The following is a 55,104-nucleotide window of genomic DNA, read 5'->3' on the forward strand; positions in this document are numbered from 1 at the left end:
CCCATGTGAGAGTAGGTCATCGTCAAGATTAAATTCCGAAACCCCAATTGCGAAAGCAGTTGGGGTTTTGTTTTGTCCGCAGGAAATCCGTCTCGTCGGGTTTCTATGCAACGGCTCGGGGCATGGCTATCATGCGGGCCTCATTGTGAGGCGATACTTGCATGCTGACGTTGTTAAAGCTTCTTAAAGATGGCCGGTTCCATTCGGGCCAGACCCTGGGTGCTGCACTAGGGATCAGTCGTAGTGCAGTGTGGAAGCAGCTTCAGCATCTAGAGGCTGAGCTTGGCTTGTCAGTTCATAAGGTGCGCGGTCGCGGATATCAGCTGGCTGCACCGTTGACGCTACTGGATCCTGTCGCCATAGCGGACGAGGCACCTGCTTGTGCCTGGCCAATTTTGCTCTTTGACTCAATAGACTCCACCAACGCTGAGGCCTTGCGCTCGATCGATCGTGGTCAGGCAGCGCCATTTTTGGTGCTTGCCGAGCGCCAGACGGCGGGTCGCGGGCGGCGGGGGCGCAAGTGGGTAAGCCCTTTCGCAGAAAACGTCTATTACAGCCTGGTATTGCGCATTGACGGTGGAATGCGGCAACTGGAGGGGTTGAGTCTGGTTGTCGGTCTTGCGGTCATGCAGACATTGCGAGCGCTCGGTGTTCCGGGAGTAGGGTTAAAATGGCCCAATGATGTTTTGGTGGGGCAGAAAAAGATCGCCGGGATACTGCTCGAATTGGTGGGTGATCCTGCGGATGTCTGTCATGTGGTGTTGGGTGTTGGAATTAACGTCAATATGCAAATGACTGAAGAGGTTGATCAGTTATGGACGTCAATGCGTCTGGAGTCAGGCAAGGCGTTTAATCGCAATCACCTGGTTTCGAAATTGGGCTTGATGCTCCAGGAATACCTGGCTCGTCACCAGCGTGACGGATTTTCCTCTATTCAGTCGGAGTGGGAGCAAAACCATCTTTGGCAGGGGCGGGCAGTGTCTTTGATTGCCGGCGTAAACCAGATAGATGGTGAGGTATTGGGTATCGACAGTCAGGGGGCTTTGCGCTTGAAAGTAAATGGCGTTGAAAAAGTCTTTAGTGGTGGTGAGCTCAGTCTGAGGTTGCGTGATGATTCTTGAGCTCGACTGTGGAAACAGTTTTATCAAATGGCGTGTGCTCTGTGCAGATGTCAGGCGGGTGTTCAGTGAGGGTGTGGTTGATTCGGATGATGCTTTGTTGGAGAGTTTGAGCAACCTTGATGGGCTTGCACTTAAGCATTGTCGGTTGGTCAGCGTTAGAACGGCTGAAGAAACCGCCGCTTTAGCTTCTATATTGACGCAAGCTTTCGGTGTGTCCGTGGTATGCGCGACACCAGCCCGCGAAATGGCCGGGGTGCGCAACGGGTATGAAGAGTTTGAGCGGCTGGGTCTCGATCGCTGGCTCGCAATGCTCGGAGGGTTTCATCTGGCTTCCGCTGCATGCCTGGTGCTTGATTTCGGTACTGCTGTGACGGCCGACTTCATTGCTGCGGACGGGGAGCACCTCGGTGGCTTTATCTGCCCCGGGATGCCCCTGATGCGCAACCAGTTGCGAACCCATACTCGCAAAATACGATACGGTGACCTGGCTGCCGAGCGAGCGCTCGAAAGTCTCGCTCCTGGCCGTACAACCGTCGAAGCGGTGGAGCGGGGATGCTCGCTTATGCTGAGGGGGTTTGTCCTGACTCAGTTGGAGTTGGCGCGTAGTTACTGGGGGGATGAGTTTACTGTGTTCCTTACCGGGGGTGATGCGACGCTGGTTTCCGGAATCGTGCCCGAAGCCAGGCTGGTTCCAGACCTGATTTTTGTAGGATTAGCGATGGCATGTCCATTGTCATGAGGTTTTTATGCGCTGGTTGTTCCTCTTGCTGCTCGTACTCAACGTCTTTTATTACATTTGGCATCAACAAGAGGCGCCGCTGCGGGCGAAAGATGTAACGCCTTTGAGCTTGTACCGGGGGGCGCAACAGGATATTCGCTTGTTAAGCGAGGCGGCTGATACGACTCGAGATAAAGGAAAGCCTGCAGAAGCGGTTAATGGTTGTCTCTATTTGGGTGGCTTTGCTCGTCAGGAGACCGCCCAGGTGGCTGGGCGCCGACTGAGCGAGATAGGCGTCAAGTATCAGTCTTTGCCGAAAGATGCCGTCGAGTCGTCTGGTTATTGGGTGCGAGTGGCCCCCGAAAGCCAGCGTTTGCTGGATGATTTGCAGCTGTTAAACCTTTCTAAAGAATTCAATGAGTTAAAACATAAAATAATGCCGTGTGAGGGGGTTGCACCGGCTGAATAGTTTGCATAGAATGGCGCCCGCTTCGCAGTGAAGACCTTTAGCGGTCTGCAGTGCGAAAGCGGTGTCAACGCAGCTAACCTCAGGTTTTTAATGAGAAAAATGCTTGACAGAAGGCTGGCATGATGTAGAATGCCGGCTCGCTTAGGAGGGGTTCCCGAGCGGCCAAAGGGATCAGACTGTAAATCTGACGTCTACGACTTCGAAGGTTCGAATCCTTCCCCCTCCACCAATTTTAGCGAGAGCTGCAAGCTCCGCGGGTATAGTTTAGTGGTAGAACCTCAGCCTTCCAAGCTGATGATGCGGGTTCGATTCCCGCTACCCGCTCCAAGTTTGCAGATCCTGCAAAGTGTTACGCTCTTGTAGCTCAGTTGGTAGAGCACACCCTTGGTAAGGGTGAGGTCAGCGGTTCAAATCCGCTCAAGAGCTCCATATAACAAGGCAGATATGAAAATATCTGCCTTTGTTTTAATGGTTGATATTACTTGCTCAATTCTTTTGTTGGGGGTTGTTTCGATGGCTAAGGAAAAGTTCGATCGTTCGCTGCCGCACGTTAACGTTGGTACTATCGGTCACGTTGACCATGGTAAGACTACGCTGACTGCTGCTCTGACTCGTGTTTGCTCCGAGGTTTTCGGTTCGGCCATCGTTGATTTCGATAAAATCGACAGCGCGCCAGAAGAAAAAGCTCGTGGTATCACCATCAATACCGCACACGTCGAGTACAACTCGAAGATCCGTCACTACGCTCACGTTGACTGCCCAGGTCACGCTGACTATGTGAAGAGCATGATCACCGGTGCTGCCCAGATGGACGGCGCTATCCTGGTTTGCTCGGCCGCTGATGGTCCGATGCCACAAACCCGTGAGCACATCCTGCTGTCCCGTCAGGTAGGCGTTCCGTACATCGTGGTTTTCCTGAATAAGGCTGACCTGGTAGACGACGCTGAGCTGCTGGAGCTGGTTGAGATGGAAGTGCGCGATCTGCTGAGCACTTACGACTTCCCAGGCGACGACACTCCGATCATCATCGGTTCGGCGCGTATGGCTCTGGAAGGCAAAGACGACAACGAAATGGGCACCACTGCCGTTCGTAAACTGGTTGAAACCCTGGACAGCTACATCCCAGAGCCAGTTCGTCTGACCGACAAGCCGTTCCTGATGCCAATCGAAGACGTATTCTCGATCTCCGGTCGCGGTACTGTTGTGACTGGTCGTATCGAGCGCGGTATCGTTCGCGTTCAGGATCCACTGGAAATCGTTGGTCTGCGTGACACTACCGTCACCACCTGCACCGGTGTTGAAATGTTCCGCAAGCTGCTCGACGAAGGTCGTGCTGGCGAGAACTGCGGCGTGCTGCTGCGCGGCACCAAGCGTGACGACGTTGAGCGTGGCCAGGTTCTGGTTAAACCGGGTTCGGTTAAGCCGCACACCAAGTTCACCGCAGAAGTTTACGTTCTGAGCAAGGAAGAAGGCGGCCGTCATACTCCGTTCTTCAAAGGCTACCGTCCACAGTTCTACTTCCGTACTACTGACGTGACCGGTAACTGCGAATTGCCAGAAGGCGTTGAAATGGTAATGCCAGGCGATAACATTCAAATGACTGTTACCCTGATCAAAACCATCGCGATGGAAGATGGTCTGCGTTTCGCTATCCGTGAAGGCGGTCGTACCGTCGGCGCTGGTGTCGTAGCCAAAATCATCGAGTAAATTGTTGTAATGTCTTTTTCGGGCCGGCATAATGGTCGGCCTGATTTTGTTTTAGGTCAGTAGCTCAATTGGCAGAGCGACGGTCTCCAAAACCGTAGGTTGGGGGTTCGATTCCCTCCTGACCTGCCAGATTCACTTGGTGTGTCTGGCTTTCTTTTCACAGGATCTTCATAGATGACTCCTAAAGCTGAAGCTCAAGGCTCTCGCTTCGATCTGCTCAAGTGGCTAGTAGTAGTCGCTTTGGTGGTTGTTGGCGTTGTTGGCAATCAGTATTACTCTGCTTCGCCGATCCTGTACCGCGTACTTGCACTGCTCGTCATTGCTGCTGTAGCTGCCTTTGTAGGCCTGCAGACAGTCAAGGGCAAGTCTTTCTTTGTACTGGTTAAGGAAGCTCGCACCGAGATTCGTAAAGTCGTATGGCCAACTCGCCAAGAAACCACGCAGACCACGTTGATTGTTGTGGCTGTTGTTCTGGTTATGGCGTTGCTGTTGTGGGGGCTTGATTCCCTCCTCGGCTGGCTTGTTTCCTTGATTGTCGGCTAAGGGTGTCCCGTGGCTAAGCGTTGGTACGTTGTGCATGCTTACTCCGGTTACGAGAAGCATGTCATGCGCTCGTTGGTAGAGCGCGTAAAGCTGGCTGGCATGGAAGATGGCTTCGGCGAAATTCTGGTTCCCACTGAAGAAGTGGTTGAAATGCGTAATGGCCAGAAGCGCAAAAGCGAACGCAAGTTCTTCCCAGGTTACGTGCTGGTACAGATGGATATGAACGAGGGTACTTGGCACTTGGTCAAGGATACACCTCGGGTGATGGGCTTCATTGGCGGTACTGCCGACAAGCCTGCGCCAATCACAGATAAAGAGGCAGAAGCAATTCTGCGTCGCGTTGCTGATGGTAGCGACAAGCCGAAGCCGAAGACATTGTTCGAGCCAGGTGAGTCTGTACGTGTCAATGACGGACCGTTTGCTGATTTTACCGGCACGGTTGAAGAAGTTAACTACGAAAAGAGCCGGATCCAAGTGGCAGTGCTCATTTTCGGTCGCTCTACCCCGGTAGAGCTAGAGTTCAGCCAGGTCGAAAAAGTCTAGCTGAGCAAGCATCCCAACCCCGCAGCCCTAGGCTGTGGGGTTTTGTCGTCACTGGGATAAACGCGCAAGTAACCGGGGAGCCTTTCGAGGCGTTTGAACCCGTAATTGGAGTGCCTCATGGCCAAGAAAATTACCGCTTACATCAAGCTGCAAGTGAAGGCCGCTCAGGCTAACCCAAGCCCACCTGTTGGTCCTGCTCTGGGTCAGCACGGCGTGAACATCATGGAATTCTGCAAGGCCTTCAACGCCCGTACTCAGGGTCTTGAGCCAGGTCTGCCGACTCCAGTGATCATCACTGTCTACAGCGACCGTAGCTTCACTTTTGAAACCAAGTCCACCCCTGCTTCGGTTCTGCTGAAGAAGGCTGCTGGTCTGACTAGCGGTTCCGCTCGTCCGAACACCGTTAAGGTTGGCACCGTGACCCGTGCTCAGCTGGAAGAAATCGCGAAAACCAAAAACGCGGATCTGACTGCAGCTGATATGGACGCAGCCGTGCGTACTATCGCCGGTTCTGCTCGTAGCATGGGCCTTAACGTGGAGGGTGTGTAATGGCTAAGTTGACCAAGCGTCAAAAGGCTATCGCCGGCAAAATCGAAGCAGGCAAGGCCTACAACTTTGTAGACGCTGCTGCTCTGCTGGCTGAGCTGTCGACTGTCAAGTTCAGCGAGTCGTTCGACGTTGCTGTTAACCTGGGTGTTGACCCGCGTAAATCTGACCAGGTTGTTCGTAGCGCTACTGTGCTGCCACACGGCACTGGCAAGACCGTTCGCGTTGCTGTGTTCACCCAGGGTCCAGCTGCTGAGGCCGCTCTGGCTGCCGGCGCTGACCGTGTAGGTATGGACGACCTGGCTGCCGAAATGAAAGGCGGCGACCTGAACTATGACGTAGTTATCGCATCCCCGGATGCAATGCGCGTTGTTGGTCAGTTGGGTCAGATCCTCGGTCCACGCGGCCTGATGCCTAACCCTAAAGTCGGCACCGTAACTCCAGACGTAGCTACCGCGGTTAAAAACGCCAAGGCTGGTCAGGTTCGTTATCGCACCGACAAAAACGGCATCATTCACACTTCCGTTGGCAAGATCGGCTTCGACGCCGTCAAGCTGAAGGAAAACGTTGAAGCCCTGATCGCTGATCTGAAGCGTATCAAGCCAGCTTCCTCGAAAGGCATTTACGTCAAGCGCGTTACCCTGAGCACCACTATGGGCCCAGGTCTGGTCATCGACCAAAGCTCGCTCGACGCGTAAGACACAGGTTGGCGCGAGTGATCGCGCCAATTGAAAGATTGGGGTCCCTGCCTGGCGGGGGCTATCCAAGACCGTAGGCGACGCAAGTCTTAAACCTCAAGCCTACGCAGATGGTGCTCCCGGTTCCTTACCGAATCAGACACCAAAACGACATCCGGCTCCGGCCAGATGAAACGGTAACAAGCAGGAGTTAAACCCGTGGCAATTAATCTCGAAGACAAGAAGGCCATCGTCGCTGAAGTCAACGAGGCTGCCAAAGTCGCTCTGTCCGCTGTCGTGGCTGATGCCCGTGGCGTAACAGTAGGCGCGATGACCGGACTCCGTAAAGAGGCTCGTGAAGCTGGCGTTTATGTACGTGTTGTACGTAACACCCTGCTCAAGCGCGCTGTTGCTGACACTGAATACAGTGTCCTCAACGACGTGTTCACCGGCCCGACTCTGATCGCGTTCTCCAAGGATCATCCAGGCGCTGCTGCCCGTTTGTTCAAGGAATTCGCCAAGAGTCAGGATAAGTTCGAGATCAAGGCAGCTGCGTTCGAGGGCAAGTTCCTCGCAGCTAACCAAATCGACGTACTGGCAACACTGCCGACCCGTGACGAAGCTATTTCGCAGCTGATGAGCGTGATTCAAGGCGCTACCAGCAAGCTGGCTCGTATTCTGGCTGCAGTTCGCGAGCAAAAAGAAGCTGCCGCAGCCTAAGGCTGAGCACCTCTTCTCGCGTATTTTTGTTTATTTCGATGGCCGCGTAGGCCGTCCCCCAATTCAGGAAATACAGCAATGTCTATCTCCCAAGACGATATCCTCAACGCCGTAGCTGAAATGTCGGTTCTGCAGGTTGTTGAGCTGATCAAAGCTTTCGAAGAAAAATTCGGCGTTTCCGCTGCTGCTGCATCGGCTGGTCCAGCTGCTGCTGCTGCCGTTGTTGAAGAGCAAACCGAATTCAACGTCATGCTGCTGGAAGCTGGCGAGAAGAAAGTTAACGTGATCAAGGCAGTACGTGAACTGACCGGTCTGGGCCTGAAAGAAGCCAAGGCTGTAGTTGACGGCGCTCCTGCCATGGTTCTGGAAGCTGTGTCGAAAGACGCAGGCGACAAAGCCAAAGCTACTCTGGAAGAAGCAGGCGCTAAAGTCGAGCTGAAGTAAGCATCGACTTTGCTCCTCCAGCCCGAGCGTAAAGCGAAAGGCTGATGGCTGGTGGCTCTTGCCACCGGCCTTTTTCCGTTATTGGCAGCCGACTGGGTCGGTGCTGATAACGAGCTGTATCCACCCGATGTGGTGGCGCAAACCATGGGGTTTGCACGATTTTCTGGCTGCTCCCGTCGGGAGGGGCCAAACAAGCAGGTGACCAAGCTGGGGAACGCTGATGGCTTACTCATATACTGAGAAAAAACGTATCCGCAAGGACTTTAGCAAGTTGCCGGACGTCATGGATGTGCCGTACCTCCTGGCCATCCAGCTGGATTCGTATCGTGAATTCTTGCAAGCGGGAGCGACTAAAGATCAGTTCCGCGACGTGGGCCTGCATGCGGCCTTCAAATCCGTTTTCCCGATCATCAGCTACTCCGGCAATGCTGCGCTGGAGTACGTCGGTTATCGCCTGGGCGAACCGGCATTTGATGTCAAAGAATGCGTATTGCGCGGTGTAACTTACGCCGTACCTTTGCGGGTAAAAGTGCGCCTGATCATTTTCGACAAAGAGTCGTCGAACAAAGCGATCAAGGACATTAAAGAGCAAGAAGTCTACATGGGTGAAATCCCCCTGATGACTGAGAACGGTACCTTCGTAATCAACGGTACCGAGCGTGTAATCGTTTCCCAGCTGCACCGTTCCCCGGGCGTGTTCTTCGACCACGACCGTGGCAAGACGCACAGCTCCGGCAAACTGCTGTACTCCGCGCGCATCATTCCTTACCGCGGTTCGTGGTTGGACTTCGAGTTCGATCCGAAAGACTGCGTGTTCGTGCGTATCGACCGTCGTCGCAAGCTGCCTGCATCGGTATTGCTGCGCGCGCTCGGCTATACCACTGAAGAAGTGCTCGACGCGTTCTACACCACCAACGTTTTTCACCTGAGCGGCGAAACCCTCAGTCTGGAACTGATTGCTTCGCGTCTGCGTGGTGAAATCGCTGTTCTTGATATTCAGGACGAGAAGGGCAAGGTCATCGTTGAGGCTGGTCGTCGTATTACTGCGCGCCACATCAACCAGATCGAAAAAGCCGGTCTCAAGACCCTGGAAGTGCCTCTGGACTACGTCCTGGGTCGCACTACCGCCAAGGCCATCGTGCATCCGGCAACCGGCGAAATCCTGGCAGAGTGCAACACCGAGCTGAACACCGAGATCCTGGCCAAAATCGCCAAGGCTCAGGTTGTTCGCATCGAAACTCTGTACACCAACGATATCGACTGCGGTCCGTTCGTCTCCGACACACTGAAGATCGACTCCACCAGCAACCAATTGGAAGCGCTGGTCGAGATCTATCGCATGATGCGTCCAGGCGAGCCGCCAACCAAGGACGCTGCCGAGACTCTGTTCAACAACCTGTTCTTCAGCCCTGAGCGCTATGACCTGTCTGCGGTCGGCCGGATGAAGTTCAACCGTCGTATCGGTCGTACCGAGATCGAAGGTTCGGGCGTGTTGTGTAAAGAAGACATCGTCGCGGTACTGAAGACTCTGGTCGACATCCGTAACGGCAAGGGCATCGTCGATGACATCGACCACCTGGGTAACCGTCGTGTTCGCTGCGTAGGCGAAATGGCCGAGAACCAGTTCCGCGTTGGCCTGGTACGTGTTGAGCGTGCGGTCAAAGAGCGTCTGTCGATGGCTGAAAGCGAAGGCCTGATGCCGCAAGACCTGATCAACGCCAAGCCAGTGGCTGCGGCGGTGAAAGAGTTCTTCGGTTCCAGCCAGCTGTCCCAGTTCATGGACCAGAACAACCCGCTGTCCGAGATCACCCACAAGCGTCGTGTTTCTGCACTCGGCCCTGGCGGTTTGACTCGTGAGCGTGCTGGCTTTGAAGTGCGTGACGTACACCCGACTCACTACGGTCGTGTATGCCCGATTGAAACGCCGGAAGGTCCGAACATCGGTCTGATCAACTCCCTGGCCGCTTATGCGCGCACCAACCAGTACGGCTTCCTCGAGAGCCCGTACCGTGTGGTGAAAGACGCTCTGGTCACCGACGAGATCGTGTTCCTGTCCGCCATCGAAGAAGCTGATCACGTGATCGCTCAGGCTTCGGCCACGATGAACGACAAGAAAGTCCTGATCGACGAGCTGGTAGCTGTTCGTCACTTGAACGAATTCACCGTCAAGGCGCCGGAAGACGTCACCTTGATGGACGTATCGCCGAAGCAGGTAGTTTCGGTTGCTGCGTCGCTGATCCCGTTCCTCGAGCACGACGACGCCAACCGTGCGTTGATGGGTTCGAACATGCAGCGTCAAGCTGTACCAACCCTGCGCGCTGACAAGCCGCTGGTCGGTACCGGCATGGAGCGTAACGTAGCTCGTGACTCCGGCGTTTGCGTCGTGGCTCGTCGTGGCGGCGTTATCGATTCCGTCGACGCCAGCCGTATCGTGGTTCGTGTTGCTGATGACGAAGTTGAAACCGGCGAAGCTGGTGTCGACATCTACAACCTGACCAAGTACACCCGCTCCAACCAGAACACCTGCATCAACCAGCGTCCGCTGGTGCGTAAAGGTGATCGGGTTCAGCGCAGCGACATCATGGCTGACGGCCCGTCCACCGACATGGGTGAGCTGGCTCTGGGTCAGAACATGCGCATCGCGTTCATGGCATGGAACGGCTTCAACTTCGAAGACTCCATCTGCCTGTCCGAGCGTGTGGTTCAGGAAGATCGCTTCACCACGATCCACATTCAGGAACTGACCTGTGTGGCACGTGACACCAAGCTTGGGCCAGAGGAAATCACTGCAGACATCCCGAACGTGGGTGAAGCTGCACTGAACAAACTGGACGAAGCCGGTATCGTTTACGTAGGTGCTGAAGTTGGCGCAGGCGACATTCTGGTCGGTAAGGTCACTCCGAAAGGCGAGACCCAACTGACTCCGGAAGAGAAGCTGTTGCGTGCGATCTTCGGTGAAAAAGCCAGCGACGTTAAAGACACCTCCCTGCGCGTGCCTACCGGCACCAAGGGTACCGTCATCGACGTACAGGTCTTCACCCGTGACGGCGTTGAGCGTGATGCTCGTGCACTGTCGATCGAGAAGACTCAGCTCGACGAGATCCGCAAGGATCTGAACGAAGAGTTCCGTATCGTTGAAGGCGCAACTTTCGAACGTCTGCGTTCCGCTCTGGTCGGCCACAAAGCCGAAGGCGGCGCCGGTCTGAAGAAAGGTCAGGACATCACCGACGAAGTTCTCGACGGTCTTGAGCATGGTCAGTGGTTCAAACTGCGCATGGCTGAAGATGCTCTGAACGAGCAGCTCGAGAAGGCTCAGGCCTACATCGTTGATCGTCGCCGTCTGCTGGACGACAAGTTCGAAGACAAAAAGCGCAAACTGCAGCAGGGCGATGACCTGGCTCCAGGCGTGCTGAAAATCGTCAAGGTTTACCTGGCAATCCGTCGCCGCATCCAGCCGGGCGACAAGATGGCCGGTCGTCACGGTAACAAGGGTGTGGTCTCCGTGATCATGCCGGTTGAAGACATGCCGCACGATGCCAATGGCACCCCGGTCGATGTTGTCCTCAACCCGTTGGGCGTACCTTCGCGTATGAACGTTGGTCAGATCCTTGAAACCCACCTCGGCCTCGCGGCCAAAGGTCTGGGCGAGAAGATCAACCGGATGATCGAAGAGCAGCGCAAAGTTGCTGAGCTTCGTACCTTCTTGGACGAGATCTACAACCAGATCGGCGGTCGTAACGAAGATCTGGATAGCTTCTCCGACCAGGAAATCCTGGATCTGGCGAAGAACCTGCGTGGCGGTGTTCCAATGGCCACTCCAGTGTTCGACGGCGCCAAGGAAAGCGAAATCAAGGCCATGCTGAAACTGGCAGACCTGCCAGAAAGCGGCCAGATGCAGCTGACCGACGGCCGTACCGGCAACAAGTTTGAGCGCCCGGTTACTGTTGGCTACATGTACATGCTGAAGCTGAACCACTTGGTAGACGACAAGATGCACGCTCGTTCTACCGGTTCGTACAGCCTGGTTACCCAGCAGCCGCTGGGTGGTAAGGCGCAGTTCGGTGGTCAGCGTTTCGGGGAGATGGAGGTCTGGGCACTGGAAGCTTACGGTGCCGCTTACACTCTGCAAGAAATGCTCACAGTGAAGTCGGACGATGTGAACGGCCGTACCAAGATGTACAAAAACATCGTGGATGGCGATCACCGTATGGAGCCGGGCATGCCCGAGTCTTTCAACGTGTTGATCAAGGAAATTCGTTCCCTCGGCATCGATATCGATCTGGAAACCGAATAACACGTGACGCGAATCGAGAGCGGGGCAGGATTGCCCGCTCTCTGCTCCGCCAGGAGGAAAGGCCTTGAAAGACCTACTGAATTTGCTGAAAAACCAGGGTCAAGTCGAAGAGTTCGACGCCATCCGTATTGGATTGGCATCGCCTGAGATGATCCGTTCGTGGTCGTTCGGTGAAGTTAAAAAGCCGGAAACCATCAACTACCGTACGTTCAAACCTGAACGTGACGGCCTGTTCTGCGCCAAGATCTTTGGCCCGGTGAAGGATTACGAGTGCCTGTGCGGTAAGTACAAGCGCTTGAAGCACCGTGGTGTGATCTGCGAGAAGTGCGGCGTTGAAGTCGCGCTGGCTAAAGTTCGTCGTGAGCGCATGGCGCACATCGAACTGGCCTCGCCGGTTGCCCACATCTGGTTCCTGAAATCGCTGCCGTCGCGTATCGGTTTGCTGATGGACATGACCCTGCGTGATATCGAACGCGTTCTCTACTTCGAGAGCTATGTCGTTATCGATCCAGGCATGACCACCCTTGAAAAAGGTCAGCTGCTCAACGACGAGCAGTACTTCGAAGCGCTGGAAGAGTTCGGCGACGATTTCGATGCCCGCATGGGTGCCGAAGCTGTCCGTGAACTGCTGCACGCTATCGACCTGGAGCACGAGATTGGCCGTCTGCGTGAAGAAATTCCGCAAACCAACTCCGAAACCAAAATCAAGAAGCTGTCCAAGCGTCTGAAGTTGATGGAAGCCTTCCAGGGTTCCGGCAACCTTCCAGAATGGATGGTGCTGACCGTTCTGCCGGTTCTGCCGCCAGATCTGCGTCCACTGGTCCCGCTGGATGGCGGTCGCTTCGCGACTTCCGACCTCAACGATCTGTATCGTCGAGTGATCAACCGTAACAACCGCTTGAAGCGTCTGCTCGATCTGTCCGCTCCGGACATCATCGTGCGCAACGAAAAGCGTATGTTGCAGGAAGCCGTCGACGCACTGCTCGACAACGGTCGTCGTGGTCGCGCTATCACCGGTTCCAACAAGCGTCCTCTGAAATCCCTGGCTGACATGATCAAGGGTAAGCAAGGTCGTTTCCGTCAGAACTTGCTCGGTAAGCGTGTTGACTACTCCGGTCGTTCGGTAATTACCGTAGGTCCGACCCTGCGTCTGCACCAGTGCGGTCTGCCGAAAAAAATGGCTCTCGAGCTGTTCAAGCCGTTCATTTTCGGCAAGCTGGAAATGCGTGGTCTCGCGACCACCATCAAAGCTGCCAAGAAGATGGTCGAGCGCGAGCTGCCAGAGGTTTGGGACGTTCTCGCTGAAGTTATTCGCGAACACCCGGTTCTCCTCAACCGTGCACCGACCCTTCACCGTCTGGGTATCCAGGCGTTTGAACCGGTACTGATCGAAGGTAAGGCTATCCAGCTGCACCCTCTGGTCTGTGCTGCGTACAACGCCGACTTCGACGGCGACCAAATGGCCGTGCACGTACCGCTGACGCTGGAAGCCCAGTTGGAAGCGCGTGCGTTGATGATGTCGACCAACAACATTCTGTCGCCAGCCAACGGTGAGCCAATCATCGTTCCTTCGCAGGACGTTGTATTGGGTCTGTACTACATGACTCGTGAAGCGATCAACGCCAAGGGCGAAGGTCGTGTGTTCGCGGATCTGCAAGAAGTTGACCGTGTGTTCCGTGCCGGCGAAGCCGCACTGCACGCTAAAGTCAAAGTGCGGATCAACGAAACCGTCAACGATCGTGATGGTGGCAGCGTCAAGAACACCCGTATCGTCGACACTACTGTCGGCCGTGCGCTGTTGTTCCAGGTTGTTCCACCTGGCCTGTCGTACGACGTCGTCAACCAGCCGATGAAGAAAAAGGCGATCTCCAAGCTGATCAACCAGTGCTACCGCGTGGTTGGTTTGAAAGAGACCGTGATCTTCGCTGACCAGTTGATGTACACCGGTTTTGCTTATTCGACCATCTCCGGCGTTTCCATCGGTGTTAACGACTTCGTTATCCCGGATGAAAAAGCCCGCATCATCAATGCTGCTACTGATGAAGTGAAAGAGATCGAAAGTCAGTACGCCTCCGGCCTGGTAACCCAGGGCGAGAAGTACAACAAAGTGATCGACCTTTGGTCCAAGGCGAACGACGAAGTTTCCAAGGCGATGATGGCCAACCTCTCGAAAGAGAAAGTCATCGACCGCCATGGCGTCGAAGTCGACCAAGAGTCCTTCAACTCGATGTACATGATGGCCGACTCGGGCGCACGGGGTTCTGCTGCGCAGATCCGTCAGCTCGCCGGTATGCGTGGCCTGATGGCCAAGCCGGATGGTTCCATCATCGAAACGCCGATTACTGCGAACTTCCGTGAAGGTTTGAGCGTACTTCAGTACTTCATCTCCACTCACGGTGCTCGTAAAGGTTTGGCGGATACCGCGTTGAAAACTGCGAACTCCGGTTACCTGACTCGTCGTCTGGTAGACGTGGCGCAGGATCTGGTTGTGACCGAGATCGATTGCGGCACCGAACACGGCCTGGTAATGACTCCGCACATTGAAGGCGGTGACGTTGTTGAGCCGCTGGGTGAGCGCGTATTGGGTCGTGTTATTGCCCGTGACGTGTTCAAGCCAGGTACCGAAGAAATCATCGTTCCTGCCGGCACGCTGGTAGACGAGAAGTGGGTTGAGTTCATCGAGCTGAACAGCATCGATGAAGTGATCGTGCGTTCGCCGATCAGCTGCGAAACCCGCTATGGCATTTGCGCCAAGTGCTACGGCCGTGATCTGGCTCGTGGTCACCAGGTGAACATCGGTGAAGCGGTCGGCGTTATCGCTGCCCAGTCCATCGGTGAGCCGGGTACCCAGCTGACCATGCGTACGTTCCACATCGGTGGTGCGGCAAGCCGGACCTCCGCTGCGGACAGCGTCCAGGTGAAGAATGGCGGTACCGTTCGTCTGCACAATTTGAAGCACGTGGAGCGAGTGGATGGTTGCCTGGTTGCTGTGTCCCGTTCCGGTGAGCTGGCAATCGCTGATGACTTCGGTCGTGAGCGCGAGCGTTACAAGCTGCCGTACGGTGCTGTGATTTCGGTTAAAGAAGGTGACAAGGTCGACGCTGGCGCAATCGTGGCCAAGTGGGATCCGCACACTCACCCAATCGTTACCGAAATGAAAGGTACCGTGACCTACGTGGGCATGGAAGAAGGCATCACGATCAAGCGTCAGACTGACGAATTGACCGGTATGACCAACATTGAAGTACTCGACGCCAAAGACCGTCCAGCTGCCGGTAAAGATATCCGTCCTGCTGTGAAGATGGTTGATGACAACGGCAAGGATCTCTTGCTGCCGGGTACCGACGTAATTGCTCAGTACTTCCTGCCTGCTAACGCCCTGGTTGGTGTAGCGGACGGTGCGAAGATTGCGATCGGTGATGTTATCGCTCGTATCCCGCAAGAGACTTCGAAGACCCGTGACATCACCGGTGGTCTGCCACGTGTTGCCGACTTGTTCGAGGCCCGTCGTCCGAAAGAAGCCTCGATTCTGGCTGAAGTCAGCGGCACCATCGCGTTCGGTAAAGAGACCAAAGGCAAGCGCCGTCTGGTTATCACCCCGAACGACGGTACCGATCCGTACGAAGAGCTGATTCCTAAGTGGCGTCACCTGAACGTCTTCGAAGGCGAACAGGTAAACCGCGGCGAAGTTATCTCCGACGGCCCGAGCGATCCACACGACATCCTGCGTCTGCTGGGTGTGAGTGCGCTGGCCAAGTACATCGTGAACGAGATCCAGGACGTTTATCGTCTGCAAGGCGTGAAGATCAACGACAAGCACATCGAGACCATCCTGCGTCAGATGTTGCGTAAGGTTGAAATCGCTGAATCCGGCGACTCGACTTTCATCAAGGGCGACCAGATGGAGTTGACTCACGTTCTGGTAGAGAACGAGCGTCTGGCTGGCGACGAGAAATTCGTTTCCAAGTTCACTCGCGTGCTGTTGGGTATCACCAAGGCGTCGTTGTCCACCGAATCGTTCATCTCGGCGGCTTCCTTCCAGGAAACCACTCGCGTACTGACCGAAGCGGCGGTAACCGGCAAGCGCGATTACCTGCGCGGCCTGAAAGAAAACGTGGTCGTGGGTCGTCTGATCCCGGCTGGTACCGGTCTGGCTTATCACAGCGAGCGTAAGCGTCGCCGTGATGCTGACAAACCGTTGCGCGTAAGCGCCAGTGAAGTGGAAGCTGCACTGACCGAAGCGCTGAACTCTAGCGGTAACTGAGTTCTGCGATAAATGAGTGTAAGGCCCTGGCTGCTCCGTTCATCGAATCGAGACAATTTGTCGAGGTTCGATGGGTGGGGAGGTCGGGGCCTTGCCTTGACTGGGGACAAGATCCTCTTTAGACTCTTGTACCCCTAAATTTGGCGGGAATTCGTTCCTGCCATTTTGCTTTTCTTGCAAGACAATAGCGTCGCAAGACAACAGTGGAGCTAGTAGATGGCAACTATCAACCAGCTGGTACGTCAGCCGCGTAAGCGTATCGTCGAGAAATCCGACGTGCCTGCGCTGCAGAACTGCCCGCAACGTCGTGGCGTATGCACCCGTGTGTATACCACCACGCCGAAAAAACCTAACTCGGCACTGCGTAAAGTATGCCGTGTGCGTCTGACCAACGGTTTCGAGGTTTCCTCGTACATCGGCGGTGAAGGCCACAACCTGCAAGAGCACAGCGTGGTACTGATCCGCGGCGGTCGTGTAAAAGACTTGCCAGGTGTTCGTTACCACACCGTACGCGGTTCTTTGGATACTTCCGGCGTTAAAGGTCGTAACCAGGGTCGTTCGAAGTACGGTACCAAGAAGCCTAAGTAGTAGCGGCTTTTTGTAAAAACTGATTTTCTATTTTTCTGAGTCGATAAGAGTAAGGTCGGAGGCGTCCCGCAAGGGCACCGATTCCGAGCGAACCTGAAGACCGTTTGAGGGCTTATCCATGCCAAGAAGACGCGTAGCAGCCAAGCGCGAAGTGCTTGACGATCCAAAGTACGGCAGCCAGATCCTGGCCAAGTTCATGAACCACGTTATGGAAAGCGGCAAGAAAGCCGTTGCCGAACGTATCGTTTATGGCGCGCTGGAAAAAGTTAAAGAACGCAAGAACAGCGATCCCCTGGAAATCTTCGAGAAAGCTCTCGACGCCATCGCTCCGCTGGTCGAAGTAAAGTCGCGCCGTGTAGGCGGTGCTACTTACCAGGTTCCGGTCGAAGTTCGTCCGTCCCGTCGTAACGCTCTGGCAATGCGCTGGTTGGTAGACTTCGCCCGCAAGCGCGGCGAGAAGTCTATGGCTCTGCGTTTGGCTGGCGAACTGTTGGACGCCGCTGAAGGTAAAGGTGCTGCAGTTAAGAAGCGTGAAGACGTGCACCGTATGGCTGAAGCCAACAAGGCTTTCTCGCACTACCGCTTCTAATTTTAGCGTCACTAATTTTGCGAGGGCTTTATGGCTCGTACTACACCGATTAACCGCTACCGTAACATTGGTATCGTTGCTCACGTGGATGCTGGTAAAACCACCACCACCGAGCGCGTCCTTTTTTACACTGGCAAAAGCCACAAGATGGGCGAGGTGCATGACGGCGCCGCGACCACAGACTGGATGGTGCAGGAGCAGGAGCGTGGTATTACCATTACTTCTGCTGCTATTACCGCCTTCTGGCAGGGTTCCGAGAAGCAGCACAAGGACCAATACCGCTTCAACGTCATCGACACCCCGGGCCACGTTGACTTCACTATTGAAGTTGAACGTTCCCTGCGTGTTCTCGATGGCGCGGTTGTTGTGTTCTGCGGCACCTCGGGTGTTGAGCCTCAGTCGGAAACCGTATGGCGTCAAGCCAACAAGTACGGCGTTCCACGTCTTGTTTACGTAAACAAGATGGACCGTGCTGGTGCGAACTTCCTGCGCGTGATCGGCCAGATCAAGCAGCGTCTGGGTCACACTCCAGTGCCTATCCAGTTGGCTATCGGTTCCGAAGACAACTTCCAGGGTCAGATCGATCTGATGTCCATGGAAGCTGTTTACTGGAACGATGCTGACAAAGGTATGGTTCCACGTCGCGAGCCTATCCCTGCTGAACTGCAGGAACTGGCTAACGAGTGGCGCGGCAACATGATTGAAGCCGCGGCAGAAGCCAGCGAAGAGCTGATGAACAAGTACCTCGAAGGTGAAGAACTCACCAACGCGGAAATCAAGGCCGCTCTGCGTCAGCGTACTATCGCTGGTGAGATCGTTCTGGCTGTTTGCGGTTCTTCCTTCAAGAACAAGGGTGTTCCCCTGGTTCTCGACGCCGTTATCGACTACCTGCCTGCTCCTTCCGAAATTCCTGCCATCAAGGGTACTGACCCGGATGACGAGACTATCGAGCTGGAGCGTCATGCAGACGACAACGAGCCGTTCTCGGCTCTGGCGTTCAAGATCGCTACCGACCCATTCGTGGGTACCTTGACCTTTGTTCGAGTTTACTCGGGCGTGTTGGCCTCCGGCGACGGCGTGATCAACTCGGTTAAAGGCAAGAAAGAGCGCGTGGGTCGTATGGTGCAAATGCACGCAAACGCCCGTGAAGAAATCAAGGAAGTACGCGCTGGTGACATCGCGGCCTTGATCGGCATGAAGGACGTCACCACTGGTGAAACTTTGTGCAACGCTGACAAGCCAATCATCCTGGTTCGTATGGACTTCCCGGAGCCGGTTATTTCGGTTGCCGTAGAGCCTAAGACCAAGGATGACCAGGAAAAAATGGGTATCGCTCTGGGCAAACTTGCTCAGGAAGATCCATCTTTCCGCGTAAAAACCGATGAAGAGACTGGTCAAACGATCATCTCCGGCATGGGCGAGCTGCACCTGGACATCCTGGTTGACCGGATGCGCCGTGAGTTCAACGTCGAAGCCAACATTGGTAAGCCTCAGGTTTCCTATCGTGAGCGCATCACGAAGAACTGTGAAATCGAAGGCAAATTCGTTCGTCAATCCGGCGGTCGTGGTCAGTTCGGCCATTGCTGGATTCGTTTTGCTCCTGCTGACGAAGGTCAGGAAGGTCTGCAATTCGTGAACGAAGTCGTGGGTGGTGTGGTTCCTAAGGAATACATCCCGGCGATCCAGAAGGGTATCGAAGAGCAGATGAAGAACGGCGTTGTTGCCGGCTATCCGCTGATCGGCCTGAAGGCTACCGTGTTTGATGGTTCTTACCACGACGTCGACTCCAACGAGATGGCGTTTAAGGTGGCTGCTTCCATGGCGACCAAGCAACTGGCCCAGAAGGGCGGTGGTGAGTTGCTTGAGCCGATCATGGCGGTAGAGGTTGTTACGCCTGAAGACTATATGGGTGACGTGATGGGCGACCTTAACCGTCGTCGCGGCATGATTTTGGGTATGGAAGACACGGTCTCCGGCAAAGTGATTCGCGCCGAAGTTCCGCTGGGCGAGATGTTCGGTTATGCGACCGACGTTCGTTCCATGTCCCAGGGTCGCGCAAGCTACTCTATGGAATTCAAAAAATACAATACAGCTCCGTCGCACATCGTCGAAACTGTTACCAAAAAACAAGGCTGATTCAGCCCTTTAGGCAAGGAGTTAATTGTCGTGGCTAAAGAAAAATTTGATCGTTCCCTACCGCACGTCAACGTTGGCACCATCGGTCACGTTGACCACGGTAAAACCACTCTGACTGCAGCTCTGACTCGCGTCTGCTCCGAAGTATTCGGTTCGGCCATCGTTGATTTCGATAAAATCGACAGCGCGCCAGAAGAAAAAGCTCGTGGTATCACCATCAACACCGCACACGTCGAGTACAACTCGAAGATCCGTCACTACGCTCACGTTGACTGCCCAGGTCACGCTGACTATGTGAAGAGCATGATCACCGGTGCTGCCCAGATGGACGGCGCTATCCTGGTTTGCTCGGCCGCTGATGGTCCGATGCCACAAACCCGTGAGCACATCCTGCTGTCCCGTCAGGTAGGCGTTCCGTACATCGTGGTTTTCCTGAATAAGGCTGACCTGGTAGACGACGCTGAGCTGCTGGAGCTGGTTGAGATGGAAGTGCGCGATCTGCTGAGCACTTACGACTTCCCAGGCGACGACACTCCGATCATCATCGGTTCGGCGCGTATGGCTCTGGAAGGCAAAGACGACAACGAAATGGGCACCACTGCCGTTCGTAAACTGGTTGAAACCCTGGACAGCTACATCCCAGAGCCAGTTCGTCTGACCGACAAGCCGTTCCTGATGCCAATCGAAGACGTATTCTCGATCTCCGGTCGCGGTACTGTTGTGACTGGTCGTATCGAGCGCGGTATCGTTCGCGTTCAGGATCCACTGGAAATCGTTGGTCTGCGTGACACTACCGTCACCACCTGCACCGGTGTTGAAATGTTCCGCAAGCTGCTCGACGAAGGTCGTGCTGGCGAGAACTGCGGCGTGCTGCTGCGCGGCACCAAGCGTGACGACGTTGAGCGTGGCCAGGTTCTGGTTAAACCGGGTTCGGTTAAGCCGCACACCAAGTTCACCGCAGAAGTTTACGTTCTGAGCAAGGAAGAAGGCGGCCGTCATACTCCGTTCTTCAAAGGCTACCGTCCACAGTTCTACTTCCGTACTACTGACGTGACCGGTAACTGCGAATTGCCAGAAGGCGTTGAAATGGTAATGCCAGGTGACAACATTCAAATGACTGTTACCCTGATCAAAACCATCGCAATGGAAGACGGTCTGCGCTTCGCTATCCGTGAAGGCGGCCGTACCGTTGGTGCTGGCGTTGTAGCTAAAATCATCGAGTAATTATCTCTTCTGAGATAGCTCGATTTTTTTAAGAAGGCCCCCGCTTAGCGGGGGCCTTTTTTATTGGGTTGACACCTATCTGGGGCGTCTATAGAATTGCGCCTCCTTTTAACGGGCGTATTGCGCTCGGTGGGAATAGCAGCCGGAGTCTGAAATCCAATGCAAAATCAGCAAATCCGTATCAGGTTGAAGGCTTTTGACCATCGCCTGATCGACCAATCCACCCAGGAAATCGTGGAAACCGCGAAACGTACTGGTGCTCAAGTGCGTGGTCCAATTCCACTGCCTACCCGTAAAGAGCGGTTCACCGTTCTGGTCTCCCCGCACGTCAACAAAGACGCGCGTGACCAGTACGAGATCCGTACTCATAAGCGTGTTCTGGACATCGTCCAGCCAACGGATAAAACCGTTGATGCTCTTATGAAGCTTGATCTTGCGGCCGGTGTGGAAGTGCAGATCAGCCTCGGCTAAGACTCGGTCTTAGTCGTGTAACGCTCTGAAATGGGCGGCCATAGCGGGTGAAAGCCCCGTACACTCATGAGGTTTACAACATGACTATTGGTGTAGTCGGTCGTAAATGCGGTATGACCCGTATTTTCACCGAAGAAGGTGTCTCCATTCCGGTCACGGTCATTGAGATCGAACCGAATCGCGTCACCCAGTTCAAAACTGAAGAGACCGATGGCTATCGTGCAGTGCAAGTCACTGTAGGCGAGCGTCGTGCTTCGCGTGTTACAGCTGCTCAAGCTGGCCACTTCGCTAAAGCGAACGTTGCCGCTGGTCGCACCGTAATGGAATTCCGCCTTGAAGAAGGCGAGTACCAGGCCGGCGATCTGATCAACGCTGAAATCTTCGCCGCTGGTCAACTGGTTGATGTAACCGGTCAGTCCAAGGGTAAAGGCTTCCAGGGTACGATCAAGCGTTGGAACTTCCGCGGGCAAGATAATACCCACGGTAACTCCGTGTCCCACCGCGTTCCAGGCTCTATCGGCCAGTGCCAGACTCCTGGTCGTGTATTCAAGGGCAAAAAAATGTCCGGTCATATGGGCGCTGAGCGCGTGACCGTGCAGTCCCTCGAAGTAGTGCGCGTGGACGCTGAACGCAATCTGTTGTTGGTCAAGGGCGCTGTTCCTGGCGCTACTGGCGGCAACTTGGTTGTACGTCCAGCAGCCAAGGCTCGCGGTTAAGGGGAAGCTGACATGCAATTAAATGTAAATGACGCTCAAGCGATCGAAGTTTCCGAACTGACATTTGGCGGCGAATTCAACGAGACGCTGGTTCACCAAGCAGTCGTGGCCTACATGGCCGGCGGCCGTCAGGGTTCCAAGCAGCAAAAGACCCGTTCCGACGTTCGTGGTGGCGGTAAGCGCCCATGGCGTCAGAAAGGTACTGGCCGTGCTCGTGCCGGTACTATCCGTAGCCCAATCTGGCGTGGCGGCGGTACCACTTTCGCAGCTCGTCCTCAGGATCACACCCAGAAGCTGAACAAGAAGATGTATCGCGCAGCAATGCGTTCCATCCTTGCTGAGCTGGTGCGTACTGATCGTCTGGTAGTGGTTCAGGACTTCGCTGTTGATGCACCGAAGACCAAAGATCTGCTGAACAAACTGACCGGCATGGGCTTGACTGACGTCTTGATCGTGTCTGAAGTCGTTGATCAGAACCTGTACCTGGCTGCTCGTAACCTGCCACACGTTGATGTACGTGACGTGCAAGGTTCCGATCCAGTTAGTCTGATCGCATACGACAAGGTGTTGATCACCGTGTCGGCCGTGAAGAAATTCGAGGAGCTGCTGGGATGAACCAGGAACGCGTATTTAAAGTTCTGCTTGGCCCGCACGTTTCCGAGAAGGCTACGGTTCTGGCTGACAAAAAAGGCCAGTTCGTTTTCAAGGTTGCAACTGACGCAACCAAGCTGGAAATCAAGAAGGCCGTCGAAAGCCTGTTCAGCGTGAAAGTAGAGCGTGTTACTACCCTGAATGTTCTGGGTAAGAGCAAGCGCACTGCTCGCGGTCTGGGCAAGCGTAATGACTGGAAGAAGGCAGTTATCTCCCTTCAGCCAGGCCAAGATCTCGATTTCAGCAGCAGTGCTGAGTAAGGAAGGGGTGCATCATGGCAATCGTTAAATGCAAACCGACTTCCCCTGGCCGCCGTTTTGTGGTCAAGGTGGTCAACCAGGAGCTGCATAAAGGCGCTCCTCACGCACCGCTGCTCGAGAAAAAATCGAAGACTGGTGGTCGTAACAACAATGGTCGCATTACCACTCGTCACATCGGTGGTGGCCATAAGCAGCATTATCGTCTGGTCGATTTCCGTCGCAACGACAAAGATGGCATCTCTGCCACTGTCGAGCGTATTGAATACGATCCAAACCGTACTGCTCACATCGCTCTGCTGCTGTACGCAGATGGCGAGCGTCGCTACATCATCGCCCCTAAAGGCGTGAGTGCTGGTGACCAGCTGATCGCAGGTGCTCTGGCACCGATCAAGCCGGGCAACGCTCTGCAACTGCGTAACATTCCAGTTGGTAGCACCGTACACGGCATCGAATTGAAGCCAGGTAAGGGCGCACAGATCGCTCGTTCCGCTGGTGCTTCGGCTCAGCTGATCGCTCGTGAAGGTGTCTACGTGACCCTGCGTCTGCGTTCTGGTGAGATGCGTAAAGTGCTGGCTGAATGCCGCGCGACCCTGGGCGAAGTCTCGAACTCCGAGCACAGCCTGCGTTCGCTGGGTAAAGCTGGTGCCAAACGCTGGCGTGGCGTTCGCCCAACCGTTCGTGGTGTTGCCATGAACCCGGTTGACCACCCACATGGTGGTGGTGAAGGTCGTACCTCTGGTGGTCGTCATCCGGTATCGCCATGGGGCTTCCCGACTAAGGGCGCGAAGACTCGTGGTAATAAGCGTACCGACAAAATGATCGTCCGTCGTCGCAAGTAAATAGAGGGATACGACAGTGCCACGTTCTCTGAAAAAAGGTCCTTTTATCGATCTTCACCTACTGAAGAAGATCGAAGTGGCGGCGGAAAAGAACGATCGCAAACCGGTGAAAACCTGGTCGCGTCGTTCGATGATCCTGCCACAAATGGTCGGTTTGACCATCGCAGTACACAACGGTCGTCAACACGTCCCAGTTCTCGTTAACGAAGACATGGTCGGCCACAAACTGGGCGAGTTCGCCGGTACCCGCACTTATCGTGGGCACGTGGCAGACAAGAAAGCCAAGCGTTAAGGGGTTAGGAAATGGAAGTAGCCGCTAAGTTGTCGGGCGCTCGAATCTCCGCCCAGAAAGCCCGCTTGGTCGCCGACCAGATCCGCGGGAAGAAGGTGGGCGAAGCGCTCAACTTGTTGGCTTTCAGCAGTAAGAAAGCCGCCGAGATCATGAAGAAAGTGCTGGAGTCGGCCGTAGCCAACGCCGAGCATAACGAAGGCGCAGACGTTGATGACCTTAAAGTCAGCACCGTTTTCGTCAACGAAGGGCGTTCGCTGAAGCGCATCATGCCACGTGCCAAAGGCCGTGCTGATCGCATCGTCAAGCGGTCTTGCCATATCACTGTCAAGGTTGCTGACAAGTAACGGAGTCGAAGAGATGGGTCAGAAAGTACATCCCATTGGCATTCGCCTGGGAATCGTCAAGGAGCACACCTCCGTCTGGTACGCAGACGGTCGGACTTATGCGGACTATTTGTTCGCTGATCTGAAGGTGCGTGAGTATCTCCAAGACAAACTAAAAAGCGCGTCCGTAAGCCGTATCGATATCCATCGTCCGGCTCAGACTGCACGTATCACCATCCACACCGCTCGTCCAGGTATCGTTATCGGGAAGAAAGGTGAAGATGTTGAGAAACTGCGTCAGGACCTGACCAAGCAAATGGGTGTGCCTGTGCACATCAATATCGAAGAGATCCGCAAGCCGGAGCTCGACGGTATGCTGGTTGCGCAGAGCGTAGCTCAGCAGCTGGAGCGTCGCGTAATGTTCCGTCGCGCTATGAAGCGCGCTGTTCAGAACGCCATGCGCATTGGTGCCAAAGGCATCAAAATCCAAGTGAGCGGTCGTCTCGGCGGTGCTGAAATCGCACGTACTGAATGGTATCGCGAAGGTCGTGTGCCACTGCACACCCTGCGTGCCGACATCGACTATGCCAACTACGAAGCTCACACCACTTACGGTGTGATCGGTGTAAAGGTTTGGATCTTCAAAGGCGAAGTAATTGGTGGTCGCCAAGAAGAACTGAAACCACAAGCACCAGCGCCTCGTAAAAAAGCTGCTAAGTAAGGGGTACGCCAAATGTTGCAACCAAAGCGTACGAAGTTCCGCAAGCAGATGACAGGCCACAACCGTGGTCTGGCACAGCGCGGTAGCAAAGTCAGCTTCGGCGAATATGCGCTGAAGTCTGTAGCTCGTGGTCGTCTCACCGCTCGTCAGATCGAGTCAGCGCGTCGTGCTCTGACCCGTCACGTTAAACGTGGCGGCAAGATCTGGATCCGTGTATTCCCGGACAAGCCTATTTCCAAAAAGCCCCTCGAAGTTCGTATGGGTAAAGGTAAGGGTAGTGTGGAGTACTGGGTTGCCCAGATTCAGCCAGGCAAAGTCCTGTATGAAATCGAGGGTGTTTCTGAAGAGCTGGCGCGTGAGGCTTTTGCCCTGGCTGCTGCAAAGCTGCCGCTCGCCACCGCCTTTGTTAAACGGACGGTGATGTGATGAAAGCGAATGAACTTCGTGAAAAATCCGCACAGCAGCTGAACGAGCAACTGCTCGGCTTGCTGCGCGACCAGTTCAATCTGCGTATGCAGAAAGCAACTGGCCAGTTGGGGCAGTCTCATCTGCTCTCGCAAGTTAAGCGTGACATCGCTCGCGTGAAGACTGTGCTCAACCAGCAGGCAGGTAAGTAATCATGGCTGAAGCCGAAAAAACTGTCCGTACGCTGACTGGCCGTGTTGTCAGCGACAAGATGGACAAAACCATCACCGTACTGATCGAGCGTCGCGTAAAGCACCCGATCTACGGTAAATACGTTAAGCGTTCGACTAAGCTGCACGCGCACGACGAAACCAATCAGTGCCACATCGGCGACAAAGTCACTATTCGTGAAACTCGTCCTTTGGCCAAGACCAAGTCTTGGGCGCTGGTTGATGTTCTCGAACGCGCTGTGGAAGTCTAAGGACTAGGGGTCGGAGAAATTATATGATTCAGACTCAATCCATGCTCGATGTGGCCGATAACAGCGGCGCTCGCCGTGTTATGTGCATCAAGGTGCTGGGTGGCTCCCATCGTCGTTACGCTGGTATCGGTGACATCATCAAAGTTACCGTGAAGGAAGCAATTCCTCGCGGTAAAGTGAAAAAAGGCCAAGTGATGACTGCTGTTGTAGTCCGCACTCGTCACGGCGTACGTCGTGCTGATGGCTCCATTATCCGCTTTGATGGCAACGCTGCTGTTCTTCTGAACAACAAGCAAGAGCCGATCGGCACCCGTATCTTTGGGCCAGTGACCCGTGAACTTCGTACTGAGAAGTTCATGAAGATCGTCTCGCTCGCCCCAGAAGTGCTGTAAGGAGATCCGACATGCAAAAGATTCGTCGTGACGACGAGATCATCGTGATCGCCGGCAAAGACAAAGGTAAGCGCGGTAAGGTGCTTAAGGTTCTCGCTAACAACCGTCTGGTTATTGGCGGTCTGAACCTGGTTAAGCGTCATACCAAGCCTAACCCGATGTCGGGCGTACAAGGCGGTATCGTCGAAAAAGAAGCTCCACTGGACGCTTCTAACGTCGCCATTTTCAACGGCGAAACCAACAAGGCTGACCGCGTTGGTTTCAAAGTAGAAGACGGCAAGAAAATTCGTGTCTTCAAGTCGACCCAAAAAGCGGTTGATGCTTGAACACTGCTAGGTAGAAGACCATGGCACGACTAAAAGAGATTTACTGGAAGGAAATCGCACCGAAACTTAAGGAAGAACTTAAGCTTTCGAACGTGATGGAAGTTCCACGCGTTACAAAAATCACCCTGAACATGGGTCTGGGCGAAGCCGTCGGTGACAAAAAAGTCATCGAGCACGCTGTTGCCGACCTGGAAAAGATCACCGGCCAGAAAGTCGTTGTGACCTACGCTCGGAAATCCATCGCTGGCTTTAAAGTCCGTGAAGGTTGGCCGATCGGCGTCAAAGTGACCCTGCGCCGTGAGCGTATGTACGAGTTCCTGGATCGTCTGCTGTCGATCTCCCTGCCTCGGGTTCGCGACTTCCGCGGCCTGAATGCCAAGTCCTTCGATGGTCGTGGTAACTACAGCATGGGCGTTAAAGAGCAGATCATCTTCCCGGAAATCGACTACGACAAGATCGATGCTCTCCGCGGTCTGGACATTACCCTGACCACCACTGCCAAGAACGATGATGAAGGTCGCGCCCTGTTGCGTGCTTTCAAATTCCCGTTCCGCAACTGATTGGAGTAGGAAAATGGCCAAGATGAGCATGAAAAACCGCGAGCTGAAGCGTCAGCTCACGGTTGCCAAGTACGCCAAAAAGCGTGCAGCACTGAAAGCTATCATCGTTGATCTGAACGCAAGTCCAGAAGCACGTTGGGAAGCTACAGTAGCTCTGCAGAAGCAGCCACGTGACGCAAGCGCCTCGCGCATGCGTAACCGCTGCCGCCTGACCGGTCGTCCACACGGCGTTTACCGCAAGTTCGGCCTCGGCCGTAACAAACTGCGTGAAGCTGCAATGCGTGGTGACGTACCTGGTCTGGTTAAAGCCAGCTGGTAAGCACTATCAAAGTCTCGGCGTTCGGAATCGCAAGATACTGACCGCCGGTGACCTTGAACTTGAATCAAGCCCCTTTTGGGGCTTGATTCATTTGTGGGGTGTGTCTAGAATACCCGGCTCGCCTGAGCCCGTGCTTTTTCCGCATGGATGAGCTCGGCGACAAGTAGTAGCCGCAAGGCTAATTTTTTTGTATTAGGAGCGTCTAGCCCATGAGTATGCAGGACCCGTTAGCGGACATGCTAACTCGAATCCGTAATGCCCAGATGGCTGAAAAGTCCGTCGTAAGCATGCCATCTTCTACTTTGAAGGTAGCTGTTGCCAAAGTCCTGAAGGACGAAGGTTACATTGCGGGTTATCAGATCAGCAGCGAAATCAAACCACTGCTGTCCATCGAGCTGAAGTACTTCGAAGGCCGTCCGGTCATCGAGGAAGTGAAGCGCGTTAGCCGTCCAGGCCTGCGTCAGTACAAGTCCGTCGATGATCTGCCAAAAGTTCGTGGCGGTCTCGGTGTGTCTATCGTCTCCACCAACAAAGGTGTGATGACGGATCGTGCTGCGCGCGCTGCCGGTGTCGGCGGCGAAGTTCTTTGCACTGTGTTCTAAGGGGGGATAAGCATGTCACGCGTCGCTAAGAACCCCGTTAAGCTGCCAGCCGGTGTCGAAGTCAAATTCGCAGGCCAACAGCTTTCGGTGAAGGGTGCCAAGGGCACTCTCGAACTGAACATCCATTCGTCCGTTGAGATCGTTGAAGAAGCTGGTGAGCTGCGTTTCGCTGCTCGCAATGGCGATCAACAAACTCGCGCAATGGCTGGTACCACTCGTGCGTTGGTAAACAACATGGTCCAAGGCGTAAGCCAAGGCTTCGAGCGCAAGCTCCAGCTGGTCGGTGTTGGTTACAAAGCGCAAGCAAAAGGCACAGTGCTGAACCTGGCTCTTGGCTTCTCGCACCCAGTGGATTATGAACTGCCGGAAGGCATCACCGCTGAGACTCCTAGCCAGACCGATATCCTGATCAAGGGCATCGATAAGCAGCTGGTAGGTCAAGTGGCCGCCGAGATCCGCGACTTCCGTCCACCAGAGCCGTACAAAGGCAAAGGTGTGCGCTACGCGGACGAAGTCGTCCGTCGTAAAGAAGCCAAGAAGAAGTAGGGCATAGCAAATGACCGACAAAAAAGTTACTCGACTGCGTCGCGCTCGCAAAGCACGCCTGAAAATGCACGAACTCGAAGTCGTGCGTCTCTGCGTGTTCCGCTCGTCGCAGCACATCTACGCCCAGGTCATTTCGGCCGACGGCAACAAAGTCCTGGCATCTGCCTCGACTTTGGATAAAGAACTGCGTGATGGCGCCACTGGCAACATCGACGCGGCCACTAAGGTTGGCCAGCTGGTCGCTACGCGTGCTAAAGCCGCTGGCGTCTCGCAGGTGGCTTTCGACCGCTCTGGCTTCAAGTACCACGGCCGCGTCAAGGCGCTGGCTGATGCTGCTCGTGAAGCTGGGCTGGAGTTCTAAGTTATGTCAAATAACGACCAAAAGCGCGACGAAGGCTACATCGAGAAGCTGGTTCAAGTTAACCGCGTAGCCAAAACCGTTAAAGGCGGCCGTATCTTCACTTTCACCGCGTTGACCGTGGTTGGTGATGGTAAAGGGCGTGTTGGCTTCGGCCGTGGCAAGTCGCGTGAAGTGCCTGCTGCGATCCAGAAGGCAATGGAAGCTGCTCGCCGCAACATGATCCAAGTTGATCTGAACGGCACCACTCTGCAGTACGCAATGAAGTCCGGTCACGGCGCTTCGAAGGTGTACATGCAGCCTGCTTCTGAAGGTACCGGTATCATCGCTGGCGGCGCTATGCGTGCTGTCCTCGAAGTTGCTGGCGTTCAGAACGTTCTGGCCAAGTGCTACGGCTCGACTAACCCGGTAAACGTGGTTCACGCCACTTTCAAAGGTTTGAAAGCTATGCAGTCTCCTGAATCCATTGCCGCCAAGCGTGGCAAAAGCGTCAAGGAGATCTTCTGATCATGGCTACCGTTAAAGTTACGCTGATCAAAAGCATGACCGGCCGTATCCCTAACCACAAACTGTGCGTTAAGGGTCTGGGTCTGCGTCGCATCGGTCACACTGTAGAAGTACTTGATACTCCCGAGAATCGCGGGATGATCAACAAGGCTTACTACATGCTGCGTGTCGAGGGTTAATCGATGAAACTCAATGATCTGAGTCCAGCGCCGGGTTCCCGTCGCGAAAAGCATCGTCCGGGCCGTGGTATCGGTAGTGGTTTGGGCAAGACCGGTGGCCGTGGCCACAAAGGTCAGTCTTCCCGCTCCGGTGGCACCATTGCTCCAGGCTTTGAAGGCGGTCAACAGCCGCTGCATCGTCGCCTGCCGAAGTTCGGTTTCGTTTCCCTGAAAGCCATGGACCGCGCAGAAGTGCGTCTGTCCGAGCTGGCTAAAGTGGAAGGCGACATCGTCACCGTGCAGTCCCTGAAAGATGCCAACGTGATCAACGTCAACGTTCAGCGTGTGAAAATCATGCTGTCCGGCGAAGTTACTCGCGCTGTCACCATCGGAAAGGGAATCGGCGCCACCAAAGGTGCGCGTGCGGCTATCGAAGCAGCTGGCGGCAAGTTCGAGGAATAAATGGCTAAGCAAGGTGCTCTCTCTGCGCTCGGCAAAGGCGGTATGTCTGAACTCTGGGCTCGTCTGCGTTTTCTGTTCCTGGCGATTATCGTCTACCGAATAGGCGCACACATCCCGGTTCCAGGTATCAACCCGGACCGACTCGCGGACCTGTTTCGACAGAATGAGGGGACCATTCTTAGCTTGTTCAACATGTTTTCCGGCGGCGCGCTGGAACGGATGAGCATCTTTGCACTGGGGATCATGCCGTACATTTCGGCATCGATCATCATGCAACTGATGACCGCCGTCAGCCCGCAGCTGGAGCAGTTGAAGAAGGAAGGTGAAGCTGGCCGTCGCAAGATCAGCCAGTACACCCGCTACGGCACTGTCGTCCTCGCTCTCGTTCAGGCAATTGGCATGTCCATTGGTCTGGCAGGGCAGGGCGTTGCGTTCACTGGTGACTTTGGCTTCCATTTCGTCGCGGTATCCACTTTTGTGGCTGGTGCGATGTTCATGATGTGGCTGGGTGAGCAGATTACTGAGCGTGGTGTTGGCAACGGTATCTCGATGTTGATTTTTTCGGGTATCGTCGCCGGTCTTCCGAGAGCGATCGGGCAGTCTTTCGAGTCTGCACGTCAGGGTGATATCAACATCTTCGCCCTGGTTGCCATCGGTTTGCTGGCAGTAGCGATTATCGGTTTCGTGGTGTTCATTGAGCGTGGTCAGCGTCGTATTGCTGTTCACTACGCCAAGCGTCAGCAGGGCCGTAAGGTCTTTGCTGCGCAGACTAGCCACTTGCCGCTGAAGGTGAACATGGCCGGTGTTATTCCGGCCATTTTCGCGAGCAGCATTTTGCTGTTCCCGGCTTCGTTGGGTGCCTGGTTTGGTCAGTCTGAAGGTATGGGCTGGTTGCAGGACATCTCGCAGTCGATCGCTCCTGGTCAGCCGTTGAATATTCTGCTGTTTAGTGCAGGGATTATTTTCTTCTGCTTCTTCTATACGGCGTTGATGTTCAATCCGAAAGACGTAGCGGAAAACCTGAAGAAGTCCGGTGCCTTTATTCCGGGCATCCGTCCAGGTGAGCAGTCTGCGCGCTACATTGATGGCGTTCTGACCCGCTTGACCATGTTCGGTGCTCTTTACATGACGGCCGTGTGCTTGTTGCCCCAGTTCCTGGTGGTTGCAGCAAACGTACCGTTCTACCTTGGCGGGACCTCGTTGCTGATCGTCGTCGTGGTTGTGATGGACTTCATGTCCCAAGTACAATCGCACCTCGTTTCGCACCAGTACGAATCCCTGATGAAGAAAGCCAACCTGAAGGGTTACGGCAGCGGCATGTTGCGCTGAGTACCCATAAGGTTCGAGGAGTTGGTGATGAAAGTTCGTGCATCGGTGAAAAAGCTGTGCCGTAACTGCAAAATTATTCGCCGCGAAGGTGTTGTTCGAGTAATTTGCAGCGCGGAACCGCGTCACAAACAGCGCCAAGGCTGAGTGTGATTGTGCTTCAAGCCCGGTAGCTAGTGCGCTACCGGGTTGATTATTTGTTATTACAGCGATATTATCTCGCGCCCTATTTCTTGGCTTCCGGGGCGTAGGTAGCTGTCAATTGGAGTCCCACTGAATGGCCCGTATTGCAGGCGTTAACATTCCAGATAACAAGCATACTGTTATCTCGCTGACCTACATCTATGGTGTTGGTCGCACTACTGCACAGAAGATCTGTGCAGTGACTGGGGTAAACCCAGCCGCAAAGATCAAAGATCTGAGCGACGAGCAGATTGAACAGCTGCGTGGCGAAGTGGCGAAGTTCACCACTGAAGGTGACCTGCGTCGCGAAATCAACATGAAAATCAAGCGTTTGATGGACCTCGGTTGCTATCGCGGTCTGCGTCATCGTCGTGGTCTTCCAGTGCGCGGTCAGCGTACCAAGACTAACGCGCGTACCCGTAAAGGTCCGCGTAAGCCGATCCGCAAGTAATCGCCCCCGCGAATCGACAGGAAAATTATCATGGCAAAACCTGCTGCTCGTCCTCGTAAAAAAGTTAAAAAGACAGTGGTTGATGGCATCGCCCACATCCATGCATCTTTTAACAACACAATCGTGACCATCACCGACCGTCAAGGCAACGCTCTTTCCTGGGCTACCTCCGGTGGTTCGGGTTTCCGCGGTTCCCGCAAGTCCACCCCGTTTGCTGCTCAAGTAGCTGCTGAACGTGCTGGTCAAGCTGCGCTGGAATACGGTCTGAAAAACCTCGACGTTAACGTCAAAGGTCCAGGCCCAGGTCGTGAATCTGCAGTCCGCGCTTTGAACGGCTGTGGCTACAAGATCGCCAGCATCACCGACGTGACGCCAATCCCGCACAACGGGTGCCGTCCGCCGAAGAAGCGCCGCGTGTAATCCAGGAGATTGTAAAGAATGGCTCGTTACATTGGTCCAAAATGCAAACTCGCTCGTCGCGAAGGCACCGATCTCTTTCTGAAGAGCGGCGTGCGCGCGATCGAATCGAAGTGCAACATTGAAGCAGCACCTGGTATCCACGGCCAACGCCGCGGTCGCCAGTCCGATTACGGCACCCAACTGCGTGAAAAGCAGAAGGTCCGTCGTATCTACGGCGTTCTCGAGCGTCAATTCAGCGGCTACTACAAAGAAGCTGCTGGCAAGAAAGGTGCAACCGGTGAAAACCTGCTGCAACTGCTCGAATGCCGTCTGGACAACGTTGTATACCGTATGGGCTTTGGTTCGACTCGTGCCGAATCCCGTCAGCTGGTATCGCACAAATCCGTCAGCGTTAACGGTCAAACCGTAAACGTACCGTCTTACCAGGTTCGTGCTGGTGACGTGGTCGCGATTCGCGAGAAAGCAAAGAACCAACTTCGCATTGTCCAAGCTCTCGATCTGTGTGCCCAACGTGGCCGCGTAGAATGGGTAGAAGTAGACACTGAGAAGAAGTCGGGCGTTTTCAAGAACGTTCCAGCTCGCAGTGATCTGTCCGCCGACATCAACGAAAGCCTGATTGTCGAGCTCTACTCCAAGTAAGGGCTAGAAAATAGGTGCATCCATGCAGATTTCGGTAAATGAGTTCCTGACACCCCGCCACATTGATGTGCAGGTTGTCAGTCCAACCCGCGCCAAGATCACTCTCGAGCCTCTCGAGCGTGGTTTCGGCCACACCCTGGGCAACGCGCTGCGCCGCATCCTGTTGTCCTCAATGCCCGGCTGTGCAGTAGTCGAGGCCGAGATTGACGGTGTACTCCATGAGTACAGCGCCATCGAAGGCGTACAGGAAGACGTAATTGAAATCCTGTTGAACCTTAAAGGTCTGGCTATCAAGCTGCACGGTCGTGACGAAGTTACGCTGACCTTGTCGAAGAAGGGTTCGGGGGTGGTTACCGCTGCCGATATTCAGCTGGATCATGATGTCGAGATCGTTAACCCCGATCACGTAATCGCTAACCTGGCGTCTAACGGCGCCCTGAACATGAAGCTCACCGTAGCTCGTGGTCGTGGTTATGAACCGGCAGACTCGCGTCAGAGCGATGAAGACGAAAGCCGCAGCATCGGTCGCTTGCAGCTTGACTCTTCGTTCAGCCCGGTTCGCCGTATCGCATACGTGGTGGAAAACGCCCGTGTCGAGCAGCGTACTAACCTGGACAAGCTGGTTATTGATCTGGAAACCAACGGTACCCTGGATCCTGAAGAGGCTATCCGCCGCGCTGCAACCATTCTGCAACAGCAGTTGGCTGCGTTCGTCGATCTCAAAGGTGACAGTGAGCCAGTGGTTGTCGAGCAGGAAGACGAGATCGATCCGATCCTGCTTCGCCCGGTTGACGATCTGGAACTGACTGTACGTTCGGCTAACTGCCTTAAGGCGGAAAACATCTACTACATCGGTGACCTGATTCAGCGTACCGAAGTAGAGCTGTTGAAGACTCCGAACCTTGGCAAGAAATCCTTGACTGAAATCAAGGACGTTCTGGCCTCCCGCGGTCTGTCCCTCGGCATGCGCCTCGACAACTGGCCGCCTGCAAGTCTTAAGAAGGACGACAAGGCGACTGCCTGATCGTCGTAATCACCGAACGTCGTGTTTGGTAAGGAATGAACCATGCGTCATCGTAAAAGTGGTCGTCACCTGAGCCGCACTAGCTCGCACCGCAAGGCCATGTTTCAAAACATGGCAGTGTCGCTGTTCGAGCACGAGCTGATCAAAACTACACTGCCGAAAGCTAAAGAACTGCGTCGCGTTGCTGAGCCGCTGATCACTTTGGCCAAGACAGACAGCCTGGCTAACCGCCGTCTGGCTTTCGACCGTACTCGTTCGAAAGCTATCGTTGGTAAGCTCTTCAACGACCTGGGCAAGCGTTACGCTACCCGTGAGGGTGGCTACCTGCGCATCCTCAAGTGCGGCTTCCGCACTGGCGACAACGCGCCTATGGCGTACGTCGAGTTGGTTGATCGTGCTACTGCCGGCGAAGCTGTATCCGCCGAGTAAGACGTCAGTCTGAAACGAAAAACCGGGCCTAGTGCCCGGTTTTTTGTGGGCGCTCGAAAAGTGCCACGACCGTTAGTTATTTTCTATCGCTACTGAAAGGTTAATGAATTTGTAGGTGTAACGTTGGTGATCAATACTCCTCCTCAGCCGATTAGCCGGCAGTTATAGACTGACAAAGGAAGAGATCGCATGAGCCAAAGTAAAACGCTTACCACCGCCAGTGGCGCTCCTGTCGCCGATAACCAGAATTCCCGTTCCGCCGGCCCCCGTGGCCCGCTGCTGCTCGACGATTTTCACCTGATCGAGAAGCTTGCCCACTTCAACCGCGAAAACATCCCGGAACGCCGTGTACACGCCAAGGGTTCTGGTGCTTACGGTACGTTCACCGTTACGCGTGACATCACCGAGTACACCAGCGCCAAACTGTTCGAGTCTGTCGGCAAGCAAACTCCGACGTTCCTGAGGTTCTCCACCGTCGGCGGTGAGCGTGGTTCGGCCGATACAGAGCGCGATCCACGGGGTTTTGCCCTGAAGTTCTACACCGAAGAAGGTAACTGGGACATCGTTGGCAACAACACGCCCGTGTTCTTCATCCGCGATCCGTTGAAATTCCCGGACTTCATCCACACGCAAAAACGCCTGCCGCAAAGCAATCTGAAAAGTGCGCAGATGATGTGGGACTTCTGGTCGCATTCGCCCGAGGCGCTGCACCAGGTCACTATCTTGTTCTCGGATCGCGGCATTCCTGACGGCTACCGTCACATGCACGGCTTCGGCAGCCACACCTACAGCCTGATCAACGCCAATGGCGAGCGGCACTGGGTGAAATGGCACTACAAAACAAAGCAAGGAATCAAAAACCTCGCCCCGGCAGACGCTGCGCGCCTGGCGGGTACTGATCCTGATTACGCCCAGCGCGATCTGTTCGGCGCGATCGAGCGTGGTGACTTCCCGAAATGGCGCGTGTGCGTACAAATCATGACCGAGGCTCAAGCGGCGGCGCACTACGAGAATCCGTTCGATGTGACCAAAACCTGGTCGCAGAAAGAGTTTCCACTGATCGAAGTCGGCGAACTGGAGCTCAACCGCAATCCGCTGAATTACTTTGCTGAAGTCGAGCAAGCGGCGTTCGGTCCGAGCAACATGGTGCCAGGTGTTGGTCTCTCGCCTGACCGCATGCTGCAAGGTCGCGTATTCGCTTACGCGGATGCTCACCGCTACCGCATCGGCACCAATCACCAGCAACTGCCGGTGAATGCCCCTCGCAGCCCGGTGAACAGCTACCAGCGCGATGGTTCGATGGCATTTGGCAGCAACGGCGGTGCGGCACCTAACTACGAGCCTAACAGCTACGTGGATTCGCCGAAGCAAGCGCCTCGCTATGCAGAGCCGCCCTTGGCTTTGAGCGGTGCAGCTGATCGTTACGATCACCGCGAAGATACCGACTACTACAGCCACGCCGGCGCGTTGTTCCGCTTGATGAGCGACGAGCAGAAAGCGCTGTTGGTCAACAACATTGCCGGCGCAATGGCCGGGGTTTCCAGTGATGTGGTTGACCGTCAATTGCAGCATTTCTACAAAGCCGATCCGGCGTATGGAGAAGCAATCGCAACGCTGCTCAACGTACAGCTTAACGAAGTCTAAATGAGAAGCAGAACCGCCCTCGATTGGGCGGTTTTTGCGTTATTTAAACCACTTTTCTCAGAATATCTTCGCTTTTATCGCGCAAACGGAGTGACCAATCAGTCTTCGTGGTTCAAACTACAGACTTTCAAGCAGGGAGATGTAGGGCGATGCAAGGCCACCCAGACGTAATCGATTACCTCAACACGTTGCTGACCGGCGAACTGGCGGCGCGTGATCAATATTTCGTCCATTCGCGGATGTATGAGGACTGGGGTTTCACCAAGCTCTACGAACGTATCAACCACGAAATGGAAGAAGAAGCCGGGCATGCTGATGCATTGATGCGCCGAATTCTGATGCTCGAAGGCACGCCGCGCATGCGTCCGGACGACCTTGATGTCGGCACCACCGTGCCGGACATGCTCGCCGCTGACCTGCGACTGGAATACAAAGTCCGCGCCGCGCTCTGCAAGGGCATCAAGCTCTGCGAGCAGCACAAGGACTATGTCAGCCGCGAGATGCTGCGGGTTCAATTGCATGACACCGAAGAAGACCATACCTACTGGCTTGAAAAGCAGATGGGCCTGATCAAGTTGATCGGTCTGGAAAATTACCTGCAATCGCACGCCTGATTCCACCGAATACAAAAAAGCCCCTGTCACCGACAAAGTGACAGGGGCTTTTTCATGGCCGTGATTCAGGCCTTGTCGCGTGCCAACAGTGGCTTGAGGTAGAAGCCGGTATGAGACTGCTTCATCTCCGACACTTCTTCCGGTGTACCGACGGCAATAATCTGCCCGCCCTTGGAGCCGCCCTCTGGTCCAAGGTCCACCAGCCAGTCCGCAGTCTTGATTACGTCCAGGTTGTGCTCGATCACCACCACGGTGTTGCCGTGGTCGCGAAGGCGATGCAATACATCAAGCAGTTGCTGAATATCCGCGAAGTGCAGACCAGTCGTTGGCTCGTCGAGGATGTACAGGGTCTTGCCGGTATCGCGCTTGGACAGTTCTCGGGACAGTTTCACCCGTTGCGCCTCACCACCGGACAGCGTGGTCGCCGATTGCCCCAGCTTGATGTACGACAAGCCCACATCCATCAACGTCTGAAGCTTGCGTGCCAGCGCTGGAACCGCGTCGAAGAACACCCGGGCTTCCTCGATGGTCATCTCGAGGGTTTCATGGATGCTCTTGCCCTTGTACTTGATCTCAAGGGTTTCACGGTTGTAGCGCTTGCTCTTGCAGACGTCGCACGGAACGTAGATGTCTGGCAGGAAGTGCATTTCCACCTTGATCAACCCGTCGCCCTGGCAGGCTTCGCAGCGTCCGCCCTTCACGTTGAAGGAGAAACGACCCGGACCATAACCCCGTGAGCGAGATTCCGGCACGCCGGCGAACAACTCGCGAATCGGTGTGAACAGCCCGGTGTAAGTGGCAGGGTTGGAGCGCGGCGTTCGGCCGATAGGGCTTTGGTCGATGTCGACGACCTTGTCCAGATGCTCCAGGCCCTTGATGCTGTCGTGCGCGGCTGCCTCAAGCGTCGTCGCGCCGTTGAGAGCCGTAGCGCTCAAGGGGAACAGCGTGTTGTTGATCAGCGTCGACTTGCCGGATCCGGACACGCCGGTCACGCAGGTCAGCAGGCCGATCGGAATGTCCAGGTCGACGTTGCGCAAGTTGTTGCCGCGAGCGCCCTTGAGGGACAGCGACAGCTTCTTGTTACGCGGTGTGCGCTTGGCCGGAACGGCGATCTTCACCCGGCCCGACAAGTACTTGCCAGTCAACGAGTCAGGGTGAGCCATGACCTCGGCCGGTGTGCCTTCGGCGACGATATGCCCACCGTGTACGCCGGCGCCCGGGCCGATATCCACCACGTAGTCAGCCAGGCGAATCGCGTCTTCGTCGTGCTCGACCACAATCACCGTGTTGCCGATGTCGCGCAGGTGCTTGAGCGTGCCCAACAGTCGATCATTGTCCCGTTGGTGCAGACCAATCGACGGTTCGTCGAGGATGTACAGAACGCCCACAAGACCGGCGCCAATCTGGCTCGCCAGACGAATCCGCTGGGCTTCACCGCCGGACAAAGTGTCGGCACTGCGATCCAGCGACAGGTAGTCGAGGCCCACGTTGACCAGGAACTGCAGGCGTTCGCGGATTTCCTTGAGAATCTTGTCGGCGATCTCGCCACGACGGCCTGTCAGCTTCAGCACGCCGAAGTACTCGCACGCGTCGCCAATCGGCAGATTCGTCACCGCTGGCAGGGTTTTCTCGCCCACCCAGACATGCCGCGCCTCACGACGCAGGCGGGTGCCACGGCAATCCGGGCAAGGCTGGGTGCTGAGGAACTTGGCCAGCTCTTCACGCACCGAAGCGGATTCGGTTTCGCGGTAGCGGCGTTCAAGGTTCGGCACGATGCCTTCGAACGGGTGCGAGCGTTTGACGATGTCGCCACGGTCGTTCAGGTATTTGAAATCGACGTTCTGCGAGCCGCTGCCGTGCAGGATGAACTTCTGCTGATCGGCCGGCAGTTCGTTGAACGGCACTTCCAGGCTGAATTTGTAGTGGGACGCCAACGACCCGAGCATCTGGAAGTAATAGACGTTGCGCCTGTCCCAGCCGCGAATCGCGCCCTCGGCCAGTGTCAGCTCGCCGTTGACCAGGCGCTTGATGTCGAAAAACTGCTTCACGCCCAGGCCATCGCAAGTCGGGCAGGCGCCGGCCGGGTTGTTGAAGGAGAACAGCTTGGGTTCCAGCTCGCTGATGGCATGACCGCAGATCGGACAGGCGAAGCGGGCGGAGAAGATCATCTCTTCACCCGGCTCGTCATCCATCGGCGCAACCAGTGCAATGCCGTCCGCCAGCTTCAGCGCGGTCTCGAACGATTCTGCCAGGCGCTGTTGCAGATCGGCGCGGACCTTGAAGCGGTCGACCACGACATCGATCGAGTGCTTCTTCTGTTTATCCAGCTTCGGCAATTCGTCCAGCTCGCAGAGCCGGCCATTGACCCGGGCTCGCACAAAGCCTTGCGCGCGCAATTCTTCGAACACCGACAGATGTTCGCCCTTGCGCTCGCGGATGACCGGCGCCAGCAGCATCAGTTTGCTGCCTTCCGGTTGGGCGAGGACCAGGTCGACCATCTGACTGACGGTCTGCGCTTCCAATGGAATATCGTGATCCGGGCAGCGCGGAATACCCACGCGTGCATACAGCAGGCGCAGGTAATCGTAGATTTCGGTGATGGTGCCGACCGTCGAACGCGGATTGTGCGAGGTCGACTTCTGTTCGATGGAAATGGCTGGCGACAAACCTTCGATGGTATCGACGTCAGGCTTTTCCATCATCGACAGAAACTGCCGGGCATAGGCCGACAGCGACTCGACGTAGCGACGCTGGCCTTCGGCGTACAGCGTGTCGAATGCCAGGGACGATTTGCCCGACCCGGACAGGCCGGTGATGACGATCAGCTTGTCCCGTGGCAGGGTCAGGTCGATGTTCTTCAGGTTGTGGGTCCGGGCCCCACGAATCAGGATCTTGTCCAAAGTGGCCTCGCTTGGCGGGCGTCGAAAACGTAGGAGTATACGGCCAAATACTGGATGGATGCACACTATCAAACGAGCGGGTTGATGTCTTACATGAAGAGTCTGTCAGCGGAGCGCGTCAAAGCGTCGCGATATACCCTGTCAATCGATGGGACTGGTAGAATCGCGGCCGGTTCACATGAGGTTTTTCCATGCACGATCCCCACAGCGAACGCATGAGTGGCAGTGAGACCCGCGCAGCAAGCGGTCTGGCCCTGGTGTTCGCCTTCCGTATGCTTGGCATGTTCATGGTGTTGCCGGTTCTGGCGACCTATGGGATGGATCTGGCAGGCGCGACACCGGCCCTCATCGGGCTGGCGATTGGCGCTTACGGCCTGACCCAGGCGATCTTCCAGATTCCTTTCGGTTTCATTTCCGACCGCATCGGTCGTCGTCCGGTGATTTACCTGGGGCTGATCGTCTTCGCCCTCGGCAGCGTGCTGGCGGCCAATGCCGATTCGATCTGGGGCGTTATCGCCGGACGAATCCTGCAGGGCGCCGGGGCGATTTCCGCCGCCGTCATGGCCTTGCTATCAGACCTGACCCGCGAGCAGCATCGGACCAAGGCCATGGCCATGATCGGCATGACGATTGGTCTGTCGTTCGCGGTCGCCATGGTCGTGGGACCATTGCTGACCCGTGCCTTCGGCCTGTCCGGATTGTTCCTCGCCACCGGCGGCATGGCACTGTTCGGCATCGTGATCGTGATGTTCATGGTGCCAAGATCCACCGGGCCGTTGCAGCACCGCGAGTCCGGTGTCGCGCGCCAGGCGCTGATCCCGACACTCAAGCACCCGGACCTGCTGCGTCTGGACCTGGGCATTTTTGTGTTGCACGCGATGTTGATGTCGAGCTTCGTTGCCTTGCCCCTGGCGCTGGTCGAAAAAGCCGGCCTGCCTAAAGAACAGCACTGGTGGGTCTACCTCACCGCGCTGCTGATCTCCTTCTTCGCCATGATCCCGTTCATTATCTACGGCGAGAAGAAACGCAAAATGAAACGAGTTTTATTGGGCGCCGTGCTGACGCTGATGCTCACTGAGCTATTCTTCTGGCAGTTCGGCGATAGCTTGCGGGCTCTGGTGATCGGGACGGTGGTGTTTTTCACCGCGTTCAATCTGCTGGAAGCTTCGTTGCCTTCGCTGATCAGCAAGGTTTCACCAGCAGGCGGCAAGGGCACGGCGATGGGGGTTTATTCCACCAGCCAGTTCCTCGGTTCGGCACTCGGCGGTATTCTCGGCGGCTGGATGTACCAGCATGGCGGTCTGTCGGTTGTGTTCCTGGGATGCGCTGGCCTGGCTGCACTTTGGCTAGCCTTTGCTGTTACCATGCGCGAACCACCTTATGTCACGAGTCTGCGCTTGCCGTTGTCGCCCGAGGCGATCCGCGAAGCGGGTCTGGTTGAGCGCCTGAAGGCCGTCGTAGGGGTAACAGATGCAGTGATCGTCGCAGACGAAGCGGCGATTTACATCAAATTGGACACAGAACTATTGGATCGCACCACCCTCGAGCGCCTGGTGAACAACCCGCCCGAGGCAGCGTGCGTAGCCTAGGAGAACGTTATGGCCCGTGGGGTTAACAAAGTCATATTGGTCGGCACTTGCGGCCAGGATCCCGAAGTTCGCTACTTGCCTAACGGTAACGCCGTGACCAACCTGAGTCTGGCGACCAGCGAACAATGGACCGACAAGCAAACCGGTCAGAAGGTCGAGAAGACTGAATGGCACCGTGTGTCGATGTTCGGCAAGGTTGCGGAAATCGCCGGCGAATACCTGCGTAAAGGTTCGCAGGTGTACATCGAAGGCAAGCTGCAGACCCGCGAGTGGGAAAAAGACGGTATCAAGCGTTACACCACTGAAATCGTGGTCGACATGCAAGGCACCATGCAACTGCTGGGCGGCCGTCCACAACAGGGCGACCAACAAGGTGGGGGCAACAATTACCAGCAGTCCGCTCCGGCTCCACGCCAGCAGGCACCACGTCCGCAGCAGTCGTCGGCACCGCAACAGTCGCGTCCGGCTCCACAGCAGCAGGCCGCGCCTCAGCCAGCTCCGGATTTCGACAGCTTTGACGACGATATCCCGTTCTAAAAAGCGGCGATCCAGTCAGTAATAAAGAAAGCGAAGCCATCTGGCTTCGCTTTTTTGTGGGCGCTATTAACGGGATAACGTGGTGACGTTGGCCCGTGCCGAGTGCAGTTTCTTGTAGCTGTCGATCAACCGCAGGTGCCGGTCGAGCCCCTCCAGTTTCATGCTGGTCGGCGTCAAGCCATGGAAACGCACGCTGCCGTCCACCGATCCGATGGCCGCGTCGGTGCGTTCGTTGCCAAACATCCGGCGAAAATTGGCCTCGTAGTCTTCCAGTTCCAGGTCTTCGTCCAGCTTCATTTCCAGCACCACATTGACCGCCTGGTAGAACAAACCACGTTCAACCGTGTTGTCGTTGTACTGCAGGAACATTTCTACCGCCTCTTTTGCCTCTTCGTATTGCTGCAAGGCGAGATAGATCAGCAGTTTCAACTCCAGGATCGTCAGCTGACCCCACGCCGTATTGTCGTCGAACTCGATACCGATCAAGGAGGTGATGTCGGTGTAGTCGTCCAGCTCACTTTCCACCAAACGCTCAACCAGTGATCGCAGTTCTTCTTCGTCCAGACGATGCAGGTTGAGGATATCGGCGCGGAAGAACAGTGCTTTGTTGGTGTTATCCCAGATCAGATCGTCCGCTGGATAGATTTCCGAATAGTCCGGTACGAGGATGCGGCATGCCGTTGCGCCGATATGCTCGTAGACCGCCATGTACACTTCTTTGCCCATGCCTTTGAGGATGCCGAACAGGGTCGCGGCTTCCTCGGCATTCGAGTTTTCACCTTGGCCGGAGAAGTCCCACTCGACGAATTCGTAATCCGACTTGGAGCTGAAGAAGCGCCACGACACCACGCCGCTGGAGTCGATGAAATGCTCGACGAAGTTATTCGGCTCGGTCACCGCATGCCCTTCAAACGTCGGCTGCGGCAGGTCGTTGAGGCCTTCGAAACTGCGGCCCTGCAACAATTCGGTGAGGCTGCGTTCCAGCGCCACTTCCAGGCTCGGGTGCGCGCCGAATGAGGCAAACACGCCGCCGGTGCGCGGGTTCATCAGCGTGACGCACATCACCGGGAATTCACCACCCAGGGATGCATCTTTCACCAGCACCGGGAAGCCTTGCTCTTCCAGTGCCTGAATACCGGCGAGAATCCCAGGGTACTTCGCCAGCACGTCGGCCGGCACATCCGGCAAGGCAAATTCGCCTTCGATGATTTCGCGTTTGACCGCTCGCTCAAAGATCTCCGACAGGCACTGCACCTGGGCTTCGGCCAGCGTGTTGCCGGCGCTCATGCCGTTGCTCAGGAACAGGTTTTCGATCAGGTTGGACGGGAAATACACCACCTCGCCATCCGACTGGCGCACGTAAGGCAGCGAACAGATGCCGCGCTCTTCATTGCCCGAGTTGGTGTCGATCAGATGGGAACCGCGCAGTTCGCCGTCGCGGTTGTAAATCTTCAGGCAGTATTCGTCGAGAATTTCTGTGGGCAGTGCGTCCTTGCGGCCAGGCTTGAACCAGCGCTCGTCCGGGTAATGCACGAACGGCGCGTTGGCGATGTCTTCACCCCAGAACTGGTCGTTGTAGAAGAAGTTGCAGTTCAGACGCTCGATAAACTCGCCCAGGGCCGACGCCAACGCGCCTTCCTTGGTGGCGCCTTTGCCATTGGTGAAACACATCGGCGAGTGCGCATCGCGGATGTGCAGCGACCACACGTTGGGCACGATATTGCGCCACGATGCGATTTCAATCTTCATGCCCAGGTCCGCCAGAATGGCCGACATGTTGGCGATGGTTTGCTCCAGCGGCAGATCCTTGCCCGCGATATAGGTATGCGCCTCGGAATTGGAGGCAGGCATCAACAACGCTTGGGCATCGGCGTCGAGGTTGTCGACTTCTTCGATCACAAACTCAGGCCCGGCCTGCACCACTTTTTTCACGGTGCAACGGTCGATGGAACGCAGGATGCCCTGGCGGTCCTTGTCGGAAATGTCCGCCGGCAACTCGACCTGGATCTTGAAAATCTGGTTGTAGCGGTTCTCCGGGTCAACAATGTTGTTCTGCGACAGGCGGATGTTTTCGGTGGGAATGCTGCGAGTGTCGCAGTACAACTTCACGAAATAGGCCGCACACAATGCCGACGAAGCCAGGAAGTAATCGAACGGACCCGGTGCCGAGCCATCGCCCTTGTAGCGGATAGGTTGATCGGCGACCACGGTGAAGTCATCGAACTTTGCTTCAAGCCGAAGGTTGTCGAGAAAGTTGACCTTGATTTCCATGGGGGATTACCAGAATAACGGGCTAGACGAATTGGTCGCCATTATCCGGCTTTTCAGGCGTATGTCTTGTCGTTGTCGGATCCTGAGTCTGGTTTGCGCCTGTTTCAACCCGACGCCCGATACACGGTATCGGACGTTTGATGAGCGATTTGAGGCTCAGTCGAGGATCAGGTGTGGCAAAAAGCGGCTCGAATCCTTGGTGATCAAGCTGTTGTCTTCCCGTACGCCAATCCCGGCCGCTTGATCGCCAATCACCCAAGAGCCGATCAGCGTATAGCTGTCGCCAAATTTAGGCAGCGGCGCAAATTCCTGAAGGATAAACGGCGCGTCGGTGTAGGGCCCGTCCTCTTTCACGATCAGACCGTCGGCGGTTTGCAGCTCGATGTTGGCGCCTTCGCGGGAGAAAAACGGTTTGCGCACCCAGCCCTTGGGCACCGCTTTGTTCGGGTCCGTGTCCAGATGCGCCGCGAGCAGGTTCGGGTGACCTTTGTTGAATTCCCACAGCAGCGGCAGGATGCCTTTGTTGGAGATGATGGATTTCCACGCGGGCTCAAAAAATTGCGTATCACACTGGGCAATCGCGGCGCCGAAGGGCTCGTGGAAGATGAATTCCCAGGCGTGCAGCTTGAACAGGTGAGGAATCCAGCGATCTTCAAGGTCGACGAAGCGTCCGTCGCTGGTCAGGCCGATGTCTTCGATGTCGATGTGCCGTGATTCGATGCCGACCTTTTCCGCGACCAGTCGCAGGTAATCAGTGGTGCCCTTGTCTTCGACCGAGTGTTTCATCGAGGCGAAATAAAATGGCTGCTTCAACTGCAACTGGGCGAAAGCCTGATGCAGTTTGGTGTCGATGCTGTTGAACTGGTCAGCCTGCTTGGGCAACAGACCACGTTCGATGCATTGCTCCAGCCAGCCCCATTGAAACGCAGCGGCCTCATACAGGCTGGTCGGCGTGTCGTAGTTGAGTTCCAGCAACTTCGCTGGCCCGGTGCCGTTGTAGGAGAAATCCATGCGCCCATACAGGTGCGGGTGGCCTTCGAGCCATGACGTGCGAATCATGTCGTAGAACGCCGGGGGAATGCTCAGGCGCTCGAGCAATTCTTCGTTCTGCACCACCCGGGCGACCATGTCCATGCACATCTCATGGATCTCGGTGGTCGGGTCTTCCAGATCGTTTTCGATCTGTTTGAGCGTGAACTGGTAATACGCGCTCTCGTCCCAGTAGGGTTCGTCGTCGATGGTGTGAAACAGAAAGCCAAGACCTTCGGCGGTCTGTTTCCAGTCATGACGCTCTGCGCAATGGATCTTCTTCATGGCCCGGTTTCCTTAACTGCTCGACCCGCCGCCCCAGCCGCTGCGTGCACTGGCCTTGCTGCCGAAGCCGCCACGCGACGTCGACGAGGCAACGGAAGAAACCGGCTTGCTCGCCGACTTGCTGATGGTGGAGCTGTAGCTGCTGCCGGATCGCGCCTGGTTGGAGCGGCCAAACGTCGAACCGTTGGCGACGCGCTGGCTGAGCGTTGAATTGCCGTAGTTACCGCGATCGTCGCGGTAGCGGTACACCGGCTGCGAGTAATAGCTGTTGCGGTTGTTGCTCAGCATGTTGCCGATCAACAGTCCGGTCAGCAGGCTGCTGGTGGAGAAGCCCGAACCGCCGGTGTTGGCTTCCGACGCCGGCAATTGCGCCTTGGCGGCGTCGACCTGGGACTGCGTCACCTCGCCATCGGCGCTCAGCTCGAAGCCGCCGAGCCGGGGGATGAACTTGCCGGTCGAATCCTGCTGGCACCAGTCGGCGACGAAGTCAGCGTCACAATCGGCCTGGTTGTCGTACACCGGCGCAATGCGGCGATGTTCGGCCATGGCGGTCATGTAGGCGTCTGAGCAGACGTCCACCGGGAGTTTTTCATCGGCGCATTGCTGAACGGACTGGAAGTTGTACTTCTTCTGCACCGCGTAGGTTTTTTCCGTTGGCCCGCAACCGGATATCGCCATGGCGACCGATGCGGCCAGCGAGAGCTGAACGTACTTGCTTCGTTTCATCAGGATCTCCGCTGAGCAATCAGTTCTGGGAAGGGGTCATGCACGCGGCGTTCAACATGCCGACGCTGATGGCCACTGCCGCGACATAGATGCCCGCCGCGATTTCACCTTTCTTGATGCGCTCGGAGGTGCCTTTGAGCACCAGGCTGGTCAACAGGAACGCCAGCAGTTGCACGAACGCGGCAATGACCGCCCAGACGACGAAGTCGAGCAGGCTGATCGAGTAGGCGATCACGTTGCTCGCTGGAATAGCGAAGCCAATGATCGCGCCACCCAGCGCAATCGCAGCCGCCACGTTGCCCGAGCGAATCAGTTCGAACTCTTTGTGCGGTGTGATGCGGGTGTAGATGAACTGGAACAGCGCGAACAGCAAGGCGGCGCCGAGGATGTACGACAAAAACCCGAGCACGGCGGCCGGGTTCAGGGAGATGGAGAGTGCTTCTAGCATGGATGGCTTCCTTGTTAAAAAGTATTCAGGTCGGTGGTGTACAGCGAGACGCCCAGCGACGTGCTCAAGCTGATGGTGCCTTCGGCGTCTTCTTCGACGGAAAACAGCAGGAACTCCCTACGATCGGTCAGGCCGGTTTCGCGGGCGTACAGCATCGAACGGTGCTCGATGCTGTAGGACTGCTCCGGGTTTTTCAGCTGTTCGCTTAATGCCACCAATTCTGTCTGGCCATTTTCGGTGCCCCATTCGCGGGTGTATTCGACACCGTTGTGGGTGTAGGTCGGCAACCCGATCAGGCTTTGCGGGCCGGCCAACCGACGCAGCTCCGCTTCGCTGCTGATGGTGATGTAGCTGAGGTAATTGAACAGGATCACCGACTCGACCTGGCCGGCGATTTCGCCGGTGGTGTGCACTTGCAGCCAGTACTCTTCGTCGTTCATGTAATAGCGCGACAGCCAGGTCGACTGCCCGAGATCGATGGTGCCGTTGCTCCAGATTTGCTGGGTGCCCGGGATCATCACTGTGGTGTTGCCGTCGAGCAACAACTTCAGAGTCGTGTCGAACATTACCTCTTTGCCCAAGGCCAGGCCCAGCGGGCCTGTGGCGGGTGGCGGGGTTTCGTTGGCAGTCCATTTCGACGGGGTGTTGGTGTCCGTGTTTGGAGCCTCAAGCCCCATCAACTGTTTAAACCATCCCATTGGAAATCTCCTTCAGGCGATTGGAGGCAATGTAAAAGAGTTCGCCGCCCTGAACGCGCGTGGCGCAGGGCGGATTGATTGAAGGTTGCTGCGCGCCTTTGGCGCGATAGCCGATGAGGGTGGCGTTGTGGCGCTGTTTCATTTGCGCGTACAGATCACCAAACGTCGCCTCATAGGTGTCGGGCAGTTTCATCAGGTATTGAGTGGCGCCTTCACCCACGCACAGCAATTCATTGATGACCACTGACGAGCCGGGGTCCTGAGAGGCGCGCACCAACATCTCGATGGCCATGCTGGAAGTGCATTCCAGGCTGGGCGCGTAGGCGCTGGCGAGCGCGGCGATTTCACTGTCATTGAAATGTGCGACGACATGCCCGACCGGGTTCAGTTGATTGACCGCCAGCACGGTGGCCAGGGTCAGATCGTCTGACGGGGTGCGTACCAACACGCGCTCGGCGCCGGGAACACCGGCACGCAACAACAATGCCGCGGAAGACAGGCTTTCACCTTTGATGAAATCTGCTTTGCCCGGCATGGGATTTTCTTCAAGGGTGCAATCGCAAATGACGATCAGGTTGTCGTTTGACGTTTCGTCCGTCAGCAACAATTCTATGACCCGTTCGCTGGACGCGCCTTCCCAGCCGATGAGCACGGTATGGCCGACCTTGCCGGTGAAATCGCCTTTACCCTTCATGCCTTTTCTCCAAGCATCGATAACACTGCTGGTGGTTTTGCCGATGGCCGCCGTCAACAGCGCAATGCCGCCGAGCATGACCCAGGTCGCCACGAAAATTCGCCCGGCCGATGTCTGTGGCGCGAGATCGCCATAGCCCACGGTCAGCGTGGTGGTGAGATAGAAGTAGGTGAACGTGGCGGGGGCGGTGAGGTGGTGCTCGCCCAGAAACACCAGGCCCAGCCAGGCTGTGCTCAGGTGTACGCCCAACGCAATCAGCAGGCCCGCCCAGCCAAAACGGTGGAAGAGGGACGAGGCGTACATGCGCAATAACAAAAAAATCGACATGGGGTCCCTGGCTCCGTGGGGGTACTCGTTCCTGGCGATAAAGTCGCGTTGGCATCCGAGTGCTCAAGTGCGCTTACCGGGCAGCATTAAACCTGCTGCGCGGTGCAGATAACAGTACTTTGGCTGCGATAAATCCGGCGAAGGCCCCGAACAGATGCCCTTCGAAGGAAACGCCCCGGCGAGGCAGGAAGCCAAAGATCAGGCCGCCATACAACAGCGCCACGACGCCCGCGGTGAGCACATTGCTCCAGCTTTTCTGGAACCAGGCGCGCGCCAGAATGTACGCCCACAGCCCGAACACCCAGCCGCTGGCGCCAATGTGTACCCCCGCAAAGCCGAACAGCCAGACCAGCGAGCCGCCCAGCAGAATAATGATGGCGCTGACCGCCATGAAACGATTGAGCCCTTCCACCATCACCAGCGTGCCCAGGACCAAAAAGGCCACGAGGTTGGCGCTCAGGTGCGAGAAGGACGCGTGTAAAAAAGGTGAAGTGACGATGCCGAGCAGTCCATGCACGGTTCGCGGGATCAGGCCGAATGCCATAAGGCTGTAGCCGGTCGCCGCGTTGATCACTTGCAGCGCGACCATGAAGATGGCCAGGCCGGCGATTAGCTTGAAACCCTTCAGGGCATCCATCCGTGACCTCTATTCGACAAAACTGAAACGCAATCCCTGATGTGGGAGCGAGCCTGCTCGCGAAGACGGTGTGTCAGTCGGCAAAAATGTCGACTGATAGATTGCTTTCGCGAGCAGGCTCGCTCCCACAGGTTTTGCGTCTGGCGCCTGGGACGATTACTCGGCCGATTTCTGCTTCAGGCGTTCCAGGATCGCATTGGCGCTGCCTTCGTTCGGCGTGATGCCGGCTTCGCGCAGTTTGCGTTCCAGATCGGTACCGGTCGATGCGTCGGCCAGTTCGTCCTGCGCTTGCAGTTCAGCGGCGCGTTGCTGCTGCTTGGCCTGCAAACGGTTCAGGGTGCCGACGGCAGTTTCCAGTTTGCCGTTGGCGCCGCCGCTGGCGATGGAGGCGCTGACCTGGGCTTTCTGTACGCTTTCACGCGCCTTGGCCATGTCCACTTGCTGGCGCAGGCTCTTGATGCGGTTTTCGGCCTTGGTGATGTCTTTGCGCATGTTTTCCGCGTAACCACCGAATTCAGTGGCCTGTTTTTGCTCGACATCCAGTTCGTTGGTCAGGGTCGAAATCGCTTCGGCCACTTCCATCGCCAGGTCTTCGCGGTTGGCCTGGATCGCGGCCATGGCCTTGGATTCCAGGTCCTTGATTTTGGCGTTGTACTCGCTGACGCGGTCGGCCGACAGCTTGTGCTTGGCCATGATGGTGATCAGCTCACGCTTGGCGTTGGCCAGCGCGCTGTCTGCATCGCGAATTTCCTGATCAAGGATGCGCAGGGCCTGCTGGTCGACGATGGATTCGCCCACTTCAGTGGCGCCGCCGCGCAGTGCGGTGAACAATTTGCTCCAGATGGACTGAGTCATTGGATCTTCCTTTCCTGATAATTACTTGAAGAAGCGTTCGAAGGCTTCGCTGGCACGCTGGACGTTGTCGACCAGGGTTTTCACCTCGGTCACCACGTTGGTCAGGCTGGAGTCGGAACTCAGCGCGCCGAACATGTTGTAAACGACCTGGCCGTTGGGCATGGACTCGATACCGATCGAGGACAGCGGGAACATTTCCCGGCTGCGCAGCACGGCATCGTTGAAGGCTGGCACGTCATGGATGGACTCAACGTCGACCAGAACGGTGTCAACGATGATCTGATCGCCCACCACCGCGATGTAAATCGGCAAGCCACCGAAATCGTTCATTTCCAGCTTGATGCTGGACTCGGAGCCTTGAACAAGGGAAAGGGTTATGTCGTTCGAAACCACTTCGTCGAGGGCCTTGAGGGCGTTGTAGAGGCTATCGATGTTCCAGTTGTTGCCTGCGCTCATGTAATTCTCCGACATGAATGAGCCAGCCAGAATCGGTTGGCGTAGCTGTTGCTCCATCTGCTTGAGCAAGCTTCGGTTTTCGGGAAGCACCCAAGATTCGTGTTTCACATAACCGGCGGCTGCCAGGCCCGCGCGCATCTGCTTCATGTAGAAGCTCGATGGTTTTTTCGCGGACGGTTTCGTGCGGCTTTGCATGGCAGTGACTCCGTTGTGAAAATCTCACGCGTGAGAAACCCTACGCCCAATCCTCATCGTCATCAATGACTCACGCGTGAGTTTTTTCTGCCATACGCCAAAAGGCCCGCTGCATGGCGGGCCCTGTGGTATTTCAAAGTATTTCCCGACCGTTAATGAAGGTTGGGCTATTCACATTTAACGCGTTTAATCACGCAGGAACTCATCGGTGGACACCACGTTGGCGTAGGCAAAACCCAAGGCCGACATGAACGCCGCATGAACATGGGCGGCCGGCACGGTAACGCCGTTGAATTCCAGGTCACGGCTGGCACAGGCGTCATGAATCACCGTGACGCTGTAGCCAAAATCCGCCGCAGCACGGGTGATGCCATCGACGCACATGTGGCTCATGCTACCGACTACCACCAATTCCTTGATCCCTTGTTCATCGAGGATCGATTTCAGCTCGGTTTCGCGGAACGAGTTGACGAAGTGCTTGAGGACCACGGGCTCATTGGCGAGGTTGAGCACTTTGGGGTGCAGCTTTGCGCCTTCTGAGCCGGGGGTAAAGAACGGTGCCTCTTCGGAGGTGAATTCGTGGCGGATGTGCACCACCGAATCACCGGCCTCACGAAAAGCCTTGAGCAAACGAACGGCGTTATCTGCCGCGGCGTCAGCGCCGACCAGCGGCCACTTGCCTTGTGGGAAGTAGTCGTTTTGGATATCAACTACGATGAGTGCTTGCTTGGCCATGACTGTTTCCTCGAAGTGCTTGTTGGGTGTGGAATGAAGTATTGGGCCTGGCGGGCCGTCCGAGGATTGGCCGCACCGACAATAGAAGGGGGAAAACTGACAATGGACGCAGAAAGGGCAATCGCCGAACTGGGCGTGTTGATTTATCCCGGCGCGCAGATGGCGGCGGTGCATGGTCTGACGGACCTGTTCGATGTGGCTAACAGAATCGCCGCCGAGCATCAGTCGGCGCAGTTGCCGCTGCTGCGGATCAGCCATTGGCAGGTTGAAGGCGATCAGGCCCCGGTTCGGGTCTACGACAGTCATCCGGCGCCGGACTCGGCCTTGGTGGCGGTGTTGATCCCGCCGTCGATCGCCAGTTTCTACGCCGGTCAGGTGCCTCAGGCGTTGCTCCAATGGGTTCGTCAGCAGCACGCGAACGGCGCGACCCTCGGTGGCGTCTGCGTGGGCTCGATTCTCCTGGCTGAAAGCGGCCTGCTCGATGGCCGCAGCGCCACCGCACACTGGACCTCGGCCAAAACTTTCGCCGAGCGTTACCCGGCGATCAAGCTCAAGGCTGATACGCCGATTGTCGACGACGGCGACCTGATCACCACGGCCGGGCTGATGGCCTGGTCAGAGTTGGGACTGCGCCTGGTGGACCGTTTGCTCGGGCCAAGCATTGCGACTGGCACCGCACGTTTTCTGGTGGTGGAACACAGTGACAGCGCCAGTGAGTGCGGCAGCAACTTTGCGCCGATTCTCAGCCATGGCGACGCGTCGATTCTCAAGGTCCAGCATTGGCTGCAGAGTACCGGCGCGACTGATGTGTCGCTGACCACCATGGCCGAGCGGGCAGGGCTGGAGGAGCGCACGTTCCTGCGTCGGTTCCGCGCGGCGACCGGGCTTAAACCGACTGAATACTGCCAGCACCTGCGGGTCGGCAAGGCTCGGGAAATGCTTGAGTTCACCAATGGCACCATCGATCACATTGCGTGGACCGTGGGGTACCAGGACCCGAGTGCGTTTCGGGCGACGTTCAAGAAAATTACCGGGCTGGTGCCGAGTGATTACCGAACGCGGTTCGGTGTGTCGCCGACGGCTGCCGTGCCACGCTAGCCGCATCACCTCAAATCCCCTTGTGGGATCGGTGCTGAGTTTGAATCGTGCAAATTGCAGGAGAGGAATCGACTGTCGTGCAGAATAAAACAGGCCTGATGCCATTACCTTTTCGGTAACTATCTGATTTGAAAGTTGTTTGCGGCACCCGCCGCTTGGCCTGATCTCTGCACCGTTCCCTCAACACTCATCAAGCGCCAATTGAAGGGGGACGCATGACCCCAACAAGCCGCAAAAAACTGGTGGTCGCCCATTCCGTGCACCCCGATGCGCCACAGCATGAAGTCGAAACCAATCGTGCCCTGGCCCGTTGGCTGGCGCAGATTCTGGGCCTTAAATATGGCGGCAGTTTTGATCAGCAACTGCATGACGGCCGCGATCTCTACCTGCTACCGACCCAGACCCTGATAGGCGCCGCTGCCGCCCGGCAAATGGGCGTCAAAGGGCCGGAGGATTTGTGGGGCGGTTATGTCGACCACGATTTCATCTGCACCAAGGCCATCAGCCATGGCTTGCTCAACAAAAATGCGTACGCCCCGCCAGGCTGGTCACCGCTGTTTTCCGAGCGCGTGCGCAACGTGGTGCTGGATGGCCTCAGCGTGTTCTCCCTCGACGATGCGCGGCCCGCCGCCGAACACTTGCTCTACAACGGCCCGATCCGTCTCAAGCCGGTACATGCCTGCGCTGGGCGGGGACAGGAAGTGATTGAAAGTCTCGACCAGTTTGACGCCGTCCTCGCCAGACCCGATGCCAACAAGCTGTTCACCGAAGGCGTAGTGTTGGAGCAGGACCTGAGCAACGTGATAACCCACAGTGTCGGCCAGAGTTTTATCGGCGACACCGTGCTGAGTTACTGCGGTGATCAATACTTGATCGAAGACGGGCAGGGCGAGTTGGTGTACGGCGGTTCCAACCTGCTGGTGGTGCCGGGTTATTACGAGGACCTGCTCAAGCTGCCGTTGCCGGATGACGTGCGATTGGCGATCCAGCAAGCCCAAGTGTTTGACAGCGCCGCCGATGAGGCCTATCCCGGTTTCTATGCATCCCGGCGCAACTACGACATTGCCCAAGGCCTGGACAGTAACGGCAAGCAGCGCAGCGGTGTGCTGGAGCAATCGTGGCGCATGGGCGGAGCCAGCAGCGCGGAAGTGGCTGCATTGCAGAGCTTCGTCAACGATCCGCGGATGCGCGCGATTCGCGTGTCATCCGTCGAAACCTACATCGATCAACCGCTGCCGGCGGACGCCATCGAGGTGTATCGCGGTCCCGCGGAAAACAGTGACTTTCTTCTCAAGTACGTAACGGTCAAATCCTATGACGGCTAGAAGCGAGACGATTCAGATCGACATCGACGATGAACAGATGAGCGGGACTTTTCTCAGCCCCAAATCCAAGGTCCCCGGCGTGCTGTTTGTGCACGGTTGGGGCGGCAGTCAGGAGCGGGACCTGGAGCGTGCCAAAGGCATCGCCGGTCTGGGGTGCGTGTGCCTGACGTTCGACTTGCGCGGTCACACCGGCGGCACCGGAATCCCGCTGACGCGCGTCACCCGTGAAGACAATTTGCGTGATCTGCTGGCGGCATACGACCGCTTGCTCGCGCACCCGGCGCTCGACACGTCGGCCATCGCCGTGGTCGGCACCAGTTATGGCGGTTACCTGGCCGCGATCCTGACGTCATTACGCCCGGTGCGCTGGCTGGCGCTGCGGGTGCCGGCGCTGTACCGCGACGATCAGTGGCACACGCCCAAGCGTGAGCTGGACAAGGCTGATCTGCGCGATTACCGCAGCACGTTGATCCGTGCCGACAGCAACCGGGCGTTGCATGCCTGCTCGCAATTCACCGGTGATGTGCTGCTGGTTGAATCCGAGACTGACGAGTACGTGCCCCACGCCGCCATCATGAGTTACCGCGCGGCCTGTCAGCAGACCCATTCGCTGACCCACCGGATTATCGACGGCGCCGATCACGCCTTGAGCGACCCGGTTTCGCAGCAGGCGTACACCTCGATCCTGGTGGACTGGATTACCGAAATGGTGGTGGGTGAGCGGTTGAGCATTATTCAATCGAGCTGAGATTTGCAGTGTCCTTCAGGTCATTCGCGAGCAGGCTCGCTCCCACATTTGGAATGCATTCCCCTGTGGGAGCGAGCTTGCTCGCGATGGCGGCCTCAGACTCATCACATCCCTCAAGAAGGCTTCTTCGAGATCCGCAACGACTTGGCCTTGGCCTCCACCACCAGATACATCACCAACGTAATCAACAACGGCAGGATGAAATAAATCGCCCGATACGCCAGCAATCCCGCCACCAGGCTCCCCCGCGAAACCTCATGCTGCAGCAGCGCCACAAACACCGCCTCCAGCACCCCAAGCCCCGCCGGAATATGCGTGATGACCCCGGCGATGGCGCTGATCAGCAACACCCCCAGCACCAGCGGATAGTCCAGTTTGCTCGGCAACAAGGTAAAAATTACCGCCGCCATCAACGACCAGTTCAGCGCCCCCAGTGCCAGTTGCAGCACCGCCATGCGCAGCGATGGCAGGTTGATTTCCACCCCGCGAATCGCCCACTCCCGACGTTTGGAAAACCGGCAAGCGGCCAGGTAACCCGCGCTCACCAGCAGCAGCACCACGCCGACGCCTTGCAATGCATCGCTGCTGAGTTTCCAGCCGGGCGGCATGCGCACCAGGCCGCTGCTGAACACCGCGCCGGCAATCACCATGTAGCCGAACCAGTTGGTCGCGAGGCTCAAACCGAGGATTTTCGCGATGTTGCCCTTGCTCACGCCCAGCCGTGAATACAGGCGGTAGCGCATGGCGATGCCGCCCACCCATGCGCTCAGATTAAGGTTGAAGGCATAGCTGATGATCCCCACCGGCAGGATCTGTTTCCACGTCAGGTCCTGGCGAATGTAGGTGCGG

The 55,104-nt window shown here is 56.3% G+C and carries 63 protein-coding genes and 4 tRNA genes (1 of these 67 only partly in view); 55 read left to right on the forward strand and 12 right to left on the reverse strand.

Annotation, left to right across the window (positions count from 1 at the left end):
* The first annotated feature begins 161 nt into the window (after positions 1–161).
* From birA to bfr, 50 genes are all read left to right on the forward strand, one after another.
* Positions 162–1,121 (forward strand): bifunctional biotin--[acetyl-CoA-carboxylase] ligase/biotin operon repressor BirA, encoded by a 960-nt coding sequence (gene birA / locus ACWKV5_RS25440; RefSeq protein ID WP_483843508.1) that lies wholly within the window; start codon positions 162–164, stop codon positions 1,119–1,121.
* Positions 1,111–1,860 carry a pantothenate kinase gene (locus ACWKV5_RS25445; RefSeq protein WP_483843509.1) on the forward strand — a complete coding sequence of 250 codons (750 nt, stop codon included), beginning with the start codon at positions 1,111–1,113 and terminating at the stop codon, positions 1,858–1,860. The genes birA and ACWKV5_RS25445 overlap by 11 nt, the downstream gene beginning before the upstream one ends.
* Before the next feature lie 7 nt (positions 1,861–1,867).
* Complete coding sequence (locus ACWKV5_RS25450) at positions 1,868–2,308, forward strand: hypothetical protein (protein ID WP_483843510.1); 441 nt, start codon at positions 1,868–1,870, stop codon at positions 2,306–2,308.
* 144 nt (positions 2,309–2,452) lie between these two features.
* A tRNA-Tyr gene (locus ACWKV5_RS25455) sits at positions 2,453–2,537 on the forward strand.
* Between the two features lie 24 nt (positions 2,538–2,561).
* Positions 2,562–2,635 (forward strand) — tRNA-Gly (locus tag ACWKV5_RS25460).
* Positions 2,636–2,661: 26 nt separating this feature from the next.
* Positions 2,662–2,737: transfer RNA gene (locus ACWKV5_RS25465), tRNA-Thr, on the forward strand.
* Between the two features lie 84 nt (positions 2,738–2,821).
* A complete protein-coding gene (gene tuf, locus ACWKV5_RS25470) occupies positions 2,822–4,015 on the forward strand; it encodes an elongation factor Tu (RefSeq protein ID WP_483843511.1) in 1,194 nt (397 codons plus the stop codon).
* A 53-nt stretch (positions 4,016–4,068) separates the two neighbouring features.
* Positions 4,069–4,144, forward strand: a tRNA-Trp gene (locus tag ACWKV5_RS25475).
* Between the two features lie 45 nt (positions 4,145–4,189).
* Positions 4,190–4,558, forward strand: coding sequence for a preprotein translocase subunit SecE (secE, locus tag ACWKV5_RS25480; protein ID WP_007896620.1), 369 nt, complete (start codon positions 4,190–4,192; stop codon positions 4,556–4,558).
* Between the two features lie 9 nt (positions 4,559–4,567).
* Positions 4,568–5,101: a transcription termination/antitermination protein NusG gene (gene nusG, locus ACWKV5_RS25485; RefSeq protein ID WP_007896622.1), complete on the forward strand. Its 534-nt coding sequence runs from the start codon at positions 4,568–4,570 to the stop codon at positions 5,099–5,101.
* Between the two features lie 117 nt (positions 5,102–5,218).
* Positions 5,219–5,650, forward strand: a complete 432-nt coding sequence (gene rplK, locus ACWKV5_RS25490) for a 50S ribosomal protein L11 (RefSeq protein ID WP_003176435.1) — start codon at positions 5,219–5,221, stop codon at positions 5,648–5,650.
* On the forward strand, positions 5,650–6,345 hold the full coding sequence (rplA, locus tag ACWKV5_RS25495; protein ID WP_003186095.1) for a 50S ribosomal protein L1: 696 nt from the start codon (positions 5,650–5,652) through the stop codon (positions 6,343–6,345). Before rplK ends, rplA begins: the two co-directional genes overlap by 1 nt.
* A 198-nt stretch (positions 6,346–6,543) precedes the next feature.
* Positions 6,544–7,044 (forward strand): 50S ribosomal protein L10, encoded by a 501-nt coding sequence (gene rplJ, locus ACWKV5_RS25500; RefSeq protein ID WP_007946141.1) that lies wholly within the window; start codon positions 6,544–6,546, stop codon positions 7,042–7,044.
* 78 nt (positions 7,045–7,122) lie between these two features.
* On the forward strand, positions 7,123–7,488 hold the full coding sequence (rplL, locus tag ACWKV5_RS25505) for a 50S ribosomal protein L7/L12 (RefSeq protein ID WP_483843512.1): 366 nt from the start codon (positions 7,123–7,125) through the stop codon (positions 7,486–7,488).
* Positions 7,489–7,708: 220 nt separating this feature from the next.
* Positions 7,709–11,782 (forward strand): DNA-directed RNA polymerase subunit beta, encoded by a 4,074-nt coding sequence (gene rpoB, locus ACWKV5_RS25510; protein ID WP_007946139.1) that lies wholly within the window; start codon positions 7,709–7,711, stop codon positions 11,780–11,782.
* A 64-nt stretch (positions 11,783–11,846) separates the two neighbouring features.
* Entirely contained in the window at positions 11,847–16,046 is a 4,200-nt protein-coding gene (gene rpoC / locus ACWKV5_RS25515) for a DNA-directed RNA polymerase subunit beta' (protein WP_008145492.1), read from the forward strand.
* A gap of 216 nt (positions 16,047–16,262) precedes the next feature.
* On the forward strand, positions 16,263–16,634 hold the full coding sequence (rpsL, locus tag ACWKV5_RS25520; RefSeq protein ID WP_002555494.1) for a 30S ribosomal protein S12: 372 nt from the start codon (positions 16,263–16,265) through the stop codon (positions 16,632–16,634).
* A gap of 118 nt (positions 16,635–16,752) precedes the next feature.
* Positions 16,753–17,223 carry a 30S ribosomal protein S7 gene (gene rpsG / locus ACWKV5_RS25525; protein WP_002555493.1) on the forward strand — a complete coding sequence of 157 codons (471 nt, stop codon included), beginning with the start codon at positions 16,753–16,755 and terminating at the stop codon, positions 17,221–17,223.
* 30 nt (positions 17,224–17,253) lie between these two features.
* Positions 17,254–19,359, forward strand: a complete 2,106-nt coding sequence (gene fusA / locus ACWKV5_RS25530) for an elongation factor G (RefSeq protein ID WP_483843513.1) — start codon at positions 17,254–17,256, stop codon at positions 19,357–19,359.
* 30 nt (positions 19,360–19,389) lie between these two features.
* A complete protein-coding gene (tuf, locus tag ACWKV5_RS25535) occupies positions 19,390–20,583 on the forward strand; it encodes an elongation factor Tu (protein ID WP_483843511.1) in 1,194 nt (397 codons plus the stop codon).
* A 159-nt stretch (positions 20,584–20,742) separates the two neighbouring features.
* Positions 20,743–21,054 carry a 30S ribosomal protein S10 gene (gene rpsJ / locus ACWKV5_RS25540; RefSeq protein ID WP_003186070.1) on the forward strand — a complete coding sequence of 104 codons (312 nt, stop codon included), beginning with the start codon at positions 20,743–20,745 and terminating at the stop codon, positions 21,052–21,054.
* A gap of 80 nt (positions 21,055–21,134) precedes the next feature.
* Positions 21,135–21,770: a 50S ribosomal protein L3 gene (gene rplC, locus ACWKV5_RS25545; RefSeq protein ID WP_003186059.1), complete on the forward strand. Its 636-nt coding sequence runs from the start codon at positions 21,135–21,137 to the stop codon at positions 21,768–21,770.
* A gap of 12 nt (positions 21,771–21,782) precedes the next feature.
* The gene (rplD, locus tag ACWKV5_RS25550) at positions 21,783–22,385 is read left to right on the forward strand and encodes a 50S ribosomal protein L4 (protein ID WP_007896707.1); all 603 of its coding nucleotides are present in this window, start codon (positions 21,783–21,785) and stop codon (positions 22,383–22,385) included.
* Positions 22,382–22,681: a 50S ribosomal protein L23 gene (gene rplW / locus ACWKV5_RS25555; protein WP_002555488.1), complete on the forward strand. Its 300-nt coding sequence runs from the start codon at positions 22,382–22,384 to the stop codon at positions 22,679–22,681. Before rplD ends, rplW begins: the two co-directional genes overlap by 4 nt.
* A gap of 14 nt (positions 22,682–22,695) precedes the next feature.
* Entirely contained in the window at positions 22,696–23,520 is an 825-nt protein-coding gene (rplB, locus tag ACWKV5_RS25560; RefSeq protein ID WP_003176423.1) for a 50S ribosomal protein L2, read from the forward strand.
* 16 nt (positions 23,521–23,536) lie between these two features.
* Positions 23,537–23,812 carry a 30S ribosomal protein S19 gene (gene rpsS, locus ACWKV5_RS25565; protein ID WP_002555486.1) on the forward strand — a complete coding sequence of 92 codons (276 nt, stop codon included), beginning with the start codon at positions 23,537–23,539 and terminating at the stop codon, positions 23,810–23,812.
* An 11-nt stretch (positions 23,813–23,823) separates the two neighbouring features.
* Positions 23,824–24,156 (forward strand): 50S ribosomal protein L22, encoded by a 333-nt coding sequence (gene rplV, locus ACWKV5_RS25570; protein WP_003103908.1) that lies wholly within the window; start codon positions 23,824–23,826, stop codon positions 24,154–24,156.
* Positions 24,157–24,169: 13 nt separating this feature from the next.
* A complete protein-coding gene (gene rpsC, locus ACWKV5_RS25575) occupies positions 24,170–24,856 on the forward strand; it encodes a 30S ribosomal protein S3 (RefSeq protein ID WP_003176422.1) in 687 nt (228 codons plus the stop codon).
* Positions 24,857–24,868: 12 nt separating this feature from the next.
* The gene (gene rplP / locus ACWKV5_RS25580; protein ID WP_007943783.1) at positions 24,869–25,282 is read left to right on the forward strand and encodes a 50S ribosomal protein L16; all 414 of its coding nucleotides are present in this window, start codon (positions 24,869–24,871) and stop codon (positions 25,280–25,282) included.
* Positions 25,282–25,473, forward strand: coding sequence for a 50S ribosomal protein L29 (gene rpmC, locus ACWKV5_RS25585; protein WP_002555481.1), 192 nt, complete (start codon positions 25,282–25,284; stop codon positions 25,471–25,473). The genes rplP and rpmC overlap by 1 nt, the downstream gene beginning before the upstream one ends.
* Before the next feature lie 2 nt (positions 25,474–25,475).
* The gene (gene rpsQ / locus ACWKV5_RS25590; protein ID WP_003176419.1) at positions 25,476–25,742 is read left to right on the forward strand and encodes a 30S ribosomal protein S17; all 267 of its coding nucleotides are present in this window, start codon (positions 25,476–25,478) and stop codon (positions 25,740–25,742) included.
* 23 nt (positions 25,743–25,765) lie between these two features.
* A complete protein-coding gene (gene rplN, locus ACWKV5_RS25595; RefSeq protein ID WP_002555479.1) occupies positions 25,766–26,134 on the forward strand; it encodes a 50S ribosomal protein L14 in 369 nt (122 codons plus the stop codon).
* An 11-nt stretch (positions 26,135–26,145) separates the two neighbouring features.
* A complete protein-coding gene (rplX, locus tag ACWKV5_RS25600) occupies positions 26,146–26,460 on the forward strand; it encodes a 50S ribosomal protein L24 (protein ID WP_003176416.1) in 315 nt (104 codons plus the stop codon).
* A 20-nt stretch (positions 26,461–26,480) separates the two neighbouring features.
* A complete protein-coding gene (gene rplE, locus ACWKV5_RS25605; RefSeq protein WP_003176415.1) occupies positions 26,481–27,020 on the forward strand; it encodes a 50S ribosomal protein L5 in 540 nt (179 codons plus the stop codon).
* Between the two features lie 13 nt (positions 27,021–27,033).
* Entirely contained in the window at positions 27,034–27,339 is a 306-nt protein-coding gene (gene rpsN, locus ACWKV5_RS25610; RefSeq protein ID WP_003176414.1) for a 30S ribosomal protein S14, read from the forward strand.
* Positions 27,340–27,548: 209 nt separating this feature from the next.
* Positions 27,549–27,941 carry a 30S ribosomal protein S8 gene (gene rpsH, locus ACWKV5_RS25615; protein ID WP_003186040.1) on the forward strand — a complete coding sequence of 131 codons (393 nt, stop codon included), beginning with the start codon at positions 27,549–27,551 and terminating at the stop codon, positions 27,939–27,941.
* 12 nt (positions 27,942–27,953) lie between these two features.
* Complete coding sequence (rplF, locus tag ACWKV5_RS25620) at positions 27,954–28,487, forward strand: 50S ribosomal protein L6 (protein WP_003176412.1); 534 nt, start codon at positions 27,954–27,956, stop codon at positions 28,485–28,487.
* 10 nt (positions 28,488–28,497) lie between these two features.
* On the forward strand, positions 28,498–28,848 hold the full coding sequence (gene rplR / locus ACWKV5_RS25625; RefSeq protein WP_003186037.1) for a 50S ribosomal protein L18: 351 nt from the start codon (positions 28,498–28,500) through the stop codon (positions 28,846–28,848).
* 3 nt (positions 28,849–28,851) lie between these two features.
* A complete protein-coding gene (gene rpsE, locus ACWKV5_RS25630) occupies positions 28,852–29,352 on the forward strand; it encodes a 30S ribosomal protein S5 (RefSeq protein ID WP_007943782.1) in 501 nt (166 codons plus the stop codon).
* A gap of 2 nt (positions 29,353–29,354) precedes the next feature.
* Positions 29,355–29,531: a 50S ribosomal protein L30 gene (gene rpmD / locus ACWKV5_RS25635; RefSeq protein WP_003186033.1), complete on the forward strand. Its 177-nt coding sequence runs from the start codon at positions 29,355–29,357 to the stop codon at positions 29,529–29,531.
* A gap of 3 nt (positions 29,532–29,534) precedes the next feature.
* Complete coding sequence (gene rplO, locus ACWKV5_RS25640; protein WP_007896782.1) at positions 29,535–29,972, forward strand: 50S ribosomal protein L15; 438 nt, start codon at positions 29,535–29,537, stop codon at positions 29,970–29,972.
* The gene (gene secY / locus ACWKV5_RS25645) at positions 29,973–31,301 is read left to right on the forward strand and encodes a preprotein translocase subunit SecY (protein ID WP_003228718.1); all 1,329 of its coding nucleotides are present in this window, start codon (positions 29,973–29,975) and stop codon (positions 31,299–31,301) included.
* Positions 31,302–31,328: 27 nt separating this feature from the next.
* Positions 31,329–31,445, forward strand: a complete 117-nt coding sequence (gene rpmJ, locus ACWKV5_RS25650) for a 50S ribosomal protein L36 (protein ID WP_002555468.1) — start codon at positions 31,329–31,331, stop codon at positions 31,443–31,445.
* Positions 31,446–31,575: 130 nt separating this feature from the next.
* A complete protein-coding gene (rpsM, locus tag ACWKV5_RS25655) occupies positions 31,576–31,932 on the forward strand; it encodes a 30S ribosomal protein S13 (protein WP_003186020.1) in 357 nt (118 codons plus the stop codon).
* A 30-nt stretch (positions 31,933–31,962) separates the two neighbouring features.
* Entirely contained in the window at positions 31,963–32,352 is a 390-nt protein-coding gene (gene rpsK / locus ACWKV5_RS25660) for a 30S ribosomal protein S11 (protein WP_002555466.1), read from the forward strand.
* Between the two features lie 18 nt (positions 32,353–32,370).
* A complete protein-coding gene (rpsD, locus tag ACWKV5_RS25665) occupies positions 32,371–32,991 on the forward strand; it encodes a 30S ribosomal protein S4 (RefSeq protein WP_003210056.1) in 621 nt (206 codons plus the stop codon).
* A gap of 22 nt (positions 32,992–33,013) precedes the next feature.
* The gene (locus ACWKV5_RS25670) at positions 33,014–34,015 is read left to right on the forward strand and encodes a DNA-directed RNA polymerase subunit alpha (protein ID WP_003186012.1); all 1,002 of its coding nucleotides are present in this window, start codon (positions 33,014–33,016) and stop codon (positions 34,013–34,015) included.
* Between the two features lie 42 nt (positions 34,016–34,057).
* On the forward strand, positions 34,058–34,444 hold the full coding sequence (rplQ, locus tag ACWKV5_RS25675) for a 50S ribosomal protein L17 (protein ID WP_007918448.1): 387 nt from the start codon (positions 34,058–34,060) through the stop codon (positions 34,442–34,444).
* Positions 34,445–34,633: 189 nt separating this feature from the next.
* Complete coding sequence (locus ACWKV5_RS25680) at positions 34,634–36,088, forward strand: catalase (RefSeq protein ID WP_483843514.1); 1,455 nt, start codon at positions 34,634–34,636, stop codon at positions 36,086–36,088.
* A gap of 149 nt (positions 36,089–36,237) precedes the next feature.
* Positions 36,238–36,702 carry a bacterioferritin gene (gene bfr, locus ACWKV5_RS25685; RefSeq protein ID WP_007943775.1) on the forward strand — a complete coding sequence of 155 codons (465 nt, stop codon included), beginning with the start codon at positions 36,238–36,240 and terminating at the stop codon, positions 36,700–36,702.
* Between the two features lie 65 nt (positions 36,703–36,767).
* On the opposite strand, the gene uvrA is transcribed toward bfr, so the two are convergent.
* Positions 36,768–39,602 (reverse strand): excinuclease ABC subunit UvrA, encoded by a 2,835-nt coding sequence (gene uvrA / locus ACWKV5_RS25690; protein ID WP_123433348.1) that lies wholly within the window; start codon positions 39,600–39,602, stop codon positions 36,768–36,770.
* 191 nt (positions 39,603–39,793) lie between these two features.
* On the opposite strand from uvrA, the gene ACWKV5_RS25695 reads away from it, so the two are divergent.
* Positions 39,794–41,191 (forward strand): MFS transporter, encoded by a 1,398-nt coding sequence (locus ACWKV5_RS25695; RefSeq protein ID WP_483843515.1) that lies wholly within the window; start codon positions 39,794–39,796, stop codon positions 41,189–41,191.
* 9 nt (positions 41,192–41,200) lie between these two features.
* On the forward strand, positions 41,201–41,728 hold the full coding sequence (locus tag ACWKV5_RS25700) for a single-stranded DNA-binding protein (protein ID WP_017341065.1): 528 nt from the start codon (positions 41,201–41,203) through the stop codon (positions 41,726–41,728).
* Positions 41,729–41,794: 66 nt separating this feature from the next.
* Here the strand turns inward: ACWKV5_RS25700 and ACWKV5_RS25705 are convergent, their stop codons facing one another.
* From ACWKV5_RS25705 to ACWKV5_RS25750, 10 genes are all read right to left on the reverse strand, one after another.
* Positions 41,795–43,999 (reverse strand): OsmC domain/YcaO domain-containing protein, encoded by a 2,205-nt coding sequence (locus tag ACWKV5_RS25705; RefSeq protein ID WP_483843516.1) that lies wholly within the window; start codon positions 43,997–43,999, stop codon positions 41,795–41,797.
* A gap of 156 nt (positions 44,000–44,155) precedes the next feature.
* Positions 44,156–45,313 carry a glutathionylspermidine synthase family protein gene (locus tag ACWKV5_RS25710; RefSeq protein WP_483843517.1) on the reverse strand — a complete coding sequence of 386 codons (1,158 nt, stop codon included), beginning with the start codon at positions 45,311–45,313 and terminating at the stop codon, positions 44,156–44,158.
* Positions 45,314–45,325: 12 nt separating this feature from the next.
* The gene (locus ACWKV5_RS25715) at positions 45,326–46,039 is read right to left on the reverse strand and encodes a DUF1190 domain-containing protein (protein ID WP_483843518.1); all 714 of its coding nucleotides are present in this window, start codon (positions 46,037–46,039) and stop codon (positions 45,326–45,328) included.
* A gap of 19 nt (positions 46,040–46,058) precedes the next feature.
* Entirely contained in the window at positions 46,059–46,487 is a 429-nt protein-coding gene (locus ACWKV5_RS25720) for a DUF350 domain-containing protein (RefSeq protein ID WP_483843519.1), read from the reverse strand.
* A gap of 14 nt (positions 46,488–46,501) precedes the next feature.
* Positions 46,502–47,185 carry a DUF2491 family protein gene (locus ACWKV5_RS25725; RefSeq protein WP_483843520.1) on the reverse strand — a complete coding sequence of 228 codons (684 nt, stop codon included), beginning with the start codon at positions 47,183–47,185 and terminating at the stop codon, positions 46,502–46,504.
* Positions 47,172–48,206: an ion channel gene (locus ACWKV5_RS25730; protein WP_483843521.1), complete on the reverse strand. Its 1,035-nt coding sequence runs from the start codon at positions 48,204–48,206 to the stop codon at positions 47,172–47,174. Before ACWKV5_RS25730 ends, ACWKV5_RS25725 begins: the two co-directional genes overlap by 14 nt.
* A 73-nt stretch (positions 48,207–48,279) precedes the next feature.
* Positions 48,280–48,843, reverse strand: coding sequence for a rhomboid family intramembrane serine protease (locus tag ACWKV5_RS25735; protein WP_483843522.1), 564 nt, complete (start codon positions 48,841–48,843; stop codon positions 48,280–48,282).
* Between the two features lie 156 nt (positions 48,844–48,999).
* Positions 49,000–49,698, reverse strand: coding sequence for a PspA/IM30 family protein (locus ACWKV5_RS25740; protein WP_483843523.1), 699 nt, complete (start codon positions 49,696–49,698; stop codon positions 49,000–49,002).
* 21 nt (positions 49,699–49,719) lie between these two features.
* Positions 49,720–50,301 (reverse strand): YjfI family protein, encoded by a 582-nt coding sequence (locus ACWKV5_RS25745; protein ID WP_483843571.1) that lies wholly within the window; start codon positions 50,299–50,301, stop codon positions 49,720–49,722.
* Positions 50,302–50,535: 234 nt separating this feature from the next.
* Positions 50,536–51,084, reverse strand: a complete 549-nt coding sequence (locus tag ACWKV5_RS25750) for a cysteine hydrolase family protein (RefSeq protein ID WP_483843524.1) — start codon at positions 51,082–51,084, stop codon at positions 50,536–50,538.
* Positions 51,085–51,186: 102 nt separating this feature from the next.
* On the opposite strand from ACWKV5_RS25750, the gene ACWKV5_RS25755 reads away from it, so the two are divergent.
* From ACWKV5_RS25755 to ACWKV5_RS25765, 3 genes are all read left to right on the forward strand, one after another.
* Positions 51,187–52,182, forward strand: coding sequence for a GlxA family transcriptional regulator (locus tag ACWKV5_RS25755; protein ID WP_483843525.1), 996 nt, complete (start codon positions 51,187–51,189; stop codon positions 52,180–52,182).
* Positions 52,183–52,397: 215 nt separating this feature from the next.
* Positions 52,398–53,507 carry a DUF3182 family protein gene (locus ACWKV5_RS25760; protein WP_483843526.1) on the forward strand — a complete coding sequence of 370 codons (1,110 nt, stop codon included), beginning with the start codon at positions 52,398–52,400 and terminating at the stop codon, positions 53,505–53,507.
* Positions 53,497–54,255, forward strand: coding sequence for an alpha/beta hydrolase family protein (locus ACWKV5_RS25765; RefSeq protein ID WP_483843527.1), 759 nt, complete (start codon positions 53,497–53,499; stop codon positions 54,253–54,255). The genes ACWKV5_RS25760 and ACWKV5_RS25765 overlap by 11 nt, the downstream gene beginning before the upstream one ends.
* Before the next feature lie 113 nt (positions 54,256–54,368).
* Here ACWKV5_RS25765 and ACWKV5_RS25770 read toward each other — a convergent pair whose 3' ends face one another.
* On the reverse strand, positions 54,369–55,104 hold the 3' portion of the coding sequence (locus tag ACWKV5_RS25770; protein ID WP_483843528.1) for a lysylphosphatidylglycerol synthase domain-containing protein. Its footprint extends 251 nt past the window's final position; the window shows 736 of its 987 coding nt (coding positions 252–987); the start codon falls outside the window, past its right edge; its stop codon occupies positions 54,369–54,371.

This window comes from Pseudomonas oplopanacis (assembly GCF_057128725.1).

Bases quoted from the DNA above. Each gene is read 5' to 3' on its own strand.
- ACWKV5_RS25755 (WP_483843525.1), top strand. From the start codon at position 51,187: ATGGACGCAGAAAGGGCAATCGCCGAACTGGGCGTGTTGATTTATCCC.
- fusA (WP_483843513.1), top strand. From the start codon at position 17,254: ATGGCTCGTACTACACCGATTAACCGCTACCGTAACATTGGTATCGTT.
- rplP (WP_007943783.1), top strand. From the start codon at position 24,869: ATGTTGCAACCAAAGCGTACGAAGTTCCGCAAGCAGATGACAGGCCAC.
- rplX (WP_003176416.1), top strand. From the start codon at position 26,146: ATGCAAAAGATTCGTCGTGACGACGAGATCATCGTGATCGCCGGCAAA.
- rplK (WP_003176435.1), top strand. From the start codon at position 5,219: ATGGCCAAGAAAATTACCGCTTACATCAAGCTGCAAGTGAAGGCCGCT.
- secY (WP_003228718.1), top strand. From the start codon at position 29,973: ATGGCTAAGCAAGGTGCTCTCTCTGCGCTCGGCAAAGGCGGTATGTCT.
- rpoB (WP_007946139.1), top strand. From the start codon at position 7,709: ATGGCTTACTCATATACTGAGAAAAAACGTATCCGCAAGGACTTTAGC.
- ACWKV5_RS25760 (WP_483843526.1), top strand. From the start codon at position 52,398: ATGACCCCAACAAGCCGCAAAAAACTGGTGGTCGCCCATTCCGTGCAC.
- rpsJ (WP_003186070.1), top strand. From the start codon at position 20,743: ATGCAAAATCAGCAAATCCGTATCAGGTTGAAGGCTTTTGACCATCGC.
- rpsC (WP_003176422.1), top strand. From the start codon at position 24,170: ATGGGTCAGAAAGTACATCCCATTGGCATTCGCCTGGGAATCGTCAAG.
- ACWKV5_RS25715 (WP_483843518.1), bottom strand. From the start codon at position 46,039: ATGAAACGAAGCAAGTACGTTCAGCTCTCGCTGGCCGCATCGGTCGCC.
- rplO (WP_007896782.1), top strand. From the start codon at position 29,535: ATGAAACTCAATGATCTGAGTCCAGCGCCGGGTTCCCGTCGCGAAAAG.
- ACWKV5_RS25705 (WP_483843516.1), bottom strand. From the start codon at position 43,999: ATGGAAATCAAGGTCAACTTTCTCGACAACCTTCGGCTTGAAGCAAAG.
- rpsK (WP_002555466.1), top strand. From the start codon at position 31,963: ATGGCAAAACCTGCTGCTCGTCCTCGTAAAAAAGTTAAAAAGACAGTG.
- ACWKV5_RS25735 (WP_483843522.1), bottom strand. From the start codon at position 48,843: ATGGATGCCCTGAAGGGTTTCAAGCTAATCGCCGGCCTGGCCATCTTC.
- rpsN (WP_003176414.1), top strand. From the start codon at position 27,034: ATGGCCAAGATGAGCATGAAAAACCGCGAGCTGAAGCGTCAGCTCACG.
- rplC (WP_003186059.1), top strand. From the start codon at position 21,135: ATGACTATTGGTGTAGTCGGTCGTAAATGCGGTATGACCCGTATTTTC.
- rpmD (WP_003186033.1), top strand. From the start codon at position 29,355: ATGGCTACCGTTAAAGTTACGCTGATCAAAAGCATGACCGGCCGTATC.
- rpmJ (WP_002555468.1), top strand. From the start codon at position 31,329: ATGAAAGTTCGTGCATCGGTGAAAAAGCTGTGCCGTAACTGCAAAATT.
- rplL (WP_483843512.1), top strand. From the start codon at position 7,123: ATGTCTATCTCCCAAGACGATATCCTCAACGCCGTAGCTGAAATGTCG.
- rpsD (WP_003210056.1), top strand. From the start codon at position 32,371: ATGGCTCGTTACATTGGTCCAAAATGCAAACTCGCTCGTCGCGAAGGC.
- rplW (WP_002555488.1), top strand. From the start codon at position 22,382: ATGAACCAGGAACGCGTATTTAAAGTTCTGCTTGGCCCGCACGTTTCC.
- rpsG (WP_002555493.1), top strand. From the start codon at position 16,753: ATGCCAAGAAGACGCGTAGCAGCCAAGCGCGAAGTGCTTGACGATCCA.
- rplD (WP_007896707.1), top strand. From the start codon at position 21,783: ATGCAATTAAATGTAAATGACGCTCAAGCGATCGAAGTTTCCGAACTG.
- ACWKV5_RS25750 (WP_483843524.1), bottom strand. From the start codon at position 51,084: ATGGCCAAGCAAGCACTCATCGTAGTTGATATCCAAAACGACTACTTC.
- ACWKV5_RS25445 (WP_483843509.1), top strand. From the start codon at position 1,111: ATGATTCTTGAGCTCGACTGTGGAAACAGTTTTATCAAATGGCGTGTG.
- birA (WP_483843508.1), top strand. From the start codon at position 162: ATGCTGACGTTGTTAAAGCTTCTTAAAGATGGCCGGTTCCATTCGGGC.
- secE (WP_007896620.1), top strand. From the start codon at position 4,190: ATGACTCCTAAAGCTGAAGCTCAAGGCTCTCGCTTCGATCTGCTCAAG.
- ACWKV5_RS25725 (WP_483843520.1), bottom strand. From the start codon at position 47,185: ATGGGATGGTTTAAACAGTTGATGGGGCTTGAGGCTCCAAACACGGAC.
- ACWKV5_RS25730 (WP_483843521.1), bottom strand. From the start codon at position 48,206: ATGTCGATTTTTTTGTTATTGCGCATGTACGCCTCGTCCCTCTTCCAC.
- ACWKV5_RS25720 (WP_483843519.1), bottom strand. From the start codon at position 46,487: ATGCTAGAAGCACTCTCCATCTCCCTGAACCCGGCCGCCGTGCTCGGG.
- ACWKV5_RS25695 (WP_483843515.1), top strand. From the start codon at position 39,794: ATGCACGATCCCCACAGCGAACGCATGAGTGGCAGTGAGACCCGCGCA.
- ACWKV5_RS25710 (WP_483843517.1), bottom strand. From the start codon at position 45,313: ATGAAGAAGATCCATTGCGCAGAGCGTCATGACTGGAAACAGACCGCC.
- ACWKV5_RS25740 (WP_483843523.1), bottom strand. From the start codon at position 49,698: ATGACTCAGTCCATCTGGAGCAAATTGTTCACCGCACTGCGCGGCGGC.
- rpsE (WP_007943782.1), top strand. From the start codon at position 28,852: ATGTCAAATAACGACCAAAAGCGCGACGAAGGCTACATCGAGAAGCTG.
- rplV (WP_003103908.1), top strand. From the start codon at position 23,824: ATGGAAGTAGCCGCTAAGTTGTCGGGCGCTCGAATCTCCGCCCAGAAA.
- rpsH (WP_003186040.1), top strand. From the start codon at position 27,549: ATGAGTATGCAGGACCCGTTAGCGGACATGCTAACTCGAATCCGTAAT.
- rplQ (WP_007918448.1), top strand. From the start codon at position 34,058: ATGCGTCATCGTAAAAGTGGTCGTCACCTGAGCCGCACTAGCTCGCAC.
- ACWKV5_RS25745 (WP_483843571.1), bottom strand. From the start codon at position 50,301: ATGAAGCAGATGCGCGCGGGCCTGGCAGCCGCCGGTTATGTGAAACAC.
- rplN (WP_002555479.1), top strand. From the start codon at position 25,766: ATGATTCAGACTCAATCCATGCTCGATGTGGCCGATAACAGCGGCGCT.
- tuf (WP_483843511.1), top strand. From the start codon at position 2,822: ATGGCTAAGGAAAAGTTCGATCGTTCGCTGCCGCACGTTAACGTTGGT.
- rplE (WP_003176415.1), top strand. From the start codon at position 26,481: ATGGCACGACTAAAAGAGATTTACTGGAAGGAAATCGCACCGAAACTT.
- bfr (WP_007943775.1), top strand. From the start codon at position 36,238: ATGCAAGGCCACCCAGACGTAATCGATTACCTCAACACGTTGCTGACC.
- ACWKV5_RS25670 (WP_003186012.1), top strand. From the start codon at position 33,014: ATGCAGATTTCGGTAAATGAGTTCCTGACACCCCGCCACATTGATGTG.
- ACWKV5_RS25450 (WP_483843510.1), top strand. From the start codon at position 1,868: ATGCGCTGGTTGTTCCTCTTGCTGCTCGTACTCAACGTCTTTTATTAC.
- ACWKV5_RS25680 (WP_483843514.1), top strand. From the start codon at position 34,634: ATGAGCCAAAGTAAAACGCTTACCACCGCCAGTGGCGCTCCTGTCGCC.
- rpmC (WP_002555481.1), top strand. From the start codon at position 25,282: ATGAAAGCGAATGAACTTCGTGAAAAATCCGCACAGCAGCTGAACGAG.
- rplR (WP_003186037.1), top strand. From the start codon at position 28,498: ATGACCGACAAAAAAGTTACTCGACTGCGTCGCGCTCGCAAAGCACGC.
- ACWKV5_RS25765 (WP_483843527.1), top strand. From the start codon at position 53,497: ATGACGGCTAGAAGCGAGACGATTCAGATCGACATCGACGATGAACAG.
- ACWKV5_RS25700 (WP_017341065.1), top strand. From the start codon at position 41,201: ATGGCCCGTGGGGTTAACAAAGTCATATTGGTCGGCACTTGCGGCCAG.
- rplA (WP_003186095.1), top strand. From the start codon at position 5,650: ATGGCTAAGTTGACCAAGCGTCAAAAGGCTATCGCCGGCAAAATCGAA.
- rpsM (WP_003186020.1), top strand. From the start codon at position 31,576: ATGGCCCGTATTGCAGGCGTTAACATTCCAGATAACAAGCATACTGTT.
- rpsQ (WP_003176419.1), top strand. From the start codon at position 25,476: ATGGCTGAAGCCGAAAAAACTGTCCGTACGCTGACTGGCCGTGTTGTC.
- rplF (WP_003176412.1), top strand. From the start codon at position 27,954: ATGTCACGCGTCGCTAAGAACCCCGTTAAGCTGCCAGCCGGTGTCGAA.
- rpsL (WP_002555494.1), top strand. From the start codon at position 16,263: ATGGCAACTATCAACCAGCTGGTACGTCAGCCGCGTAAGCGTATCGTC.
- rplB (WP_003176423.1), top strand. From the start codon at position 22,696: ATGGCAATCGTTAAATGCAAACCGACTTCCCCTGGCCGCCGTTTTGTG.